This is a genomic window from Nocardioides sp. InS609-2, assembly GCF_023208195.1.
Lineage (GTDB): Bacteria > Actinomycetota > Actinomycetes > Propionibacteriales > Nocardioidaceae > Nocardioides.
Genome location: NZ_CP060034.1, coordinates 282,876 through 340,010, shown reverse-complemented (window position 1 = coordinate 340,010; position 57,135 = coordinate 282,876). Strand labels below are relative to the sequence as shown.

The window sequence follows — 57,135 nt, the reverse complement described above, 5'->3', positions numbered from 1 at the left end:
CGGCGTATCTCGACGCCAACCGCGAAGGCATGGAGTGGCTGCTGCGGTTCTGCGACGACCACGGGGTCGAGGTGCAGCGCCGCCCGGCTGCGACGTACGCCGCGACGAAGGACGAGCAAGCCGACGTGGAAACGGAGCACCGCGTCGCCAGCGACCTTGGACTGTCGGTCCGCTGGCAGGACGAGCTCGAGGTGCCGTTCCCGAACTTCGGTGCGACCGTGCTGGCCGACCAGGCGCAGTTCGACCCGATGGACGTGCTGGCAGCGCTCGTCAACCAGCTCCGCGCCCACGGCGGCACTCTCCACCAGGGTCACCGGGTCAGAGGGGTGTCCCGGCTCGGCACACCGACCGTGCGGTTGGCTGGTGGCGAGACGCTGCGCGCCGGCCAGGTCGTGCTCGCCACCGGAACGCCGATCCTCGACCGCGGCCTCTACTTCGCCAAGCTCGAGCCGTTGCGTTCCTACGGGCTCGCGTTCGAGGGCGTCGAGCCCCCGGAGGGGATGTATCTCTCGGCCGGGTCGGACAGCCGATCGGTGCGCGACGTCCCTCGGGACGGCGGGAACCGTCTGCTTGTCGGCGGCAGCGGCCACGTGGTGGGGCGTACCCGCTCGGAGCTCGCCCACCTCGACGCGTTGCGTGCGTGGACCGAGACCTGGTTCCCCGGCGCCGTCGAGACGCATCACTGGTCGGCCCAGGACTACCGGAGCCACGACGGCATCCCGTTCATGGGGCCGCTCCCCCGCGGCGGCGGGCGCATCCACGTGGCAACCGGATACGAGAAGTGGGGCATGACCAACGCCGTCGCAGCGGCGCGGAGCATCTCGGCGCAGATGCTCGGATCGAAGCCGGCGTGGGCGAAGACGCTCGGCCACCGGATCACCCGCCCCTCCGGTGCGGCCGAGATGGTGCGCACCAACCTCGGCGTCGGGGTGGCGCTCGCTGGGGGCATCGCCCGCGTTGCGCGCGACCGGCTGCCGGGCGGCGACACCCCGTCCACCGACCCCTCCTGCCGGGTGGTCGGCGTGTGCACCCACCTGGGCGGCGTACTCAAGTGGAACGACGCCGAGGAGAGCTGGGACTGCCCGCTGCACGGTTCGCGTTTCACGGCTGACGGTGAGGTGCTGGAGGGGCCGGCGACCAGGCCGCTGCTCAAGCGCTCCTGATCCCTGGCACGATCTGGCTCATGGACACCGAGATCCGGCACTACCGCACCGGTGACGTCGAGCGCGTCCTCGACGTCACCCGCGACTGCGCCAGTTTCGTCTCGTCTCGTGGTTCCGGGCTGCTGCACGTCTTCGTGCCGCACGCGACGGCCGGCATTGCCATCCTCGAGGCCGGCGCCGGCAGCGACGACGACCTGCTGGCCGCGCTCGCCGATCTCCTGCCCGCCGACGACCGCTGGCGACATCGGCACGGCAGCCCCGGGCACGGGCGCGCGCACGTGATGCCGGCCTTCGTGCCGCCGTACGCGTCTGTACCCGTGATCGACGGAGAGCTCACGCTTGGGACGTGGCAGAGCATCTGCCTGGTCGACCTGAACGTCGACAACCCCGTGCGGGACGTGCGGTTCAGCTTCCTGTCGGGCGGCTGACCGTCCGGCATGCGGAACAATGACCGGATGGCAGCAGAGAGGGGCAGTCTCCGGCCCCGCAGCGCAGCCCGCGCGGAGGCCCTGCTGCACGCGAGTCTCGATCGCCGGCTCCGGTCGCGGGGCTGGACACCCGGGGTGGTGCCGTACGTCGCGTACGGCACGGCCGGCTGGACCCGGGTCCTCGCGCGCGTCCTGCTGACGTCACCGACGCCGGGACGCGAGGAGCCGGAGAACGCCCGGGGCTGGCGTCGCTTCGTCACCGCGTCGGCCTCCGACGTCCCGGTCACCGTCCAGCTCGGCGAGCACCGCCACGTGGTCACGAGTGACAGTGGCGGCTACGTCGACGTACGCCTGGATTCGGCCTTCGAGCCCGGCTGGAACTCCGCGACCCTGGCGACCGACGGCTCGCCTCCCGTCGACGTGCCGGTTCGGACCGTCGCGCCCGGACCGGGGCTGGGCCTCGTCAGTGACATCGACGACACGGTGATGGTGACGATGCTGCCGCGGCCGTTGATCGCCATGCGCAACGCCTTTCTGCTCAGGGAAAGTGCTCGCCAGCCCGTGCCCGGCATGGCCGACCTGTACCGCGAGATCGTGGCCGCCGAGCCGGGCATCTTCGTCGTCTACCTGTCCACTGGCGCGTGGAACGCCGCCGGCGCACTAGGCGACTTCCTGCGGCGACACGGCTACCCGATGGGACCTCTGCTGCTCACGGACTGGGGACCCACCCAGACCGGGTGGTTCAGGTCAGGGCAGGACCACAAGCGCCAGCAGCTGCGCCGGCTGTTCGAGGATCTCCCCCAGCTGGACTGGCTGCTCGTGGGCGATGACGGTCAGCACGACCCGTCCTTGTACGCCGAGGCAGCCACCGCCGCGCCCGACCGCGTGCTCGCGGTGGTGATCCGTGAGCTCAGCACCACCGAACAGGTCGTCAGCCACGGGACGCCGTCGCCCAAGGACGACGCGACTCTCCACGCCGGGCTGCTCGACGATGCCGTGCATGCCAGCGACGGGTACGGCCTGATCAAGGGACTGCGCGTCCGCGGCATCGTCCTGGGCCGTACGTCGTGAAGCTCATCGAGCTCGGGTCCGCCGCGGGGACCCTGCACGCCACCTGACCGGCACTCCGATGCGGGCGCCGGTCGCGGCCATCTCACGGACGAGCGGGAAGACCATCTTCTCGGCGGGTTCGCCTGGGACAGGTAGGCAGCAGCCCTGCGCAGGATCTCGTTCTCCTGCTCCAGCAGCCGGATCCTGTTGTTCAACTCGCGCAACTCCCTGCGGTCGCCTTCGCTGAGGCCGGGACGGTGGCCGCCATCGATGTCTGCCCTCTTCATCCAGTTGTGCAGGCGACCCTCGGAGATCGCGCGTCCTTCGCGATCTGGTTCAACGGAGCCTGATCCTTGACGTCGTCGCGGAACTCCGTGAGATTCGGCTTCGGCATGGTCGACATCCTTCCGAGGAGGTCGAAGCCTCACAGGTCAGGTGACCTGCCCTACTGCTTGGTTTCCACTCGCGGTGGTGAGTCTCAGGCTGGGATGGTGTTCTTCTTCTCGGAGATGAGTTCGTACTCGATTGGGGTGCGGTAGCCGAGGGCGGAGTGGCGGCGCTGACGATTGTGGAAGATCTCGATGTACTCGAAGATCGCGTTCGCGAGCTCGACCCGGGTCTTCCATTTCTTGCGGTTGAGCAGCTCGATCTGCATCGAGGACCAGAACGATTCCATCATTGCGTTGTCCAGGCCATCGCCGACGCTGCCGAACGACGGCATGAGGCCCGCTGAGCGGATCTTGTCGCCGAAGGCCCAGGACGTGAACTGAACGCCGTGGTCGGCGTGGACGATCCCGCCCGGCTCCGGCAGCCGGTTTCGGATGGCCATGTCGAGTGCGTTGACCACCAACGTGGAGTCCTGCCGGGAGTCGATCGACCAGCCCACGATGCGCCGGCTGAACGCGTCGAGGACCGCGGCGCAGTAGATCTTCCCTTCGCGGGTGGGGTGTTCGGTGTAGGGGTCGGACCGGGGCGCCCTGCCAGCCTTTCGGCTGGTGGGTCTCCCTGGCCCGCCCTCCGAACCGGACGTGCGACTTTCACCGCATCCGGCTCTCCACGTGGTCATGCCGTTGGTGCGGGTGATCCCTTTGTCGGTGCGCTCGACCATGGTGTGGGGATCTTGGTGCCCCCGGTAGCGGTAGCGCTCGATAACGATCGCTTCCGGTCGGAACATCTCGATTCCTCCGGCGCGGATCTGCCAACCGGGCAGGTAGCGCCGGACCAGGGTGTGCATATTCAGCCCGACGTGTCGTTTGCGGAGCCAGCCGACGATCCGCCAGAAGGCGAAGTGATCGACGTAGCCGAATGTCCGCGAGGCTCCGGCCGGAACGTCTCTGCGTGTTCGAAGGTCCTGCTGCTGCGGTGCAGGACGTACGGACTGACCAAGAAGTTGTGCCCGCGCTTGAATGCGTAGCCACCTACCGTGACTGGGCCGGCTGCGGCTCGATGAATCAGCCAGGTGGGCGGATGCAGACGAAGAGACTCTAGGACCACGCCACGCAAAAGGACGTTCGAGGCGCGCACTTCGTCCACGACGGAGGGCGACATGCCAGCAATGTGCATCAGCGTCCACGCCGCGCCAGCTGCGGGGATCCGCTGGGAGGCGAGCAGCGATCCAATGAGCAGGTCTGCCGTGCGTCGTGCTGTATGCCCCGCGGCGTGTGCCGCGTTGGCAACTCTTGAGGCGTACACGGCGAGCGCGCTTTGGTCTTTCGCTGCGCAGTAGAAGTGGATGAGCGGGAGAACCTCACTCTGGAGAGCAGCGTGCGCGCGACGCACCCGGACATTGACGGGTGTAGGTACGTAGCTGGGCAAGGAGAATGGATTGCCGAACACATCGCTGAGGGCATCGAGGAGCTCCTTGACCAAGTCGCGCACCCTGGTCCCCGCGTCCCCGAAGTAGAACCGGGCAATCGCGCCTGACATTGCCCCCTCCAGCACTGGTAAGGGATCCAGAAACGACGAACGTGATTCGTTGGCGAAGGCATCCGCAACATGGTCGCGACATAGGGCCTCTAGCGGCCCCAGTGCTGCGGGTCGAAGCCCCGCGTTCAGGAGCTGTCTGGCGGGATCCACGACCGAGGCCGCACCCAGAGTGCGCCGCCGGTTGAGAAACGTGCCAGGAATGACAAACGACGCGTGGTCCTCCAACAGGCCCTTCGCCATCTCCGCGTCATTGACCACCGTCGTGTTCGTGTCAAAGGAAACGAGATCTCCATACTCGTCTCGCAAAGCCAACAGATAGCCAAGCCGGTCGGCCTCATATGAGGCCAACGAGGCACCGCCGGGGCGTGGCCCCGGCGGCCTCAACCGCGTTGCCCGGCGGGGCGTCACGGCGTCCGCGTCCTTGACCGGCCCGAGGTCAGGTCCAGATGTAGGTGGCTGCGGAAGAGCGCCCCTGAGCGCGCTGAAGGGCTCGGGCGAGCGCGTGCTTGAAACGGGTCATGGTCGACTCCCTGCCTCGATGATCGAGGCCCAAGTGTCAGGTATGACTTGACGAACGACAGGGAGATCTTGACGGCGTGTCGGGAGATTGTTTGCCGCCAGGGTTCGTTCCCGCTTCGACACCGGTTGAGCCGAGGGGCCTCGGTAATGGCGTCAAGTAAACCTTGACAAAGAGTCACCGATCCTCGAATCTTGCGGTGGGCACACACTCGGGGGTGGGACGGGTGGCCTATCTGCTGCCCGCCAATAGAAGAAAGATCAACATGAGCAAACGCCGCATAACAGCTGCTGCGACTCTTTGCTGTTTGGCCCTCGCGCCTTGGGCCAACTCAGCTGCCGCTGATTCACAGGACAAGCTGGACGAATATCTCGCCAGCCCCTACGTATCCACCAACGACCAGGGCGAGATCACTCTCGACTTGTTGGCGGGCGGTGAAGACGCGTACCTCGACACCGTGGAGGCAATGCCGGTCCTCGACGACCAGACCATCACGGTCGTCGTTCCGGAGCTGCCGACTCTTGCCGAGCGGATCGAGGCGGACGCGCAACTCGAGGCGCACGAGCCGCACAATCGCAACGAGAACGCCGCTTGCCCGACACTGTTTAGCTCGCCACGATCCGCTCGTGGCGCGCGCCCGGACTTCGGTTGCGATTCCGGGACGGGTGCTGAGAAGTCGGGGCCGGTGATTCCGGGTCCACTACGTCAGAGCGTCCAGTCTGCTTTGCAAGCCGCGCTGCAATACAACCTGGTCGATGGACAAGTGCCTTCCCTGGTCGTGACCGAGAAGGCCGGTCGGGTCGTTGTTAACGTCACCGGCGATTGGGCCACCTACGTTGGCGCCCAGGAGAAGCACCTCGCTGAGCTGCAGGAGCTGCTCATTCGCACCGTCTACTCCGACCAACGCGCAAAGTCGTTGCGGCTGGAACTGCAAGGTTCGTGTTTCAACTTCTCGACGTCACTCGGCGGCGACGTATGCTCGGAGGTCGGGTTCTGATGCGCAAGACAATCATGGTGTGCCTTTCCCTGGCGCTCACCGCACTTGCACTCATGACGGGCGCCAGCCCAGCCAGTGCGGACTCAACATTCCAGCCTTCGTTTTGGAATGGGAGATCGGTCTACCTATCCGTGGCCTGCCACGATGGAAACGATGGTGTACCCGGCGGCCCGTGCATCGCCAACATCGGATGCAGCAGTTACAACGAGAACACCGGGTCCTACAACCTGGCATCCCGGGCAGCCATCGGAACCGGGACCGGCATGAACCTGGTCGAGCGCGGATACAAGGCGCGCATCGGTGACGGGACCCTCAGTGCGAACCTTGGCAACTCGAATGCGTGGGGAGCCGATCTCCACATGCCCCTGCACAGCAATGCCGCAGGAAGCGGTCCATGCTCTGGAGGCACCGCATCGGTTAGGGGAACGTGGGGCTTGTACGAGGATGCCGGTGACGCTAACTGCGCCAACCACATCGTGCAGAAGGTCGGCGGCCTGAGTCCTGGATACAACGACAAGCCCGTCGCCAGCGGCGGGCTGGGGGAACTGCGGGCGAACGCTCCGTCGTGCTACTTCGAGTCCGAGTTCCACACATGGGCGAGCGGGAGAAACTTCCTGGTCGACCACCTCAGCTGGTCCTACAAGGTCGGCGCGACGGCTGACGCCTACTTCGGACGATAGATGAGGGGTCGCTCGACAACCGTCGCACTGCTCGCGGCTGTCCTTGTTGCAACCGCCGGGTGTGCCCTTGTGGAGGACAAGGGCGCACCCGGCGCAACAGAAGAGTCTTCTAGCAGTTCCGCGACGGAGGTGAACGGTGCACCTGAGAGCGCCCTGAACGTCGCGGGGCGACTTCGCCCCGGACGCGAGGTCACCGTCACGGCAACGAACTTGAAGCCTCGTCAAACGTTCCTTTTGGTGCAATGCGCCTCCCAACCCTTGGGCGCTCAGGAGACGTTGGAAAAGGTGTGTGACCTCTCTCGTCCCGTCAAGGTGCGCGTAACGACCAACGACCGTGGACGGCTGACTACAGGGTTCACGCCTCGGGGAGCCATCGGCGTAGGTGCCCGTACGGAAGTGGATTGCCTGCGCTCGGCGTGTTACCTCGCGCTGGCAGGGTCGCAGGACAAGGCCGTCGCGTCGACGCCGATGACCTGGCGACGAAGCGCGAGTCTCCCGAAGCGACCCCACCTCATGGTCGAATCCATCACACGTGAGGCGGGCCCGATATGGGGCACGGCCGCGGTGCGGGGATCTGGTTATGCCGCCAACGTCCAGATCGAGGTATCGCAGTGTCCCGCCAGCGCGCCAGGTGCGAGCGTGGACGCACTCGACTGCCTGTACGACACCACTGGGATCTTCCGGTCCGATGCGACGGGAAGCTTCGTTGGCGAGATGCAAGTTGCTTTCAAGTTCCAGCGAAGCGACGGTGAGCTCATCGACTGCGCCGCCTCGCCGAGTAACTGTGCCTTGGCTGTTCCCTTCCCCAATGGATACGGGGTTCGGATGAGCCGGGTGCTGTTCAGCACGGTCCTTCGCCCTTGATCGCCGCGAGAGCACCGGTCGACACCCGCTGATGGGTGTCGCCCGGTGAACTCCGTCGACCGCGCAGACCCAAGAAAGAATGCAATCGACAAGTTCGCCAGCTCATCCTTGTCGCACAACGACTGGAAGAAGCCGCTCTGGGCAAACCGACGCATCGGAGGCGTAGCCGGCGTCCCGCAGGTTCATGCGCAGACCGAAGGACACGGCAACGCTCGCAGGGCCGGAGCAGTCAAAGCTGCATCATGGGCAGCGACCGGACCGCCATGCATCACCACCAACAGCTCCGCTGCTGTGTGCCATCTCGTTGAAGCGCGACCGTTGTCGGACGATCGGACTAGGCTCCGGCACGTTCGGGTTGCAAGTGCGGTCCGTTTCTCGGTCAGGGGGACCCAGTGGGCTTGTTCGATCGGTGGCGCAAGCAGAAGCCTCAGCAACCGAGCATTCGCGCCACGGAGTCGCTGTTCAACCCCGACACCCCCGGGGCAGTTGCCCAGTCGAACGGGGCCAGCGCGATCGCGCGGGCACGGAACTCGGGAGGGTAGGGACGGGGCACGGTCGGAGCCTTTCAGTCAGGCCCTCGACTCACCACCGGATCTGGAAACCAAACCGTGGGTCAGGTCAAGGTGACAACCAAACTCTCGGCAGACCCACCGACGCGAACACCCTCGATGTGACCGTCGAGGTGAGTGCAGCCGCAGCGCCCCCAGACCAGCGTTGTCGCCAAGGTCGCCGGAGGCGCCGAGGAAGCCGACTGAGAGGGCACCCCCGCTCCTTGCTGCGACGCCTCGGCTCGGCACGTCACTCAGCGTGACCGGCAGGACCGCTTGCCTAGGCTTGCCGCGTGGCTACTCGTCGACCGTCCTCGGGTCTCGCTGACTCGCGCGGCGGATCCGGGCCGAGCCCGGTGCCCCGCGGGCGACCCGCTTGGTCGCCCTGGCGGACGGTGGTCGCGTTCGGAGCTGTCAGCCTCGCCGGCGACATGGTCTATGAAGGCATGCGCTCGGTCGCTGGGCCGTTCCTGGGGAGTCTGGGAGCCTCAGCACTGCTTGTTGGGCTAATCACCGGCGCCGGCGAAGCCGTCGCGCTGCTCCTGCGATTGTTCTCTGGTCCGCTCGCGGACCGCAGCGGCCACTACTGGTCGCTGACCATCCTCGGGTACGCGATGACCGCCGTCTGCGTTCCGCTACTGGCGGTAGCACCGTTCGTGGGCGGCGTGGGGCTCGCCCTGGCGGCCACGCTCATCCTGCTCGAGCGCACCGGGAAGGCCATCCGGAGCCCGTCGAAGTCCGCCTTGCTCGCGCGCGTCGCCGTCTCGGTGGGCCGCGGACGCGGATTCGCCGTACACAAGGCCCTGGACCAGGTTGGGGCGGTCGCCGGACCCCTCGTGGTCGCCGGTGTCATCGCCCACGCTGGTGTCCAGTGGCCCGCGTTTGCCGTGCTGGCCATCCCGGGCACGGTGTGCATCTTGCTGTTGTTCACCCTCAGACGCCACTCGGACGTCGCGCAGCCCGAGATCGAGGCCGCCCCCACCGCCGACATGGCGGGCATTGAGCCGCGGACGCTGCCCATGCACTTCTACGCCTTCGCCGTCTCGTGCGCACTCGGCACGCTGGGGTTGATGACGTTCGGGGTCATCTCCTACCACCTCGTCGACGCCGGACTGTTCACAACAGCCGTGGTGCCTCTCCTGTACGCCGCGGCGATGGCGACAGAGGCGCTGGCGGCTCTTGTCACCGGGTTCGCCTACGACCGCTGGGGTGCCCCCATTCTGTACACGTTGCCGGCCGTCATCATCGCCGTCCCGGCGCTCGCCCTCTCCGACACCTGGCCCCTGGTCCTGACCGGTGTCCTCATCTGGGGCGCCGCGACCGGTGTCCAGGACTCCACCGTCAAAGCGCTGGTGGCCGACTTGGTCCCCCAACGCCGGCTCGCCACCGCGTACGGGGTGTTTGCGGCGTTCCAGGGCGTGGCGGCTCTGGCAGGCGGGACGCTGGCCGGTGGCCTCTACGACGAGCACCGCGCCCTTCTCGTGGTGCTGGTGGCACTGGCGCAGGTCCTCTCCGCGGGCCTGCTCGTGGTCGCGTTGCGGCGTCGCGGCGCGCACACGCCGACCTGACCACGACCGTGTTGCACATCTAGTGGTCCCCCTTCGCCGCGGTGCAGCACGTCACGCAGGAAGGAGTTACAGCCTGCGGTCATGTTTCCTTCATGTTGGACTCATAGCGTCCGGGGCATGAACGATTTTCTGGCCGTGGACGCGCAGGGCGTGACCAAGACGTACGGGTCCGTACGTGCGGTCGACGACATGTCCGTCCGGGTTGCTGCAGGCGAGGTCTACGGCGTCCTCGGTCCCAACGGTGCCGGCAAGACGACCTTCCTGCGGATGCTCTTCGGGTTGATCCGTCCCGACGCGGGCACCATTCGGGTGTTCGGCAGGACGTGGGAGGAATCCGGAGTCGGCGTGCTAGACGGGGTCGCGGGATTCATCGAGAGCCCGCGGTTCTACCCGTACCTCACCGGTCGACAGAACCTTGAAGGCCTCGCGCTCCTCGACGGAGGTGCGCCGACCGGCCTGCTTGAAGAGGTGCTGGACGTCGTGGAGATGAGCGACCGCGCCGACCAGAAGGTGGGCGGCTACTCCTACGGCATGCGCCAACGCCTCGGCGTCGCGGCCAGCCTGCTGCGCGAACCGCGGCTGCTCATCCTCGACGAGCCCGCCAACGGGCTCGACCCTGCGGGCATCAGAGACATGCGCGCGTTGGTAAAGCGGCTCGCCGACCGCGGCCTGACGGTGCTCCTCAGCTCCCACGACATGGAAGAAGTAGAGGAGATCTGCGACAACGTGACCATCATGACGCGCGGCACGGTCGCCTTCCACGGCACCATCGCTCAGCTCCGGACGATGGCCCCCGATCCCGGTCACGTGCTGGCCACCACCGACGACATACACGCATTGGGCTTGGCCCAGGACCGGCCCGGGATCATCGTGGCGCGCGACCCGGAAGGGGCGCTCATCGTGACCGGCCCGCCGAGCCACGTGTCGTCGTACGTCGGATCCCTCGTGCGCGCCGACATCGGCCTGCTCGCCTTCACCCCGACCCGGACCCCGCTGGAGGCTTTGTTCTTCATGCTCACCGAGGACCCCACCCATCAGTCCCTGGACCGCCCCGCCGAGCTGCAGGACGCAGTCCGGTGACGACCACGCCGACGGCTCCATCCCGCATGGCCAGGCCTGACCACGTCGCCCGCCGCCGTGCCGGTCTCCTTGCAACGCTGAGATGGGAGGTCCGTAAGCTGCGTGCGCAGTACCGCGCCCGCGCCATCCTGCTCGTGGCCGCCCTGGCCCCCGTCGCGATCGTGGTGGTCATCCACGGGCAGTCCCGCCCACCGAAGGACTCCCTGTTCGGACGCTTCGCCATCGACAACGGGTTCGCACTGTCGCTGCTCGTGCTCGGCTTCGCCTCGCAGTGGTTGTTGCCCCTGCTCACAGCCGTCGTCGCCGGCGACGTCTTCGCCAGCGAGGACCAGCACGGCACCTGGAAGACCGTGCTGACGCGCTCGACTAGCCGGAGCCGGCTGTTCTGGGCCAAGACCATCACCGCTGTCGGCTTCGCCACGCTGGTGCTAGCCCTGCTCGCGGTGTCCACGATCGCGTCGAGCTGGGTGATCGTCGGGCATCAACCGCTGATCGGGCTCTCCGGCCAGACAATCCCCGCCGGAAGTGCCCTGCAGCTCGTGGCCGAGAGCTGGGCGACGACGCTCGCCCCGATGCTCGCGTTCACCTGCCTGGCGATCTTGCTCTCCGTCTGGTCGCGCAACCCGGCGGTCGGCATCGCCGCTCCCGTCGTCCTCGGAATGGTCATGCAGCTGGTCGGTGCACTCGGAGGCGTCGAGGCGATCCGCCCGTTCCTGGTCACCACATCGTTCGAGGCCTGGCACGGCCTGTTCACCGCACCCTGGTTCTCCGGACCCCTCGTCGAGGGTCTGCTCGTTAGCGGGGGCTGGTGCTTTGTCTCGCTCGCCGTCGCCTTCGCCCTGCTCCGCCGTCGCGACATCACTGGAGGCTGAACACCGTGCGCCGCATCACCCTCATAGCCCTCGTAGCCCTCGTCGCCCTGGTCGCCGCAGTCGCCTTCGGCTCGGCCGTCGCGGTCGGCGGCCATGGCAGCAGCGTCACCCGCGCCCGCCTGGAACGGTCGCTCCCGGTCACCTTCGCCAACCTTTACGTCGAGCAGGCACGCATCCTGGGCCGCGACGACCTCACCCCTGAATCGCTGCACGTCGAGGCCATGTGCGACAAGCACGGGCCGCATGTCGCCGACGTCGGCCCGGGCGGCGACTGGGTCTGTCTCGTGGGTTGGACCGACCCGAAGCGGCCGCTACCGCCCGAGGGCTACGGCAAGTTCGAGCTCAACGTGCACAGCAACAGCTGCTACACAGTCACCGGACCCAGCAAGATCATCGGGTTCCTCACCATCACCGACCCCCGCGGGCGTGAAGTCTTGAACCCGGTCTTCGAGTTCGACGGGTGCTTTGACCCGAACGGCGACAACGCCTCGACCGGCGTGGCCTTCCCCTCGCTGCTCAGCGTGACGAGCACTTCCGTGACGCCGGACGACCAAGGTCGGGTCGGGTTGCAAGTGAGCTGCGGGGCAGGGAGTGGAGGCTGCTCGGGCACAGTGACCGCGAAGGCCGGAGGCCGAGACCTAGGCCCGTTGCCGTACAGCTTGCAGGAGCAGTCCACTGGCACGCTGACCTTGCCCACATCGGTGCCTGACAGCGTCGATGGGGTGTCGTTCCAGCTGCGGTCTGCGACCGGCGTCAGCCCGACGTCACCCGTCTCACTGCCGGTGCAGCGCCCGTAGACCCGCTGATCGAGGACGGCACGCCGACCAGCGATCCCTGTGCACCATCGGCATCGCGGTCGTAATGGTTGCCGGGCCGCGGGGCCATCCGACCACCATGGCGGCGACGGTCCTCAGCACCTCCCCCACCAGCACCACCACCGACCGGCTGCCGGCCTCGTCTCATGTGCCGATGCTCTCCGTCTTGACAGGCTTAGGGGCCCGGGCAACCGCCACCTCAGTTGGGCCCGTCGTCTTCATCCTGCCGTCATGTGTGCTCCGTAGCGTCGCTGATGTGAGCGTGCAACCGAACCTTGACCGCGCAGACCTGCGCCGTGGGACGGGCGCCGGGTCGGTCGCTGACGCACGTCGCCCCGCTGGCGACCTCCGCACATTCCGCTCTGCCCCATCGACCCGGTTTCCCCTTGCCGTGGCGACGCTCCGAACCTTCTCGCGCCGACATTCGGTGATGCTCGCGTGCCTCGCCACGCTGTCGGTCCACCTGCTCTCGCTGACCCGTCAGTTCGGTTCCGACGAGGGCGGCTTCGCGATGGTGGCCCGGCACTGGCGCGACGGCGGAGGATTCCTGTACGGCCCGCAGTGGGTCGACCGGCCACCCGGTCTCATCGCTCTGTTCGACGTCGCCCAACGACTCGGGCCGTACGGTGTGCGGCTCACCGCGGGTGTGCTGGCCGTCGTCCTCGTCGCGGCCCTCGCCTCCGCTACGGAGGCCATCGGAGGTCGTCCCGCCGCCAGGTGGGCGGCCTGGACCGGGTTCGCGTTCGGTTCATCGATCTTGTTGCAGGCACAGCGGCTCAACGGAGAGCTCGCCGCCGCGGTCCTCGTGACCGTGTCCGTCGCCACACTCCTGCGCGCCGTCCATGTTTCGACCGACCGGACCCAGATGGTGCTGCTCGCCATCCTGGCCGGCGCCGCCGCGACCATGGCGATGTTGATGAAGCAGAACTTCGTCGACGCCTTCGTGTTCGCCGCCGTCCTCCTCACCATGGGTGTAGCCACCCGTGCCAACCGGCTCACCTACCTGCCCCGCAAGGTCCTGATGATCGCGGCAGGGTTTGCATGCGGTGTCGTCATACCCGGCGCCGTGACCCTGGCCTGGGCCTCCGGTCACGGTGGCGTGGGTGCGCTGGAGTACGCCACGTTCGGTTTTCGGGGAGACGCCTCAGCGGTGATGGCGAGCTGGTCGTGGAACGCACCCCTGCACCGGCTCGGCCTCCTCGCCCTTCTCGCCTGCTGGTCCGGACTGCTCGTCCTCGTGCTGCACCTGGGCTGGAGCCACCGGCGGCGACTTCGTCACCTAGACCCGCTTCCGTGGGCGATCTCCGCAACCGCGGTGGTCGAGGCATCCGGGGTGCTGGCCGGAGAGAACTTCTGGCCGCACTACTTGATCGCGCTGATCCCGATGGTGGCCTTGGCAGCAGGGCTCAGCGCGCACCGCAGGGTGCCAGGCTGGCGCTGGACCCGTCATCTGGTTGTCGTGGCGGCTGCCACGACAGCGTTGGTCTCCCCGATTGTTGCCGTCATCGCCGCGACCGGGTCAAGTCAGACGTACACGACGGGGCGGTGGGTCGCCGAGTCCGCGCGGCCGAGCGACACCCTGGTGGTGCCGTTCACGCACGCGAACGTCATCGACGCCTCCGGGCTCTCACCCGGCTACCCGTACGCGTGGAGTCTGCCCGCCCGGACCCTCGACCCGCACCTGACGCTGCTGACGTCCACCCTGACCGGACCGGCCGCACCGACCTGGGTGATCCGGTGGGACCCCGCGCACACCTGGGGCCTCGACCCCGACGACCGCGTGGACGCGGCGTTGCACACCTACTACCGGGCCGTGGCCCTGGTGTGTGGGCACACTGTCTGGCTGCACGACGGCGTGAACCGTCCTCTCGCGACGATTCCGCCGCCGTCGGCGTGCGGAGTGGGTGCCCAGTGATGTGGCAGAGCACACGGAGCGATTGGTTTCCGGCCGTGAACCAGTTCGCCCAGAGCACACCCGCGCTGCACGCCCCGATGAGGCTCTACGCCGAGTACGCCGTAGCCCTGTTCGCCGCCGTCCTGCTTGTGGCGTGGTTGTGGGCGCGCCGCGACCGGAACCCGAGGAGCATGGCCTCGGCCCTGTGGGCGCCGGCGGGCGCGCTGCTCACCCACCGATGCCTCGGCGCCGCGACCGCGGTGGCCGCGGTGGCTGCGGTGGTGATGGCGTTCGCCCGCGTCTACGTCGGTGTGCACTTCCCCCTCGACGTCATTGTCGGGCTGCTGCTCGACGCGGCGGTCACCTGCTCGGGCTACCTGGCGGTGCGCCCGTTGCTCATTCGGGTTGCGGCCGGGTCGAGCCGCACCCCGCCAAGACCGCTCCTGACCACCGCCGAACGGAGCCTGTCTCGATGATGAGCGCCCTTGCGTCGCACATGCTCGCGCTGCCACCGGTGGTCGCTCTGCTTGTGGTGTTTGCGCTCCCCGCACTCGAGTCCTCCGCGTTCATCGGGTTCATCTTCCCCGGCGAGATCGCGCTCATCCTCGGCGGCGTCCTGGCCTACGAGGGCAACGTCTCATTGGGTGCGGTACTCGCGGCCGGGATCGCGGGTGCCGTCGTCGGCGACAGTGTCGGCTACGCGGTCGGACGCCGCTACGGAAGACGCATGCTGGACGGGACCGTGGGGCGGTTCGTGAAGAGCAGGCACCTCGATCGCGCGGAGAAGTACTTGGCCGAACGCGGAGGGAAGGCAGTGTTCTTCGGCCGGTTCACCGCCGCGCTGCGAGTCATGATCCCCGGCCTGGCCGGCATGTCCGGGCTGCGCTACCGCACCTTCGTCACCTACAACGTGGCGAGCGGCGTCGCGTGGGGAACCATGTCGGTGCTGCTGGGCTATCTGGGCGGCAGCAGCTGGCGGCACGTCGAGCACATCGCATCCCGGATCGGGCTCGCCGCCTTGGCCGTCGTCGTCGTCGCGCTGCTGGGCGGAGTCCTGCTCCGTCGTACCCGCGCAGGGCGGTTCACCCGACTCGCAACCCGGATCACCTCCAGCCCTGCCGTACGGGGAACCCGGGAGCGGTTCCCACGGACGACCAGCTGGATCGGTGCACGCATCGACCCGACCAACCGCACCGGACTCGCGCTGACCGCTGCCCTCACGGTCGCCGTCGCGGCCACGTGGACATTCCTCGGGATCACTCAGGACGTCCTGGCTCGCGAAGAGTTCGCGCTGCTGGACCCGCGCATCCACGGCTGGGTCCTCGCTCACCGAATCCCGAGTCTCGATGCCTTCTTCAAGACGGTCACCTGGCTGGGTGCCACCACGGTCACCGTGCCCCTGCTGGCCATCGGTGGAGGGCTCCTCGCTCGACGCCGCCGGTCCTGGGCTCCGGTACTTGACATCACTGCCGTCTACGGGACCGCTCTTCTCCTGCACGCCGTTGTCGGTCAGCTCGTGCACCGGCGCCGACCGCCGGCAAACGACTGGCTAGCGTCCGCCGACGGGTGGGCCTACCCGTCGGGCCACACCACCCAGGCCGTCGCCGCGTGGGGCATCCTCGCGGTGATTGTCTCCGCCGGTGCCTCGCCACGCGGCCGGGTTCTCGCAGGTTCGGGTGCCGCGAGCGTCGCTGTGCTGGTGGCGGTCAGCCGCGTCTACCTCGGTGTGCATTGGACCACCGACGTCCTGGGAGCGGCCGCGATGTCCACGGCGGTAGTCGCGACCTGGACCGTCGCCCGCCGGTCCCTCATCACTCCGGCTGGCACGACACGACGCCCACCCCCCTCTCCGCCCAGCTTCGTCGCCTCGACAGGCGACCCGCACCCACCCAGGAGCCACATCATGACCCCGCTGGACGCGTCCGCTGCCTTCGACTCCCGTCGCACGGTGGTGATCATCCCGACGTACAACGAGGCAGGAAACATCACCACGGTCATCGACCGGCTCCGAGCCGCTGCCCCCGCCGTCGACGTCCTGGTGGTCGACGACAACAGCCCCGACGGCACCGCGTCTATCGTCATGCATCAACGCGGATACCTCGCAGATCACTCCGGCCGACGGGAGGGACCAGGTCGCGTCTTCCTGCTGTCGCGGGCAGAGAAGGACGGTCTCGGAGCCGCCTATCGCGCCGGATTCACCTGGGCACTCGCCCTCGGCTACGAGGCCGTCGTCCAGATGGACGCTGACCTCTCCCACCCCGCGGAGCGCGTTCCCGCACTTCTGGGCGCTCTCGGCCAAGCAGACGTCACGGTCGGGTCCCGATACGTCCCAGGGGGAGCGGTGAGCAACTGGTCACTGAGCAGACGGCTCATCTCCCGGTCCGGCAACCTCTACGTCCGCCTCGTTCTCGGGCTTCCTGTGCACGACACGACCGCAGGGTTCAAGGCGTTCCGACGCGACGCCCTCGAACGCCTCGGCGCCGTCGAATCCGCGTCGAACGGGTACTGCTTCCAGATCGAGATCACGTGGCGCGCGGTCCGGCTCGGCCTCAGAGTCACCGAGGTGCCCATCACATTCACCGACCGGCCAGCCGGCACCTCGAAGATGACGGGATCCATCGTCGCCGAAGCGCTGTCTCGAGTGCTGGTCTGGCGCTGGAACGAACTCCTCCACCGCTACGGAAAGGGATCCCGTCACCACGCCGGCGGATGCGACACACCAGGGACAACCGCCACCCCCCAGCTCGGCGCGCACGACAAGTCGGTCGGGCATCATGCGGCGGCGTGAGCTGATCGAGCGACTGCTGCCTCGCGAGGTGTTGACGTTTCTCGCGGTTGGTGGCACCGGGTACGTCGTAGACGTCGTCGCGTTCAACCTGCTGCGCTCGATGCACCCGTTCGCGGGCATGGACCCGTCGGTGGCCCGTACCCTCGCGCTCGCAGTCGCGATGTGGGTCACCTACCTGGGGAACCGCAGCCTGACTTGGCGCGACCACACCTCGGGGAACCGGCGACGCGAGGTGAGTCTCTTCGTCCTCTTCAACGTGATCGGGTTCGGGTTCTCCATCGTCACCCTGGTCCTCTCCCACGATGTCCTCGGCCTCACCAGCCGCGTCGCGGACAACATCTCCGCGAACGTCGTCGGGCTCGCGCTCGGCACCGTGTTCCGGTACGCGACCTACAAACGGTTCGTGTTCGCGACGCTCCCGACGAACATGCCCTCGACACCGCAACAACGCACGGACCTGCCGGCGCGCGAGGCGCCCGTTGCCTAGTGTCCTCGCACCAGACGCGAGGCCACTCACCTACGCTGACCGAATGCACGTGGTAGTGGTCGACGACGAGCGTCGGATGGTCGAGCTCATCGCGAGCTACCTCGAGGACCAGGGCGTGATGACCATCGGATGCTTCGATGGGCCGAGTGGTCTCGCCGCAGGCCGCGCGCTCGACGTCGACGCAGTGGTTCTCGATCTGATGTTGCCGGGCCTGAGTGGAATCGAGGTGTGCAAGCAGCTTCGCCGAGAAGGCAACGACGTCCCCATCCTGATGCTGACCGCCCGCGGCGCCGTCCCCGAACGGGTCGCCGGTCTCGAGGCCGGGGCCGATGACTACCTCGTCAAACCGTTCGCCCTCGAAGAGCTGCACGCACGTCTGCGCGCCATCCGGCGCCGCCTCGACCCTGACACCGATCACCGGCTCATCGTCGGCGACATCACCCTGGACCCACTTGAGCAAAGGGTCTGGGTCGCCGACTCCGAGGTCACCCTGTCTCGCCGCGAGTTCGCGATGCTCACCTCGCTGATGGAGAGCCGCGGCCACGTCGTGAGCCGAGCCCGACTGTACGAAGACGTCTGGGACGGCGAGGTCGACATCCGCAGCAACGCTCTCGACGTCCACATGTCCAGGCTCCGGATCCGGCTCGAGGCGTCCGATCTGGTCACGATCCGCACGCTGCGAGGCGTCGGATACCGACTGGAACAGACCAAGAAATGACCCAAGGATGACTCTGTGGCGCCGCCTGGTCGGTGACCGACCCATCGTCACCCGCCTGGTGTTTGCCGTCGCCGCCACCATGACCGCCGTGCTCCTGATCGCCGGAGCCTTCGTGTTCTGGCGCGTCGGGTACGCCCTGAACCGACAGCTCGACCAAGACCTCGGCGCATACCAAGAGGTTGTCCAACGCGCCATCTCCACCGGTGACACGCCACCGACCGACACACCCGGCCAGAGCTACCAGGTCTACGACCCGCAAGGTCGCGTCATCGCCGGCAACGCCACGATTCGGCTCGCCGACCCGGACGCCCTCGCGCAGGCCGCCGCCGGCACCGAGGTTCGCGAGGACGTAGGCCACCTCCTGCCCCCGACCGACCATCCCTACAAGGTGGTGGTCGCACGAGTTGACGCCTCGCGCGGACCCGTCGTGGTCGCATCAGCCATCAGCACGAACAAGCACGACGAGGCACTGCGTGAGCTCCTGCTCCAACTCACCATCGCCGACCTCGCCACCCTGATCGCCGCCTCGCTCGTCGGCTACGGAACCGCCCGGGCGGCCCTCAACCCGGTCGAGAGATACCGCCTCGCCGCCGAGCAGGCCGACGGGGCGCCGCTGCTCCCCGTCGCCACCGGCAAGGACGACGAGGTCACTCGCCTTGGGCACACCTTCAATGCAATGCTCGAGCGTATCCGGCAGGCCAACGACCGCGAACGACAGTTCCTCGCGGACGCCTCCCACGAACTGCGTTCACCGCTTGCACTGATGCGCACCGAACTCGAGGTGGCCCTGCTGCGGCCCCGCGGCAACGCCGAGACCACGACCGCCTTCGAGTCTCTGCGCAGCCAGGTCGAGCGACTCATTATCCTCTCCAACGCCCTCCTCGACCTCGAGGAGCTCCGCGCCTCCGGCGAAACCCCGCACGACCCCGTCGACGTCGACCAGCTCCTCACCAGTGTCACCGACCGCTTCACCGCGCAAGCCAACGCGGAGGGCCGAAGCCTCGAAACGTCCGCACCGACCGGCCTGACCGTCGAGGGGAACCAGCACTGGCTCGACCTCGCCCTCTCGAACCTCATCTCCAACGCACTGCGATACGGCGAAGGCACCATCCGCGTCACGGCCACCGAAACCCGCGAAGGAACCCAGCTAGCCGTCAGCGACGAAGGCCCGGGCTTCCCCGCCGATTTCGTCGATCAGGCGTTTCACCGTTTCAGCCGCGCCGACACCAGCCGCGCCACCCGAGGCACCGGCCTCGGACTTGCCCTCGTCCAGGCCGTCGCCGAGGCCCACGACGGCAGTGCCTGCATCACCGGTCGGCAGGTCACCCTCGACCTGCCGACCCGCGCGGCCTCGACGTAGCACCGCCTCGGCGAGTGCCCATGTTGTTGGGCAGCCGCGTTCGGTGAATCACCCGCCGCCGGAGGGTGTCGCACCCGCCGATGTCGGGCCAACCTCCACAGGTGAGGGCGGTTCGCAGGTCCCCTCTCTGAGGTCCATACGCTCATCGTCTGGCGACCGTGCTCGTGGGCCGACCCGGGAGCCGCGACGCCTGGCCGGCCAGGCCGGTGGGAGCCCGGGGTCAGCCTACTCAACGTCGCAGTCCGAGAATGCCGTGGAGAACCTCAACCAGACGATCGCCCGCCCTGACCAGTAGGCCGCCGGACGTCAGTTGGCCCAACTGAACTCGTAGAGGATCCAGTTGGTGTCGGTGAAGTTCAGCGCGATGCCCTCGGCCGAGACGTCGAACGAGCCGACCCCGCAGTTGCCGTCGGTCCAGATGAAGCCGTCGGGCAAGGTGATGTGGGCCTCGTGCGGCTCATTGGTCACCGGGTTGCGCAGTGCCTGTCCCTGAGCTCGGCCGACCCCCTCGATCTCCACTGCGGAGTCGATGCCAGCCTCGGTGATCCGGATCGGTGCCTTGACCAGGCCCGCCACCTCGAAGGTCGTCCCGAGGATCTCCCAGGGCATGCCGCCGAGTGCACCCGTGTAGATCTGGCTCAGAGCGCCAACCTGCTCGTCGGTGGTCTCCGGGGCAACCACGAACACCGCGCGTCCGTTGCCGTCGTGGATGGCGTGCGGCCAGTCAAGGATGGCGACGGCTGTGACGCCCGCGAGGTCGAGGGACTGTCCGAACAACGGTGTAAGTGGCTCGACACGCCGACCTGCTGGTTGGCGAGATGGAGTCACTGATGACCGAAATACTGGATGGTGTGAGCCCACCCGAGGATGTGGCGGTGTTGCCGCCAGAAGACGCGCAGCAACATGACCCAGGTCTTGAGGGGTCTGCTCAGCCGTCAGCTGAGGAGCTCGAGATCGCCCGCGAGCTGGTCCGTACGACCCGGGCGCGCGGGGTCGCGTTGACCGGTCCGGACGGGATGCTCAAGGCGCTGACCAAGACGGTGATCGAGACCGCTCTGGACGAGGAGATGTCTGAGCACCTCGGCTACGACAAGCACGAGGTCGCCGGCCGCAACGGCGGGAACTCGCGCAACGGGGTGCGGACCAAGACGGTGCTGACCGACAACGTCGGACCGATCGAGATCACCGTCCCACGTGATCGCGATGGCACGTTCAGCCCGGTGATCGTGGCCAAACGCCAACGGCGCCTGGGCGATGTCGACACGATCGTGTTGTCGTTGTCAGCCAAGGGGCTGACCACTGGGGAGATCAGCGCCCACTTCGCCGAGATCTACGGTGCCTCGTTGTCGAAGGACACGATCTCGAGGATCACTGACCGGGTCGTAGCCGAGATGGCCGAGTGGACCTCGAGGCCGCTGGAGAAGGTCTACGCCGCGGTGTTCATCGACGCGATCTACGTGAAGATCCGCGACGGCCAGGTCGGGAACCGGCCGATCTACGCCGCGATCGGTGTCGACCTGGGCGGCCACAAAGACATCCTCGGTATCTGGGCCGGCAATGGTGGTGGGGAGTCGGCAAAGTTCTGGTTGCAGGTCCTGACCGAGCTGAAGAACCGTGGCGTCGAGGACATCTTCTTCGTGATCTGCGACGGCCTCAAGGGACTACCCGATTCGGTCGGCGCGGTGTTCGGCCAGGCGATCGTGCAGACCTGTGTGATCCACCTGATCCGCAACACATTCCGCTACGCCTCGAAGAAGTACTGGGGACAGATGGGTCTGCCCCCGGTCGTCGAGCGCATCCGACCGGGCTCCGACGAAGATTGGCTGATCGTCGCGGGCGACGTCGGTGAGATCTTCGATGACATCGCGTGGGCCCTTGATGCGCTGCGTGGCCGATTCGCCAAGGTCATTTGGGCACCGGGCAATCATGAGCTGTGGAGCCATCCCAGCGACCCGGTGAAGCTGCGCGGCGTGGAGCGTTACATGGCCCTCGTGGCCCTGTGCCGGCGGCTGGACGTGATCACCCCCGAGGACGACTATCCGGTGTGGCCCGGTGCGGAAAGCCGGGTCGTCGTGGCGCCACTGTTCGTGCTCTACGACTATTCGTGGACGGTACCCGGCACGACCACGAAGGAGGATTCGCTTCAGCGCGCTTATGATGCCGGCGTGGTTTGCACCGACGAGATTTTGCTGTTTCCCGACCCGTACCCCGATCGGGAATCGTGGTGTTCGGCCCGGCTGATCGAAACGGAGAAACGGCTCACCACGATCGACGCGGCCCTTCCGACCGTGCTGGTCAGCCACTGGCCGCTGCGCCGTGAGCCGACCGAGGTCATGTGGCACCCGGAGTTCGCGCAATGGTGTGGCACCTATCGCACCGCGGATTGGCACCTGCGCTTCCGCGCCACGGCCACGGTCTACGGCCATCTGCACATTCCCCGAACCACTTGGCACGACGGGGTTCCGTTCGAGGAAGTGTCGCTCGGCTATCCGCGCGAGTGGACCCGCCGTGGTGACGCGCCACAGCCGGTGCGACGCATTCTTTCGGGTCGTTCATGATTGAGATGTTGCTGCCTCCGACGGTCGTGGCGGTCGAGGCGTTCGACGATGTGCCGGACGAGAAACCCTTCCCGGGCGAGGAAGACCTCATCGCCAAAGCGGTCGCCGAACGGCGGCGCGAGTTTATCACCGCGCGCCGATGCGCCCGAACGGCGCTGCGCGCATTCGGCTACTTGGACGCCCCCATCCGCACCGGGCCCAAACGCGAACCCCAATGGCCGGCCGGAATGACCGGCAGCATCACCCATTGCGCCGGCTATCGATCCGCGGCGGTGGCTCGCATCGCCGACATGTCCCTGCTCGGCATCGACGCCGAACCGCACGGCCCGCTACCCGACGGCATCATCGAATCGATCGCCCGGCCGGCCGAGAAGGACATGCTGGGGCGCCTCGAAGTCACCCACCCGGACATCCACTGGGGGCGGCTGCTATTCAGCGCCAAGGAATCGGTGTACAAAGCGTGGTTCCCGGTGACTCGGCGTTGGCTCGGCTTCGAGGAGGCCCAGCTGACCATCGACCCAAATTCCGGCACGTTCAACGCACAGCTGCTGGCCGACTGCACCAGGATCGACGGCGGACCGCACCTGACGGTTTGGCCGGGCCGGTTCACCATCACACGAGACCTCGTGCTGACCACCGTGTTCGCCGGCTGAAAGCCGCCCCGGTTGCGGTGGGAGCGATGCCGCTCGCCGGTACCGCGCCGAGGCCCGGGGATTGATCGCGTAGTCCGTGAAGCCGTCGTGGCGATTAGCCAAGTGGCGGGCACTCGTCTACGAGGAGTGATCGCTGGGATCGGCGAGCTCGCGCAGGCCACCGCACACGGTGGCGAACAGGGCGATGGCGAAGACCCAAACGCCGAACACCAAGCTGGTTACGGCCGGTCCGAACCGGCCGAGCAGCACTCCGGCGATACCGGCGCCCAGCGGGAAGCTGCTCCACGCGATCAGCTTGAAGGCGGTACCGACCCGGCTCTGCAGGTGGTCGGGGGTGGCGGACAGCTGGTAGCTCAGGGCTGCGATGCCGAAGATCTGCGCCGTCGCCACGAACACCACGAGGAGCGGGGCAATTAGCAAAACGACGTGGGCGAACAACCCGATCAGAACCCACAGAGCAGCTTGGCACCACATGACACTCAGCAGGATGTGGCCGAACTCGAACCGGGCCTTGAGCCGCGAGGCGAGGATTGAGCCGGCCACTCCGCCGATCCCGACAGCGGAGAGCATGGCGCCGATGACGGCCGGCGACGCGTCTTCCCGCTGGGCGGCGATGATGACGACTAGCTCGGCGCCGGCCATGGCCAGTTGCAGCCCGGCCGCCGCGATGGCGACGGTGCGGATCGCCGGATGGGTCCATAGCCATCGCACGCCGACCACGATGTCCGACCGCAGCTTCGTTTGCGTCTGCTCCCGCGGCTGCTGGAACTCGAGGCGGGCCGCGGACAGCACGATCGCCGAAGCCAGGTAGGAGATGGCGTCGATGAGGAACGGCAGGCCACGGAAGATTTGGAAGAGGCTGCCTCCCAGCGGGGGCGCCACCACGGCCGTCGCCGAGCTGGTCGCCTGTTGCGCGGCCACGGCGGAGGTGAGCTGGTCCTTCTCAACGACGTTGGGCAGGGCGCCGGCGTCGGCGGCGCTGAAGAACACGAAGAACACGCCGCCGAGGAAGCCCGTCACATAGAGCTGGACGGGGGTGACGTGTCCGAGCCACAGGGTCAGCGGGATGGAGAAGACGGTCACCGCGCGGCAAAGATCGCAGATGATCATGACGCGTTTCCGGTTCCACCTGTCCGCCAGGGCGCCGGCGGGGAGCCCGAGCAGGAGGTACGGCAGCGTGCACACCGCTGAGAGCGCGCCGGCCTGCGTCGGGGAGTGGGTCAGGGCCAGCATCAGCAGCGGGTAGGCCAGCATGGTGAGGCCGGTACCGAAGTCGGACGCCGTCTGTCCGCCCCAGATCAATCTGAAGTCCCGATTACGCCAGACGGACGTTGCGATACGCGCCTCGGCGTGGGGAGCCTTTCCAGCCTGCATTTTGTACCTCTCCGTCGGGCCGCCATATTCGGCCAACCTCATCGATGATCTCCGTGCCCACCAGTTCCGGAAATGGAGCCAGCGTCATTCCTCGTCTGAGAACCGCTCCCATGCCGACTGTCGCGCCATACCCAGCGCTCCACCGATTCGAGCCCAGCTGACTCCGCGATCCCGCAATCGTTGGACCCACACGCGCAAGTTGTCTTCGACTTGCGTCGCCACGGAGGCCACGCCAGGTAGAAGTTCGAGCATCTCGTCGTCGGTCATCGTCCTCCAGTGCGGGATGCTCGTCTCGTCTTGTCCGCTTTTGCCGGCTGCGAAAATGTCGTTGCATAGCGCGACGCACTCATTGCAGATATGGACGCCGGGTCCAGCGATCATTTGTTCGACCTGCGGTTCTTCCTTCGTGCAGAACGAGCAGTTCGTTACCACAGTCGTTGCCACAACCGTTGCTGCATCCATCATGACTCCTCATGTCAGGTGACGCCTGACATGAGAGATTGTCAGGTAGCGGCTGACGTGTCAACCATTCGAGGGCGACGACGGCGCTCGATGGTCCGTGGTTCACGGGCCGGTGTACCTAACCCGCGGCGGCCGAAGAGGGGCGGCCGTCGTCGACGCCGAGCTGCTCGAGCAGCTGGTCGAGGAGCCGAGGACGACGCCGACGTCCAAGCGGCTGCCGCACGAGCTGAGATGGCCCCGGCGAGGCCGCGATCCCGTGGGATCAGGTGAAGGCGAACTCGGCCGGCCGAGCCCGGTACAGAACGACCGGCGGCGGCGGGTTCATTGGCCACTTTGTTGCTGACAAGATTCGAGACCTGAACCCGCCAACCTGAGCGTGACCACCGGAGTCGATGGCGAGTTTGGGCCACGGAGCCCCTTCGGACGCGCCTCGACGCTGACAGGAATCCGACCAGCGGGCGAGCATCGGGTGCGCATCTTCTGACTCGGCCCCAGAGCCTCGAGGGGCACGACGACGGCCGCGGCCTCTACCGACATGCACCCGAATTTCGTCAGAACTGGGGTGTTGCAACGGGCGGCCTGCTCGATCAACTGTGCCCGTAGTGTGCCCGGCCCTCTGGACGCCTCTGATGTGCAACGCAACGAACCAGCCCCCGCACTGCGTTTCCGCAGGTCAGGGGCTGTTTTCGGTGGTGCGCCTGTAGGTGTCTGGGTTCACGACATGGGTCCCACCTGACAGGTCTCACGTGAGTCGGGACATGCGTCACTGTCTTGGAGCTGTCGAAAGCCCGCGTTGCAGTGCTCAAGGTCGTTACTAGGGAACTCTCGGTCACTGCTGCCGCGGCGCAGTACGGCTTCTCGCGACGCCACCTCCATCGTCTGCTGGCCCGCTACCGCGAAGGCGGCCTCGACGCCGTCGACCCACGTTCACGGCGCCCGCACGTCCCCGGCAACGCCACCAGCGACGACGTCCGGGAACTGATTGTTCAGCTGCGACTGAACCTCACCGCTGCCGGACTCGACGCCGGACCTCTCACCATCGCCTGGCAACTCACCCAGGCAGGCCACACCGCGCCCTCCACCTCCACGATCCGGCGCATCCTCCACGCAGCCGGACTCGTCGTCCCCGAACCGAGAAGACGACCGCGCTCGTCCTACCACCGCTTCGAGGCCTCCCAGCCCAACGAGTGCTGGCAATCAGACTTCACCCACTGGCGCCTGGCCGACGGCACACCGACGTCGAGATACTGAACTGGCTCGACGACCACTCCCGCTACCTCCTGGCCTGCTCCGTCCACGCACCGGTGACTGGTGACCTCGTGGTCACCCAGTTCCTCCAGACCTGCAACGAACACGGCATCCCCGCCGCCACCCTGACCGACAGCGGTCGCGTATACACCGCACGCTTCGGGGGCGGAAAGAACGCCTTCGAGTACACCCTCGCCGCGCTCGGCGTCACCCAAAAGAACGGCGCCGCCAACCACCCCCAGACCCAGGGCACGGTCGAACGCCTCCACCAGACCCAGAAGCGCTGGCTCGCCCAGCAGTCGCCCGTTGACACCCTCGCCGCCCTTCAGGCTCAGCTCGACGTCCTGCGCGAGGTCTACAACAACCACCGTCCCCACCGAGCACTCGACCGAGCCACCCCCGCCAGCGCCTACAACGCGCTGCCCAAGGCCAGTCCACCCGCCGAACAAGGACAACCAGCCGGGCACTACCGGTTGCGCTACGACCACGTCGACATCTGGGGCAAAGTCAGCCTCCGCAGAGCCGGACGAATGCACCACCTCGGCGTCGGCTACGCCCACCGAGGAACCCGAATCCTCGCCATCGCCGACAACGCCACCGTCATCAACCTCGCCACCAGCGAGATCCTCTCTCACCACGACATCGAACCCACCAAGAACTACTGGCGCAACACACAAAGAACCCCGGGCCGATGGCCCGGGGTGAAGCGCCCGAGGTTTTCAGCCGTTCCTATACGGGGTGCGGCTCTCGGTTGAGGGCAGCGTAGTGGGCTTGCTCGTACTCGATGGGCGGGACGTTTCCCAGCGTCGAGTGCAGGCGCCGGTTGCTGTACCAATCGACCCAGCCGGCGGTGGCGTACTCGACGTCGGCGATGGTCTTGTAGGGTCGATCTGAAACCGATCTACGGTGCCCCGAGTCGCGATGCGGCCTGGCGGGCGTTCGAAGAGTTCGACGAGAAGTGGGGCAAGCCCTACCCGGCGATCAGTGGCCTGTGGCGGACGGCGTGGGAGCAGTTCACCCCGTTCCTCGACTATGACGCCGAGATCCGCAAGGTCCTTTGCTCGACGAACGCGATCGAGTCTCTCAACGCCCGCTACCGCCGGGCCGTGACGGTCCGGGGCCACTTCCCGACCGAGCAGGCCGCGATGAAGTGCCTGTACATGGTCACCAGGTCGCTGGACCCCAAGGGCACCGGTCAGACACGATGGACCATGAGGTGGAAGCCAGCACTCAACGCCTTCGCCATCACCTTCGCCGACCGGATGCCGGCCCCGGAGATTCGCTAACAATGGAAACCGCCGCTTACACCGTTACTCAGACAGACCCCCTTCGAGTTCTGCCCCGGGAGTGGAGAGGTGCAACGTCCGTTGCTACCCAGTGCTCAGTCGTCGGCGTTGTCAGGGTCGAGGCGAGTTGAAGCAGGGCCGCGCCTCCGAAGATGACAAGGCCAGGACGATGAGCGCTGTGCGCAGGCTGTGCTCGTCGAGATCATCCAGCTGGCTCATCATGCCGGTGGACTGGCTGGACGGCTAGGGACGTTGTCTGGCGAGAAGACGGCGCCGGTGCCGGGCCTTACGCCGCCAGACCACCTGTTGCAGCGCCAGGGTGGCCCACCCGGCGATGATCATGCCGCTGATGTTGATGAGGAGTTGCTGGGCGCTACCCCAGACTTCGTCGCCGGCCCCGACGGCGATGCCGAGGGCGACGTTTCCGGCGGCGGGGACGGTGGTGACGGAGATGAAGACGCCGGAGAGTCCGCCGACTTTCGCGGAGGTCAAGGACAGCACTCCGGCTGCGGCGGCAATGACGGCGACGATGAAGGACCACTTGTCGGGTGAGTAGATGAAGCCGGTGCCCGGTCGTTCTCCGGTCACGTCGTCGAGGGTGATCCAGCCGAGTGCGCGTCCGGCGAGTGCGGCGACGGTGGTGAAGCTGATGGCGACCGCGAACCCGATGAGCAGGGTGCGCGCAGCCAACCCGAAGAGGGTGCCGCGTCGTCTAACCAGGGCGAGGCCGAGGGCGGCGATGGCTACGAATTCCGGGCCGAGCACCATCGCCCCGATGACCAGGACCTGGGAGTCCACGACGACGGCGATGGAGGCAAGCAGCGTCGCCAGTGTCATGAACGCCAGGTACGTCCAGTTGAGCTCGGACTCCTCATATGCGCGTTGGGTCACGTCTGCCCAGACCACGGCGTCGGCGCTGGAGCCAGGGGTGTGGCGTTCCGCGTCGAAACCGGCCTTCGACACCCAGGTCGTGACTGGTTCGACGTGAATGGTGCCGCTCTGGGGGAGCCCGAGGGCGTCGAGCTGGTCGACGACCTCGTTGGCAGCTTCGCGGGCGACGTCGGCCAAGACGAGGTCGCCTGCCGGTTGCACCGAGACACCCCGGAGGACCGAGAGGTTGCTGACTGCGGGGTCGTCGGTGAAGACCGCCAGGACTTGTTCGGTGAGGTCTGAGGGTGTGGTGATCCGCATGTGCAGCATGACTTGAGTTTGCCCTTCTGGTCGTTCTGGTCGACCGCGCGTGCTCTGGTACGCCGGAGGCCGGGTCAGCCGCCGACGTGCACCATTGGGCGCTTCTCGGGGTCGGACTCGGCACGGCGCAGGATCTCGTGGGTCAGTGGAGGCACGTCTCCCTCACCTGCGAACAGGAACCGCAGGGCGTTCTGACCTGGTGCCCGCTCGCTCCACTCGAAGTAGATGTGGGAGGGCATGTCGTCCCTGTCGCTCACTGCCAGGAGGACGGCGGCAAGTACGTTCGGGACGCTGGGGCCGGTGGCCCTGAGGACCCGGTGGGTACCGATACGGGCTGCGGTGACTTCGACGTGGGTGGAGAACTCGCTGGCGTCGGTGACGGTCACCTCGAGAAACACTGCTGTCTCGGCGGCGTCGAGGTGGTTGTCCATCCGTACGTCGAGGGACTTCTCGACGTACTCGACGTCGTCCCCGGCCTGCACCTTGTTCGCGATGAACCGCACGGGCGCGTTCACGACGAGCACCTCGTCGAGCAGTTCCTCCGCCGCGGGGTCGAAGGTGACCTGTTGAACGCGCAGCTCGGTGCTGCGGGCGATCCGGGAGACCACCGACAGGATCAGGATCAGCGCAATGAACACCAGCGCGATGAGGAGTCCCTCGGGCCGGTCGATGATGGTCACCGAGATCGTGTAGACGAACACGGCCGCGACGATCCCGAAGAAGGCTCCGGCCTTGCGGTGTCCGCGACGCCATTCGGTCAGCGTGACAGCGACCGCCGCGGAGGTCATGAGAGCGAGCACACCAGTGGCGTAGGCCCCGGCCTGGGCGTCGACGTCTGCCCTGAAGGCGATGGTGACGAGGGCTGCGATGACGGTGAAGACAACGACCAGGGGCCGGGTCGCGCGGGCCCAGTCCGGCGCCATCCCGTACCGGGGCAGGTAGCGAGGCACGATGTTGAGCAGCCCCGCCATCGCGGATGCACCGGCGAACCAGAGGATGCCGATGGTGGCGATGTCGTAGACGGTGCCGAAACCATCGCCGAGGAACTCGTGGGCCAGATAGGCCAGAGCCCTTCCGTTTGCTTCACCGCCCGGTTCGAACTCCGCTGCCGGGATCAGCAACGTGGTGACCATCGCGGAGCCCAGCAGCATGACGCTCATGATCAGAGCCGCGGTGGTCAGCAGCTTGCGAGTGTTGCGGATACGTCCCGTGGGCTCTGCAGGGGTGTCGGTGGCGTCTCCCTTGACCAGCGGCATCACCACGACGCCGGTCTCGAATCCGGACAGGCCCAGCGCCAATGCTGGGAATACCAGGAGAGAGGCTCCGAAGATGGCCAGCGGTGAAGAGTGGGCGTCGGTGACCAATGTGGTCCAGTCCGAGAACGTGGAGGGGTTCGCGAGGACCCGGACGAACCCGTCCACGACGACGACGGCGCTCAGACCGATGTAGACGACCACGAGGACGACGGCGATACCGATGGCTTCACCGAAACCCTTGAGGAACACCGCCGCCAACGCAGCCAGCAGCACGAGGGTGATGACGACCTCGCGCCCGTGCAAGGCGTCGGTCAGGAACGGGTTCTCGACCAGGTGAGCGCTCGCGTCAGCTGCCGAGAGGGTGATGGTGATGATGAACCCGGTGGCGACAAACCCGATGAGGGCGAGGACGAGGAGTTTGCTGGGCCAGTACGACAGCAGCCGCTCCAGCATGGACAGGCTGCCGTCACCGTGGGGGCTCTCGGCTGCGACCCGGCGGTACATCGGCAATGCCCCGAACAAGGTCACCAGGACGAGGACGAGGGTGGCGACGGGGGCCAGCGCACCCGCTGCGAGGGCGGCGATACCGGGCTGGTAGCCCAGGGTGGAGAAGTAGTCCACGCCGGTCAGGCACATGACCTTCCACCACGGCTTCACGTGCTGGTGACTGGTAGCCGCGGACTCGCTCTCGTAGAACCCGCCCGGGTCGGGCTGCTGCTCGGCCTGGAAGAACCAAGTGCGGAAGCGACTGCGGTCGCGGACGTTCATCACGTCCAGAAGAGTAGGTCGCGTCGCCGGACGCGTCCCTGGCAACCCCTCCACGCTCAACCTCGACCGGTGGATGCAGGCAGGTCCTCGTTTACTCGTGTTGCCAAACTCTACCGAGGCGAGCAGGAGAAGGGCTGCGAGGAAGGGGATGAGCACCGCGCTGGGGACCGTGTTGAGGAGCAGTCCCCCGACGATGGTCCCCGCAACCGAGCCGAGCGCCATCGCGATCACGAAGGACCGGTGGACGGCGAGGGCGGCGCCGTAGGTCCTGCCGGTGCCATGAATCGCCGCCGGTAAGCACCACGTATCGACAACGAGGGGCACCACGCCGCCAAGCAACCTGCCAGGGTCGGCGTGACGGCAAGCTTCGTCAGCCAGCTCGAGGCCGGACGCACCAATGCCAGCGTCGCGACACTCCGTCGTCTCGCGGACGCCTTGGGAGTCCTGGTCGCCGAACTCTTCGACCCTGCTCCACTACCCAGCGCGCGCGTCGTACGGACCGAGGAAGCAGTCTGGGAAACGGGGGCAGCTGGATCCCTCCTGCGCGCCGTGACCCATGCCCCCCAAGTCGTCGAAGCGACCTGGTGTGTGATCCCGCATCGCTCCTCTGTGGGTCCCTCTGACGTCGACATCGAAGCGAACGCCGAGACGGTCATCCTCGTCGTGGGCGGCCAAGGTGTCAGCGTGCGGGTCGCCGACGAGGAGTTCGTCCTGGAGCGCGGCGACTCCCTTGCCTGTGAATCGATTCTGCTGCAATCAATCACGAACCCGCACGCCGAGCAAGCAGAAGTCATAGCCCTGTCGAGCCCGCCATACGCCTAGGAGATCCGCTCGGGCCCCGTTGAACAAGAACTTCCGCGCAGCCCGTCCTGGGCGCGGGCCCCGACGTCGACCGTGGCCGCATCAGCGGGCAAGGACCCGTGTCGTCATGACCTGTCCCGTGCCTCGCCCAGCGCCTCGCCGAGCACCTCGATCGCCTGGCTAACCTGGCTGGCCGTCGCGGTGAGGGGCGGGACCAGGTGGATGCGGTTGACGTTGGCCAGCGGGAGAAGCCCGCGCTTCTTGCAGGCGGCGACGACGGCCGCCATCGCCGGGCTGCTGCCGGGATACGCGGCGAGGGGTTCGCGGGTGTCCTGGTCGGCCACAAGTTCGACGGCCCAGAACGCACCGACACCGCGCACCTCGCCGACCCACGGGTCGCGGTCTGCCAGGTGCTGCAGCCGGGGGCGGAACACCTCCTCCCCGAGCGCAGCGGCGTGCTCGACGATGCGGTCGTCTTCCATCGCGCGGATGGTGGCGACGACGGCGGCGCACGCCAGCGGATGGCCGGAGTAGGTCAGCCCGCCGGGGTACGCGCGATCGGCGAACGTCGCTGCGACCGGTTCGCTGATCGCGACACCGCCGAGCGGGACGTAGCCTGAGTTCACGCCCTTGGCGAACGTCAGCAGGTCGGGCACGACACCGTCGAGCTCGACGGCGAACCAGCGGCCGGCCCTCCCGAACCCCGCCATCACCTCGTCGACAATCATCAGGATCCGATAACGGTCGCACAACTCACGCACACCACGTAGGTAGCCCGGCGGCGGCAGGAGCACGCCCGCCGTACCCGGGATCGACTCCAGCACGAGAGCCGCGAACGTGTCTGCGCCCTCGAACAGGATCACCTGCTCCAAGTGCTCCAGCGCCCGCGAGCACTCCTCCTCGACGGAGGTGGAGTGAAACGGGCTGCGGTAGGCGAACGGCCCGAAGAAGTGCACCGTGCCGCTGGAGCCGACGTCGTTGGCCCAGCGCCGCTGGTCGCCGGTCAGGTTGATCGCCAACTGGGTGCCGCCGTGGTAGGAACGATATGCCGACAGCACCTTGGGCCGGCCGGTGTGCAGTCGCGCCATCCGCACGGCGTGCTCGTTGGCGTCCGCGCCGCCGTTGGTGAAGAAGATCCGGTCCAGCCCCTCGGGCGTGTGGCTCGCGATGAGCCGCGCAGCCTCGGACCGCGTCGCGTTGGCGTGCTGCGGGGCGACGGTGCACAGCGTGGCCGCCTGCTCCTGGATCGCCCGGACGATGCGTGGATGCTGGTGGCCGAGGTTGGTGAAGACGAGCTGCGACGTGAAGTCCAGCAGCCGGTTGTCGTCCTGGTCCCAGATGTAGGAGCCCTCGGCCTTGGTGATGACCATCGGCCTGATCTGGGCCTGGGCGGACCAGGAGTGGAAGACGTGCTTACGGTCGAGCTCGTAGGCGGACTCTGCGGTCATGGGCGTGAGATCCGTGCCGGTCGTCGTGGTCTCAGTCATTGCGGGGGAACCCCAGCTCGAGCCCACCTTCGGGACGGTTGGCAGGGTCGACCCACCGGGTGGTGACGACCTTGCCGCGGGTGAAGAAGTGCACCCCCTCGGTGCCGTGAGCGTGGGTGTCCCCCATGAGCGATCGCTTCCAGCCACCGAACGAGTAGTAGGCGACGGGCACCGGGATGGGCACGTTGACACCGATCATGCCGACGTGGACGTCGGCCTCGAATCGTCGGGCGGCTCCGCCGTCATTGGTGAAGATCGCGGTGCCGTTGCCGTAGGGATTCGCGTTGATCAGTGCCACTGCCTCCTCATAGGTCTCCACGCGCACGACGGAGAGCACCGGACCGAAGATCTCCTCACGGTAGATCTCCATGTCGGGGGTGACGTGGTCGAACAGGGTCGGGCCGAGCCAGAAGCCGTCGGCCGCACCGCGGGCCTTCACCTCGCGGCCGTCCACGACGACCTTGGCGCCCTGCCGCTCGCCGGAGTCGATGAACGACGCAACCTTGTCGCGATGATCCTTCGTGACGAGCGGCCCCATGTCGGCCTCGCCGCTGCCGTCGGACGGGTTGCCGTCGCCGGTGACCAGCGTGTGCGTGCGATCGGCGATACGAGCGACGAGTTCGTCGGCCACGGAGCCGACAGCGACGAGCACGCTGATCGCCATGCAGCGCTCGCCGGCACTGCCGTAGCCCGCGTTGACCGCAGAGTCCGCGGCCAGGTCGAGGTCTGCGTCGGGCAGGACGACCATGTGGTTCTTGGCGCCGCCGAGGGCCTGGACCCGCTTGCCGTTCCTGGAGGCGTTCTCGTAGACGTACTGCGCGATCGGCGTGGAGCCGACGAAGCTGATCGCCTGCACCTCGGGGCTTTCCAACAGCGCGTCGACGGCGACCTTGTCGCCCTGCAGCACGTTGAAGACGCCGTCGGGGAGGCCGGCCTCCTTCCAGAGCTCGGCCAGCCACAGCGACGCGGACGGGTCCTTCTCGCTCGGCTTGAGCACGACGCTGTTGCCGGCAGCGATCGCGATCGGGAAGAACCACATCGGAACCATGGCCGGGAAGTTGAACGGTGCGATGATGCCGACGACGCCCAGCGGGTCGCGCTTGGAGTGCACGTCTACGCCGGTCGACACCGACTCGGAATGGCCGCCCTTGAGCAGGTGCGAGATGCCGCACGCGAACTCGACGACGTCCTGACCGCGCGAGATCTCACCCATCGCATCCGAGCGGACCTTGCCGTGCTCGGACGTGATGATCTCGGCGAGCTCCCCCTTCCGGGAGTTCAGCAGCTCACGGAACGCGAACAGCACCTGGGTACGGCGGGCCAGTGACGTACGGCCCCACGAGGCGGCCGCGGCGCTAGCGGCGGCGATCACGTGGTCGGCGTCCTGGCGCGAGGCGAGGGCGAGCTCACCCGTCACTTGACCGGTAGCGGGGTTGGTAACCGGAGCGGTCCGGTCGCTGCTCCCGGCGAACGGCACGCCGGCCGCCCAATGCATGATCGTGGTCGTGGTCGTGGTCGTCATGCCGAGATTGTGACAGTGCCAGCCCGGACGCCGTGCCCGACACAGTGTAGGATTGTCGCGTCTGAACCGACATTGTGACGGGAGCGGCCGGTGGCGGTCACGGTGGCCGACGTACTAGCCATGCCGGCGCTGCGCACGGCGCAGCCCGTTGTGCTCGCCGGCGCCGACGCACTCGACCGCGGCGTGCGCTGGGTGCACACGACGGAGCTCTCCGACATCGGACCGCTGCTACGCGGCGGCGACCTGGTGATGACCACGGGAATCGCCCTCCCCGACTCCGAGCAGGCGCTCGGCGAGTTCGCCACCTCACTGTGGGAGTCGCGCGCCGCCGGGCTGGCCATCGAGCTCGGCCGGCGCTGGTCAGTGGTTCCCGACGGCCTCGTCGACGCCTGCACACGGGTGGGTCTGCCGCTGATCGCGCTGGGCCGCGAGGTCCGCTTCGCGGCCGTCGCCCAGAGCGTCGGCGAGCGCATCGTCGACGACCAGCTCAGCCAGCTGCGCGAGGCCCAGCACGTGCACGACGTCTTCACCGGGCTCAGCGTCGATGAGGCCGACCCGCAGAAGATCCTCGACGCGATCGTCTCGCTGGCCGGCGCGACAGTCGTGCTCGAGAGCGGGCGTCACCGTGTGCTCGACTACCGGCCGGGTCCACGAGATGTGAGGGCGTTCTTCGACGACTGGGAGCGGCGCTCGCACGCAGTCCGCCTCACGCAGCGGACCCAGTGGGACGAGAGCAACGGCTGGCTAGTTACCCAGGTCGGCCGACCCGAGCGCGACTGGGGCCGGTTGGTAATCGGGTGCCAGTCCGACCCGTCCGAGCGGCTCGTCGCGGTCGCAGAGCGGGGCGCTGCCGCCCTCGCGCTACACCGGCTCAACGACCGTCAGCGCTACAGTCAAGTGCGCCGCCTCCACCACGAGCTGCTCGTCGGCATCCTCGCTGACGCCGCCAGCGACGAGCTGGGTCGGCGGTGTGTTCTCGCAGGCTTCCCCGTCGAACGCCGCCAGCTCGTCGGCGTCGCGCTGCGTTCGGACTCCCCCACGTCTCCCGACTGGGTGGACGATCTGGTCGCTGCGACGCTGCACGCCGCTTCCGTGGCTGGCATCCCCGCGCTCGTCGGCGTGATCGACGAAGACGTGCACATGTTGCTGTCCGTGCCTCCACGCGCCAACGCCGTACAACAGAGCGACGAGGTGGTCCTCACCGTGGCCCGCCGGCACAAGGTGGTCGCCGCGTGCGGGACCGTGCTGGACGAGTTGGGGCACGCGGGCCGCACGCTGCGCGAGGCGCAGCAAGTGCTCAGCTCGGTACGACGCGCGCCGGATGGCCCCCAGGTGTTCCGATTGGAGGACGTGCACGTGCGTGGTCTGCTCGCGCTGTTGCGCGACGACGAGCGGCTGCGCGCGTTCGCCGACCGCGAGCTGGCTCGGCTGCGCGCGGCCGACGCCGCGCACGGCGGGCGGCTGGAGAAGGCGGTCCGTGCGATGCTCGATCACCCCGGCAGCAAGTCGGCCGCGGCAAAGAGCCTCGCGGTGTCACGGCCGGTGCTCTACGAACGCCTCGCCACGGTGACCCGGGTGCTCGGGGTCGACCTCGACGATCCGGAGATCCGTACGTCGCTGCATCTCGCCGTGCTCGTCGACGACCTCAACCAAATGACCTGACCAGCAACCTTTCCCCGGGCTGGACCGGCCAACCACCCATCAGCTCACGGACGTAGGAGGCGCACGCCTCTCCACGGTCGACCGGCGCGCCAGTGACCTCGGCGATGCCGGACCCGTCGAGCATCGTCGAGGTGCGGTCGATCCAGGCTGAAACCTCGACCTGATGCCGGCCGCTATCGACCGCACCGCCCACCGCCGCCCAAGCGACCCCGGCCGCTCGCTACGAGTCGATGCCGAAAGCCCTGCCCGGCAACTCCGAGACCGCCCGGCGCTTGACAAGCGGTGCGGGCGGATCCAGGTGAACCTCACACGATGAGTACCACCATCGACACCACCAGCAGAGCATCATCCTCACCATCGACGAGGCTGCGGCCTACCTCGCGATCCCGAAGGCGACTCTGTACACCCGGCGGGAGGGTCCGCTGCACGGATAGGTCAACCAGTCTGCGGTGCCGAAGGGTGCCGCTGAAAGAATGTCCCTGTGCCGAAGCCCTATCCCCAAGCAGTTCCATGACGACGTCGTGAACGTCGCCCGGTGGCGTGAGTCGGGCCAGACGCGCAAGCAGATCCCAGCCGACTTCGGCATCAGCGAGTCCGGCCCAACGGGCTTGATGGGATCCGCCGACGTCGACGAACAGCAGGTTTGGTCCAGGCACCTTGCGCAGCGAAGGACCGCTGCTCGTAGAAAGTGCGTAGCCGGTGCGGTGGTGAACCGGAATCAACTGAACCGCGTACCCGACACGACCTGGGCCACGGAGCCCGAAGACGCTTCACCGGATGTAGAGGAAGCGCGACGGAGTTCTGGCCCACCTGCAGCAGTTGCTGTGAAATATGACGGTGCCCGCCGACCGCTTCGGTCAGTTGTAGCGGAGTAAGAAATCCCGGTCCGTGTCCCTGCCACCCTCAGGGTCCTGCGCGCGCTCGGTCTCCACGGAGGCGATCGTCTCCTCGATGGCGGTGGGTCGGGGAAGCACGGCGAAGCGGCCTCGACGGGGCGGTTCTTGCTTCTCGGTCACAGACCTATCCTAACTACTTGCCGCGCATGGCGGCCCGGCAGCGCATCCTCGCAACTGCCATGACACATCTCTCCCGGGCCCCGGCAGATCATGTTCAGATACGTGTGGAGCCGGTCGGTGACGCACGACTCGACTCCCCCGGCCGGCTCGGGTCGTTCAACGCGGACATGTGCGGAGGTCCCGTGTGTCCCGGAGTAAAGGGGCCAGCCGACCTCGGTGCGACTCCGACTGCGCCTGGGCCAGGCTCGACTGGGGGCGTGAGTGTGTGCGAACGCCCCTGGCCACCGGGGATGGACCAGGGGGCGCTCTGGTCGGAGGCGGATGGCCGCCTCCGACGCTCTCGCCGCCGCGTCGGACACCGGGACAGGCGAGATGAATCAGGCGGTGGCGCGGCGCATGAGGATGTGAGCGCGAATCTTGTGCAGGCGCGGCATCAGGCCGTAGATCACGATCGGTACGGCAACGGTGGCCAGAACGAACGTGCGGAGCACGCTCGGCAGGTCGGCGAGGGTGTCCCCGAACAGCAGGTTGAGTACCGTCAGGGTCGGGAAGACGGCGACCCAGATCATCAGCGCCAGCTGGTGCTTGGTGGGCGGCGGGACCGGGTTGGCGCGGTGGGCAGTCTGTGGGTTGGACATGGTGATGCTCCTCGGTTGGTGTGATGTGGGCACGGCCGGAAGGCCGCTCGGGCGGTAGGGGGCGAGGCCCGCGGTATGCCGCCCTAGGGCGGCGGTGAGTGGGTGGCGGCTGGTGGGTAGTTGGGGGTCAGACCGGGAGGCGGAGGTTCGCGACCGCGATCGGCAGGTCCTCATCGACCAGGTCGTTGTTGATCGCGATCCCTGCTGCCGAGCCTTCGCCAGCGGCAGTAATTACCTGGGCGCGCGGGTTGACGGCGTTCCCGGCGGCCCAGACGCCGGGGACGCTGGTGCGGCCGGTCGCGTCGGCGGCTACCCAACCGTTGTCGTGGGTGGCGCACCCCAGGCGCACCAGCAGGTCGTCGTTGGGTACGAAGTGGGGTCGGACGAACACGGCCGCGCGCGGCACGACGTGGCCCGACTGGAGTTCGACCCCGGTCAGCTGGTCGTTCTCGACCACCAACCGGGTGACTGGCTCGTCGACGACGCCGATAGCTCGGGCGACGAACTGCTCACGCTGGTCGACAGTCAGCGTGGCGCCGTTAGTGAAGAACACGACGTCCGAGGACCACTCGCGGATCAGGTGCGCATGAGCGACTGCTTCGGGGGCGCCGCCGAGTACGCCGAGGGGCTGGTCGCGGACCTCGTAGCCGTGGCAGTACGGGCAGTGGAGCAGGTCGCGGCCCCATCGCTCACGTACGCCGGGGATGTCGGGGATCTCGTCGCGCAGCCCGGTCGTGATCAGGACGCGACGTGTGCGCAGCGTGGATCCATCCTCGAGGACGACGTCGAACCGTAGGCGGGCATGTGCGCCGGTCTGCGCGCACTGGGTGATGGTGGCGACGGTCCCGGACATGAGATCACCTCCATAGCCGGCGACTTCCGAGTGTCCGGCCGCCAGCAGCTCGCTGGGAGGCAGGCCGTCGGAACCGAGGAACCCCTGCACGTGTGCCGCGGGGGCGTTGCGCGGCTCGCCTGCGTCGACCACAGCGACGCGACGGCGGGCGCGAGTGAGGACCAGGGCTGCTGAGAGGCCGGCGGCGCCTCCGCCGACCACCACCACGTCGTATTTGCTCATGCCAAGAGAGTGACCGCGCAGGGCACTCGCGACAACGCTTGTTGCTGATTCTGGGAACCGCGCGGTGCAATGGGGCCATGGCAGCGCTTCGAAACACTCCGACCAACAACGTCCCAACCGGCACGGACCCGGGCGGCCCAATTGCGGCAGCCCTTGACCTGGTTGGTCCCCGACTGCGGCGGGTGCGCGAGCAGCGTGGCGTCACCCTCACCGAGGTCGCGCACTTGACTGGCATCTCCAAGAGCACGCTGTCGCGGCTGGAGAACGGGCAGCGGCGACCGAGCCTGGAGCTGCTGCTGCCCCTCGCCCAGACCTACCGGGTGCCGATCGATGACCTCGTCGGCGCCCCAGACGTGGGTGACCCGCGCATCCGCCTGAAGCCACGGCGCGTCAACGGGCGCACTGTGCTTCCCCTGACCCGACCGGGCGGCATCCAGGCGTGGAAGATCGTCATCCCCACCTCCCAGTCGGAACCGAAGCCGCGCACCCACGACGGGTTCGAGTGGCTCTACGTCCTGTCCGGTCGGATGCGGCTCGTGATGGGCGACCAGGACGTCGTCCTCGGAGTCGGGGAAGCGGCCGAGTTCGACACCCAGGTGCCGCACTGGTTCGGCAGCACCGGCGACGGCCCCGCCGAGGTGCTCAGCATCTTCGGCCGCCCCGGGGAGAGGATGCACACGCACGCACAGACCACGACATCCGAGTCGGCGCACTGACGACGACGAGCGCAATCTGGGGCCCGCCTGGTCCAGCCCGCGACCGTCCCCTTGCCCTACGTTCGTGGGCGCCGAGTCCGACAGCAGGAAGGGGAGCGCCGATGGCCAACCCGCTGGTGGAGACCAAGCTTCTCCTGCCCAGGCCGCGCCGCGAGATCATCCTGCGCCCTCGGCTGGCCGATCTGCTCCGGCGAGCCTCGGAGGCCCCGGTCACTGGCTTGTTGCGTGGGTGTCCCTGGATGAGCGTGACCGCCAGGCGACGTCGTTCTGGACCTACGTCCTCTTGGCTCTCGAGCGTGTCGTTCCGGGTTCGGGTGCCGCAGCGCTGACCTCCTTCAGTCCGGGCAGGCGCCGATCGAGACCGTGTTCGCTGATGTGGTGAACTACCTGAGCGTTCACTCCGGCGAGGTCACCCTGGTCCTCGACGACTACCACCTCGCCGACGGCATCGACATGGCGACCGGGGTGACGTTCCTCGTCGACCACCTGCCGCCGCAGCTTCAACCGGTCATCGGCACCCGGGCCGATCCGGCGTTGCCGCTCTCGCGGCCGAGGACTCGCGCAAGCTCGTCGAGATCCGCGCGACTGAACTTCGCTCCACCCGTGAGGAGGTGTCCAGCTACCTCAACGACCTCGACGGCTTTGACCTCACGACCGCCGACCTCGCAGCACTCGAGGCCCGCAAAGAGGGCTGGGTCGCCGCGCTCCAGTTGGCGGCGCTCTCACTCCGCCACGGCGATGACCCCTCCGGCTTCATCGCCGGGTTCGCTGTCGACGACCGGTTTATCGGCGACTCCCTCGCAGACGAGGTCCTCAGCCGTCAGCCCGACGGGGTACGCCGCTTCCTGCTCGACACCTCGATCCTCGATCGGCTCACCGGCGAGCTCGCGGACCCGGTTGGGCAGCCAGTGCTGCGCGAAGTAGTCCGAGAAGAGAATGGTTCCAGGCGAGGTGTCCCGCTTGATCCCCCGACGTGAGAGCAGCTCCGCTTCCTGAGCGCTTCGCGCTTGGACGTACTCCAACCTGCCAGGAGGACCTTCCGATGGGCATCTCGATACATGCCGCGATACCGGCGCCCTCGACGGCTAGTGGTTCGTGTCGTAACTGTCTAGATGGTTGTGGTCTGAAATCATGGGGGTATGGCGAATCGTCCTGCTCCGGCCCTTGTTCTGCGTGCTGGCGATCGCGAAGAGCTCGAACGTTGGACCCGGGCATCGACAGTGACGGCGTCTGCTGCGAAGCGTGCCCGGATCGTGTTGCTCGCGGACGACGGGGTGGCCAACACCCGGATCGCGGAGCTGGTCGACGCGACGGTGACCACGGTGTTGTTGTGGCGGCAGCGGTACCAGGCCAAGGGGTTGGTTGGTCTGGCTGATCAGCCGCGGTCTGGTCGTCCGCGGACGCTGGACCATCGTGCGATCGTGGCCGAGACCTTGAAGCCGCCGCCGAAGAAGCTGGGTGTCACGCACTGGTCCTCGCGACTGCTTGCCGAGCGTCTGAAGATCAGCAACACCTCGGTCGCCCGCGCGTGGCGGGCCTACGGGGTCAAGCCGTGGAAGGCCGAGTCGTTCCGGTTCTCTACCGACCCCGAGCTGGTCGGGAAGGTCACCGACATCTGCGGTCTCTACCTCGCGCCACCGGAGAACGCGATCGTGCTGTGCGTGGATGAGAAGTCCCAGATCCAGGCTTTGGACCGCACCGTCCCGATCCTGCCCATGCAGGAGGGGCGGATCGAGCGCCGATCCCACGACTACTACCGACACGGTACCTCGACCCTTTTCGCCGCCCTCGACATCGCCACCGGGCAGGTCACCGCGGCACTCAAGCAACGGCACCGACATCAGGAGTTCCTGGCGTTCCTCAAGCAGATCGAGCGGGCCTACCGACCCGTCCTCGACAGCGACGGCGAGCCCGTCGAGCTGCACCTGGTGATGGACAACTACGCCGCACACAAGCACACGAACGTCCGCGCGTGGCTCGAGAAGAACCCGCGGTTCAAGGTCCACTTCACCCCGACCCACGCCTCCTGGATGAACCTGGTCGAGGTCTGGTTCGGCATCGTCGAGCGACAAGCCATCCGCCGCGGAGTGTTCAAGTCCGTCAAAGACCTCAACACCAAGATCCGCACCTTCATCGACGGCTGGAACGACCGCTCCCACCCCTTCGTGTGGACAAAGACCGCCGAGGAAATCCTCAAGAAGGCCAACCGTCCAACAACTTCAAATCCGCGCCACTAGCCCAGGCCATGTGTACTCCTTGATGGCCCTCTGCGTGATCGGTGCATGGTGAACTTCTTCGATTCTGGGATCGGGATGGGGATGGCGGCCGAACGCCGCCAGGGCGCGCCGTCGGAGGGAGAAGCTCCCCGGGCATGCGGTTCCTTGACCATCTGGTCAAGGGGTCTGAGGTGCCTCGGCGCGGGCGTCAAGTGACCGGCCATAGGGGCGGTCGCGCTCGTTTGAGCGCCAGGGAGCCGTACAGAGGGAGCCCCGCAGCGGCATCGCAAATGTTCTGCGACCCATCTGCGACACCACCGGTGACCCACGAAATGGCTAGGTACAGATCGTGAGTTTGTGAAAGAACAGAAACACCCCGCCTGATCTGCGGTTATGCAGACTCGGCGAGGTGTCGATTGTCGGGCTGACAGGATTTGAAACTGCGACCCCTTGACGTTGAGTAGGTGCTCGGCTCGGACTTGTTCTTGTTCGCGGAAACCGACGCTGACCTGCAGAAACAGCGTCATGCGCCTTTGACGTCGCTTGCGCAAACCGGGACGTGTCTGTGCGACCTTGCCAGAGTTAACGACTAGTAGATGTCCAGCGCGCGTGGCTGGTTGCGACTATCGATGGCCCATCGGGGCTACCCAGCGGAAGGCGCTGAGGATCGGTCGGCGACACCAGCACGAGGATGAGCAGTGGCAACGCTGCATCCCGGCCGCCTCAGCGGCGCGTGTCCCGAGCGCCGCGCCGAGGTAGAGCGTGATCGCGATGACTACGCTGCGCCTCATCTCACCGAATGTACTCCCCCGGGCCGGACGCACGTGGCCGTCGGATTAGGCGTCCGGCGCGATGATGTGACAGATCTGAACGTCGGTGCAGTCAGCAGGATCGAGTCGGTCACTGCGAGTGATTAGCCCTTCCAGCTCCACCTCGAGTACGGCGAGCTCACGCTGCCGGGCCCGGATGTCATCCAGCTTGGTCAGGAGCAGGGAATGGACGTGGGCGCACGGGACAGCTCCGTCGCGGCGCAGATCGAGGATGCTGGCCACCTCCACCAGGGTGAGTCCGGCCGTCTGCCCGCTGCGGATGAACGCGAGTCGAGTGAGGATCGAGGCGTCGTACTCGCGGTATCCATTGTGGCCCCGCCGCGGCGCAGGCAGTAAGCCCCGGCGCTCGTAGAAGCGGATGGTCTGCGTCGGCACGCCCGCGGTCTCGGCGGCTTCTCCGATGCGCATGACTCCACTCTACGACTTGACCTTGCACTGCGGATCAAGGTCTAGCGTCGCGGGCATGGACATCACGCTGCTCTACTTCGAGGACTGCCCGAACTGGAAGGTCGCTGACGAGCGGCTGACCGCCATTGCGGCTGAGCGCCCCGATATCCGCTTGACCCGCCACCTCGTCGAGACTCCGGCAGAAGCCGAGCGCACCCGGTGCCACGGCTCACCGAGCATCCTGGTCGACGGCGTGGACGTCTTCGCCGCACCCGGCGCCGAGGTCGGGCTCTCCTGTCGCAGGTACCTCACGCCGGACGGCTACCAGGGCGCACCCACGCTCGCCCAGTTGCGTGCGGTGCTAGCCGATGCGTGACCGGATCGGGACCCTCGGGCCGATCGCCGCGGTCGCCGGAGTCTTCGGTCTCTGCTGCGGCCTGCCGGTCCTGCTGTCGCTGGGGGTCCTGGGCGCGATCGCCGGATGGTCATTGCAGAGCGCGGCCCTGATCGGACTTGGCGTCGCGCTCCTCGCCGTCGGGTTGGCGCGGTGGGCGAAACAACGGCGGAGCCCCGACCTCACCTGTGACCTGCGTTCGCCAAGCGCGCACCAGGCCACCAAATCCCACGGGACCTCCGACGACTCCCCGAAGGAAAGCCACAGATGAGTCAGAGCTACGACCTCATCGTCATCGGCGCCGGCATGGCCGGTGTCGCCGCCGCCAACAAGTGCGCAGCTCAAGGATGGAGTGTCGCCATCGTCGATTCCCTCCCCTACGGCGGCACGTGCGCGCTGCGGGGATGCGACCCGAAGAAGATCCTGCGGCGCAGTGCCGAGATCATCGAGAGCGCGCGACTGATGCGCGGCAAAGGCATCGACGACGCACACCTCTCGATCAACTGGCCCGACCTGATGAAGCACAAGCACGGCTTCACCGACCCGGTCCCCCGAGGCGTGGAGGACGGCCTGACCGGCAACGGTGTCACCACCCTGCACGGCCAAGCGAGGTTCACCGGTCCACGCCAGATCGAGATCGACGGGACCCCCTACGACGCCGACCGCTTCCTCGTCGCCACCGGCGCCCGACCCCGCCCCCTGGACTTCCCGGGCCACGAGCACCTCATCGACAGCACCGACTTCCTCGATCTCGACGCCCTTCCGTCTCGGATCTTGTTCGTCGGTGGCGGTTTCATCTCCTTCGAGTTCGCCCACATCGCCGCGCGGGCAGGCAGCACTGCGGTCATCGTCGACCGCGGCGAGCGCCCGCTGAAGAACTTCGACCCCGACCTGGTCGAGCTCCTGGTCGACCGCGGCCGGGAAGTCGGCATCGACCTGCGCCGCACCACCACCATCGTGGCCGTACAGCCCTCTGACGGCGGCTACCAGGTCACCCTCGAGCACGCCGGCACTCGGGAAACGATCGAGACCGACCTCGTGGTCCATGGCGCGGGACGGGTCGCGGAGCTGGCCGACCTGGGTCTCGACGCCGGCGGGGTCGAGTGGGGCGAGCACGGCATCAAGGTCGCGGACTACCTGCAGAGCACGACGAACCCGGCCCTTTGGGCTGCCGGAGACTCGGCCGACACCGAAGGCATGCCGCTCACCCCGGTCGCGGTCTCCGAAGCCAAGGTCGCCGCCTCCAACATGATCAAGGGCACCACCACCGCCCCGGACTACGCAGGCATCCCCACAGCGGTCTTCACCATCCCCGAGCTCGCCCGCGTCGGCATGCTTGAGTCCGAAGCACGCGCAGCCGGGATCGACCTCGCCGTCCGCTACTCCGACACCAGTGGCTGGTACTCCAACTACCGGATCGGCGAGACGACCGCAGCAGCGAAGGTCCTCATCGACCAGTCCAGCGACCAGATCGTGGGTGCCCACCTGCTGGGTCCCGAGTACGGGGAACTGATCAACACCCTCGGCCTGGCCATCAAGCTCGGCCTCACCACCCGACAACTCAAGTCCGCGACGGCCGCCTACCCCACCGTCGGATCCGACCTTGGATCGATGCTCTAGGACTCCGGCTAAGCACTTCATGATCACGTCCGAGATGTCGCCGCTACCCGCGCGCCCCATCCGCTGGTCCCGTTGCGGCCAGGCGGTCGGACGTCCGGGAAAGCTAGACGAATCGCGCTCATTGGCGCAACGGCCCTGCCTCCTGCGAGCCGGGACTGTGCCTGTGGCCTCCCTTGCAGTTGTCTTGGTCGGTGTCCTTGTCAGGTTTGGACGTGTGCGACACCGAGCGCGCCGGGCCGACCTGGACGACGCCCACCTCCCGGGGTTGGTCGACGAGTTGGTCGGAGAGGCACGCCGAATGACACGAGCTGGCCGTCGTGCTTCATCGGCGCGAGATCGTGCGCGACCCGGCTTATTCCCGAGGCTGTGTCAGGTCATCATCGCGAGTTCGAGAACGGCCTGCTCGTGCTCGTGCATGGCTGGGTAGTCGCCGATCCGATGGCCTCGGTACTGCCAGGAGACGTTGTGGTGCCGGACCAGGATGACCACGCCGGGAGCTTGGACGGTGTCGCGAGTGATGTGCTGGGGCCGGAGGCCCATACGTAGCGAGCGCGTGTAGGCGGCTGCGCCACGGGGGTCCAACAATTTGAGTCCGAGGCGTTTGTCGAGGACAACCGCGCTGCGGAACTGGTGATCGGGGTCGAGGAATAAGGGTACGTCGACGCCTTGTTCGTCTCGCAGCCACCGCGCCTGGTAATCCGCCGATCCCCCGATGGCGGCTAGGGAGATGCCGTGCTCGGACAGGGATGGCGCCAGTTGGTCGAGCTGCATCAGCCAGTCCTGGCAGGGAGGCAGCCGAAGTAGCGGACGAGCTGGACGACGAGAAGCCGACCGGTCACCAGGTTGGCGACGGGGACTGGATCAAGGGGTCCGCGAGCTTACCTTCCGTGATGGCCGTCACGGAGCCACCAACGTTCCCACGCTCAAGCCACATCCTCGTGTGCTCACGGGCTCTTCGAATGAGGTCGTCTGCCTGGCCGAAGTCGGTCGGGGTACCGAGATCAGACACACATGCAGGGCCACCCCCAAGGCGCCTCGTGGAGGCCTGTCGAGAGCACACGCGTATCCGGTCGCGACCACGCAGACCTCATCTGCGCCAAGCTCGACGGCATGTGAGATCGGCGTGTTGTTCACGACGCCGCCGTCCATGAGTGCCCGTCAGTCGACGACAACCGGCGGGAGCACACCCGGGATGGCAGAGCTCGTCAAGATGGCTTCGATTGCGTCCCGGATGAAAGCAGGACTCCCTCGCCGGTCAGCAGGTCCGTGGCCGCGACATGGAGCGGGGTCGCTGCGCTCTCGAGATCCGAGAACCGAAGGTGAGTGCGCAGCAGCCGCCGGAGGCCGCCGTCACTGCCCAGATGGTCGCTTCTTCCAAGAAAGCCCAGCAGTCCTCCCACCGGCCCTGCGGGGAACACATCGGAGCGTCGCAAGGCCCGCCATACGTCGAGGAGATCCTCGATGTCACCTTCGCCCGCGATCCAGGCTCCGTTCACGGCCCCGACCGAGGTGGCCACGATCAGATCCGGGCGGATCCCGGCCTCGCCCAGCGCTACCAGCGTGCCCGCCTGGGCTGCGCCGAGGTTCGCTCCACCGGAGAGCACGAACGCGGTAGTCATCGCCTGCCTCCTCGATCCGGAGGTGGGCACCTCCAGTTACGAGAAAAGCCCGAAATTCACCGCTCGGCGACGCAGAGTGTCACCTTGAAGACACAAGCCGCTGGCTACTGCTCCGTGGTGATGCCTGCGAGCGCCGCAGCGTCGAGGATCTGCACCCGGCCATAGCTGATCTCGACCAGGCCGCCGCGAGCGAACTTGCGGAGCACCCGGTTCACCGAGGGACGGCGAACTCCGAGCAGCGCGGCCACGGTGGTCTGGGGCAAGGACACCACGTCGTCCACGCGTTCCTCCAACAGCAGCTGAGCGACCTGGGTCTCGAGCGGCTGCCCGAGCAGGCTCGTCAGCCGGGAGTGAGATCGCGCCAGACGCTGGGACACGCTTGTCAGCCACCGCCGCGAGACCTGGGGGTGGGTGGCGAGGAGCTCTTCGAAGTGGCTGCGGCTCAGCATGAGACAGGTGGTCTCGGTGTTCGCCCGTGTTTCGTAGGGCATCGGCATGCCGAGCAGGATCTGGATGTCACCGTCGATGTCACCTGCTCGTAGCGTCTGGATGACCATTCGCCCACCAGACCCGTGCACCGCGATCTCCAGGCAGCCCTCACGGACGATGCAAACCGCCGTTGGCACCTCGCCGAGGCGCTGCAGCGGCTCGCCGGCGACCAAGGTTCGTACCTCGATGAAGCGAGCAAGGCCTTCGACGTCCTCGAGTCGTAGCGGCGTCGTCTCCGCATGTCCCACGCACCGTGAGACCCAGAGGGCATCCCGGAAGGATGCTGATTGCTCCTGGCGAATGCGCATGCTTCTCCTGCACGTTTCTTCGAAGGCGATGGTCAACAGTGTCACCGAAGTGACACTCCGGGACGTAGGCGGGACATGAGTTGCTTCTACGTACGTCAGCACCGCATCCACAAACCAGAGGAGAGCCACCCATGGCCCGGATTCCCGTCCACACCACTCAGAGTGCCCCCGAGCAGAGCCGCGACGACCTGAAGGCGCTGGAGGCGAAGTTCGGCAAGGTCATCAACATTCACGGCGGGATGGCCCACTCGCCGGTAGTGCTCCAGAGCTACATCGCCATCCAGCAGGTCATCGCCGACTACGGCTCGTTCGACGCACGCACCCGAGAGGCGATCGCACTGGCCGTGGGCAACGCGGACGAGTGCAACTACTGCCAGGCAGCCCACACCGGAGGCGGCAAGGCCGCGGGCCTCACCAACGACGAGATGATTGCCATCCGACGAGGCGAGGCGGACTTCGACGCCAAGCTCGACGCTCTGCTCACCCTCGCCCGCCAGTACACCACCAACATCGGTTCCGTCGAGGACGCCTCCTGGCAGGCTGCCCTCGACGCGGGGTGGAGCGACGAGCAGATCACCGAGCTGTCCGCGCACGTCACGTTGAACCTGCTCACGAACTACTTCAACCACTTCGTGGAGACCGATCTCGACCTTCCGGCCGCTCCGGCGCTCTGAACGTCGCTTCCACGCTCGAGTCACGGACGGGTGCCGCCCGAACAACGTCGTCGTTCGGGCGGCACTCAATCGTGAGGTAAATCCTTCCCGGCGCGTTCTAAGCCTCGATCCACCGATGGGCAGGGGCTGAGCGTCCGCGGTCGCTGAGGCGGGGTCTTCGAGTGTGTGGGCGTGGCCGACCGTCTGGCCTCGCTGCCAGGTTGTTCCGGGTTGGTCGTTGTGCCGGTGTCGGCTGGGGGTGGTCAGGTCGTCGGTGCCGGTGGTGGTCCGCAGGCCCGGGTGAACAGGTCGCTCCAGGCGGTCTCCCAGGGCCATCCGGTCGGGAGGTGCAGAGTCACTCTTCGTGCCGAGGAGGCGACCCGGGCGGGCACGGCGATCAGCTTGCGGCGGATGGTCGCGGTGGTGGCTTTGGCGAGTCCCGGGCCGGTGATGGTCGCGGCTGCTCTGGTCAGGTTGAACGCTATGACGGCCAGCACGAGCCAGGCGGCGTTCGCTGCGAACTTTCCCGATGGCAGATGCGCGAGGGCGGAGCCCTTGAGGTCGGAGTGGACCTGTTCGATGATCGCGTGGCCGCGGTGGGTCTTGTCCGCGGCCACCGTGCCGGCCACGGCCGGGTCTGTGGTGGTGAAGAAGGCGTGGAAGCGCCAGGTGTCGAACAACGTCTCCTGACCATTCTTGGCGGACGTGTTGAGGTCGGGGATCCGGCGGACCACGAGCCGTCCGGTGACTTGGTCGGCTTTCTTCTTGGAAGTGAACGCGGTGAACGGAATCTCGGCGACCTCGGCGCGGGAGACCCACGTGTTGGTGGGTTCATCGAAGACGGCGTCGGTGTACTCGATGGTGGTCCAGGCATCGTCACCGATGGTGGCGATCGCCGCCTTGACCTTGGGATCCATTCGCACGGTGACCGAGATGTCGGCGCCACCGCGCAACGCCGCGTTGACCACCTCGGCGCCGTAGAACGCGGAGTCGGCTCGCAGCATCGGGCGCAGATCGGACTTGGCGGGCAGTTTGCTGGTGGTCTTCAACGCGTCGGCGACCAGGCGTTTCGCGCCCCGCGGTGAACCACATGATCCCTTCCGGAGCCGGTGGGCCACGATCACCGGCGCGGACTGGCTCGTGGACACGACAGCGAGCAGCGCGTTGAGCCCACGCACGCCGGAGTAGCCGTAGCCAGAGCCCTGCTTGGCGTGCCCGTGGACCTCGACGATGGTGTCGTCGATGTCGATCATCACCCGCTCGCTGGTGTCAGGTGAGGTCACGATCAGCGGTGCCTGCTCGGCCAGCCCGGCCAAGAACCTCGAGGCGACAGCGTCGAGCTGGCGGACGTGGCCGAAGCTGAACGTGCGCAGGAACGAACCCAGCGTCGAGGGCGCGTAGGCGTTCGTGAACACCCGGCCCATCCCGCCGTGACGGAGCAGCGCCATGTCATCGATGCTGTCCGCGCCGGCGACCATCCCGGCGACCAGCGAGGACACCTTCAACCCCGCGTTCGCGCCCTTGTCGGTCGGCACAGTGAGGTGGGCTTGGGCCAGTTCCTGGAGTCCCGCGGATCGGGCCAGCGCGAGGACCGGGACCAGCCCGGCCGACGACACGAGATTGGGATCATCGAACACTGCCGACGTGGCACGGGGCGTGTGGCAAAGTTGCATCTACGAGATGCCCTTCGTCTTGGTGAGAATTGGGACCCTGAAGAAGTCCGATTTTCCCAGCACGTAAGGGCATTCTCACTTCACGACGCGCTCACAACCTCAAGCTCATCGGTGGATCGAGGCTAAGACGCCCCGCGGGGATACCGATATCGGCCACCCAGAGCTCGCCGACCGCGTCCACGTGGAGGCCGGTCTTGGGCAGTGCGAGGGTCACCGTGGTGGTCGCGCGAACGTGGCTCCCCGGGGTGTGGCCGGTCGAGGCATCGATCCCTGAGGGAACGTCGAGTGCCACCACCGGGGCCGCTACGTTCGACATCCAGCCGATCAGGTCGTCGGCCATGCCGCGCGGCGCGCCCTCCAGGCTGTAGCCGAGCAACGCGTCCACCGTGAGGGCTGGCAGAAGCGAGCTCAGGTCTCGCGGGTCGGCGATCCGACCGTTGGTGGCCCGGTAGAAGGCCAGTTGTTAGGCCGGAACACCGGTCAGGCGCCGACTGTCCGAGACCACGAGCGTGACGTCAGCCCCATGGTTGGCCAGATGCCGGGCAGCACAGATGCCGCCGCCCCCGTTGCCCCCTGTTCCGGCGACCACGGCAACGGGACGACCTGCTCCTCGCTCCCCCAGCATCGTCATGCAGACCGAGGCCAGGCTTCGACCGGCGTTCTCCATCATCTGGTGGCGGTTCGGACCAATATCCTCTACGGCCACCCGGTCGACGTCGCGCATCTGCTGCGCGGTGACGGCCGGGACCCTGAGCCCACCCTCGGTGTGAAACCAGTCCATTCCAATCCACGCTTCCTGACGCCCAAACCGAACCGAGGGACCGTTCTCAGGGTCCGATCAACGATGGTCCACCGCGCGGTCGTACCGTCAATCAAGGCCGGCGGCCGACCCCACGGTGGCAACTGGGAAACCCGGTCAAGCGGCCCGGATGTTCCACAGGCAGGGCAGACTCCTCGACCTTCGGCACTGCCGGTGCTGTGTCCTCCGCTCAGCCGAGCTGGTCGGCGAGGTCGGTCAGGGACACCGCCCGGAGGTCAGGGGCGCTGAAGTACTCCGGATAGAGCCCATCAGTACGATTCACCCACGCCGTGGCGAGCCCCGCACGAGAGGCGCCGTCGATGTCCCAGGGGTGGACCGCCACGACCATCGCGTCCTCCGGGTCGACACCACACTCCTGCAATGCATACGCGTACGCCTCGGGGGCTGGCTTCCAGCGGCCCGCGTCCTCCACCGTCAGCAGGCCCTCGAAGTGCTCGCGGATGCCGGCCCGGTCGAACAGTGCCTGGGCTACGGAGGCTGACCCGTTGCTGAGGGTCACCAGCCGGATCCCGAGACCACCCAGTGCCCCGATGCCGTCGGGGACGTCGTCATGCACGGGAAGTCCGGCGAACCCGTCCATGATGTAGGAGACCGCGTCAGCGGCTCCGCGGTTCAAGGGCAGGCCGTGGAGGCCGACCCTCAACGACTCAGCGGCGATGTGGGCGAACGAGTCGCTGGAGTCGACGGCCGCGAGCGCGAAGCCGTCGCGCAGCAACCCCGCGAACCAGGTGGCCGCAAGGTGGGCTGGTGCGCCGACGTCCTTGAACCGCTTCGCCATGGGCGACATGTCCGAGAGCGTCTCGTTGACGTCGAAGATCAGCAGGCGTGGGACTCGGGGACCGTCCGGACTGGCGGGGTGATCGACACTCGGGAGTGATTGGTCCAGGTGTTCGCTCGACATGCCCGTCACCGTAGCCTCAGATCGAAGCCGCTCGTCAAGGAGTGCTCGTCGCCGGCGACAGGCTGTGCGGGTTGCGCTGAGGTCTGTGATTTGGCTGGCCCCGGTGGCTCGACGACGGTGAGCGGGAGGAGTCGACGCAGCTGCTCGTTCTCGCCCGGGTCGAGGACTGAATGCTGGACGCATGCGGGGACGAGCTCGCCGGTCTCTGGGTGCGCCATCGCGTAGGCGCATGCCGACAGCCGCTCCTGAGTGGCTCGGACGGCCGGATCACTCGCGACCAGGTCAGCTTGCATCAGTCGCCACGCGGGAGCGACATCTGCGGCGTCCATGAAGTTGTGCACCACGTAGGTCATCGGCGTGACGACCCCGCGACGCAGGGAAGACCAAACGCGACGGCCCCCGCCGGACCGCTCGACCAGCCGGCGTACCCATGCGACCGCGACCGTGACGTCGCCCGGGTGACGAGCGAGCACGCGCAGCACCTTCACCGCCAGCACAAGGGGCGTCGTGCCACCGAAGTTCACACCACCGAAGTGGGCGAGGGCACGGTCCCTCGCGGCAAGGTCGCCCTCGCTGTCAGGGTCGAACATCGGAACCCAGCGTTCATCGACGCGGATGCCGAAGCCGGTTCGGTTGCAGCGGGGGTCGCCGACCTGCAACGCCTGCCAGGCGACGCGCTGTCCGAGACCGACCTCGAGCTGGTCCCAGACGTCGTCGATGCCGACCGTGCGGTAGTCGCCTCCTGTCCATCGTCGTTCGTCACCGACATGGGCGGCGGGCTGGAAGGACAGCATGGAGAACCCCATGCGGCTCACCTCGCCCACAACCTCGGATACCTGGTCGAGATTCGCTGGAGTGATCGTCATGGTGTGAGCGAGGTAGGAGCGCACGCCGTGGTCGCGGCGCAGGTCGCGAAACATCTCCACGAACCTGGCGCGGAACGGGTTCAGCTCGACCTCGGTCCTGGGCCGGGGAATCCCGGTGCGACCGCGCATGAGCGAGTCGAAGTGGGCTGCGAACGAGAGCCGACCGAAGCGGGGTCGTCCCTTCTCGTCCAGAGCAAGCGCACGCAGGTAGTCGCTGCCGAAGTCGCCGTGGCTCATCGACATCGGCTCACGACCGTGCCTGCGCATCGCCGCCAGCGCTGCGGCGTGGTCCTCGGGGTCGAGGAGGGACACCTCGCCGCCGATCAGCTGGGCGTGCGCTCGCGGACCGCGCTTCGCCTCGAGAAGACTCATCTGGGCCTCCACCTGTGCCACGGTGTGGGCGCCGTCGACACGCACCTTGTTGGCGTCCTTGGAGTGATAGCAGGGCGAGCAGGTCAGGTTGCACTTCGGGAAGACGCCGTGCGTGCCCTCGCATCCCACTGCGTGACGCCCGAGGATCTGTTGGTCAGTCCTGACCCCGGCCGGCAGTGCGGCCCACCGCTCAGCAAGCACTCGTTCGGTGACCGGGTGCACGGGCCGGGTGGCCCGCTCCAGGCTCTTCCACCAGGACAGCTTCCTCATCAGGCACCTCACTGATCAGTCGAGCCGAGCACTTCGGTGTCGACATGGAAACTCGCCCAGGCGAACCAGAACGTGTCGAGGTGCTGGTAGGGCTCGAGCTCGGCTCCCTTCAGCGGTCCCGCGGTGGATCGTCCGAGCACGTTCCAGCTGCTGCCCGTCTCGCGGTCCCGGAATCCGGCACCGTCGGCCTCGAAGTTCAACCGCTCGCCGTCCAGGACCGGAACGAAGACTCCCACCGTCCCGATGTCGGCGCCGCCGGCGATCGTGCCGGCGTCGAGGGCCGAGGCTTGTCCGGGCCGGTGCCAGACGACCAGGCGGCGGCTACCCACGGTCACCTCCAGTGGATCCTTACCTGCCAGAGAGCTGCGTACGACGGCGACGCTGGACGATCCGTCGACCAGACCCACCACCCGCTCCTTGACCAGGAGCCGGGTATCGAGGTCATCGGGCAGTCCGAACAGCAGTCGTCCGTCCGGGTCGTCGTACCCGGAGTACGGGTTGACGCCGTAGCGGCGGTCGAAGCCGGTGTCCTGCGACAGCACCCGGGCAGTCGGGTCCGCGGCGACGAAATCGCGCCAGGCGACGGTACCCATCGGGATCGCCTCGAGCTCGGTGCCGGTCAGGGCGCCGATCGAGGCCTGCCCCGTCAGCTGGGGCCACAGCGATTCGGTCTGCCGGTCATACATCACCAGGTTGTCGGCGTAGAGAAGTCCCGAGGTCCCGAAGGAGAGGACGCCATGGTCGGGCACCGTGCGCTCGAAAGCCACCCCAGAGTTGCACAGGGGGCAATAGGTCACCGCGACGGGCACCCCACCCACCTCGTCGTTCACGATCTCGTGCCAGGTCATCACCCGCAGCGGGTACGCCCGGGTCTCACCGCTCACCGTCAGCGACAGCACGGCTTCGTTGTCCTCCAGCCAGTCGACCTTGTCGGCCCGCTCGAAGGTCGGTGCGTCGATCGCAGGGATGCCGTCTGGCGGCGGGCCTCCTGAGAGGAGCTCGTCGGGGTCGATCAGAGGCGTAGGGAACGCAGGGTTGTCGCGGTCGTCGAGCGCCGACGGCACATCCTCGCGAGCGGCGTCCGCGACCCGGCCGGACGGCTCCGGCCCAGGATCTGTGTGCTCGTCGGTGTCAGCGCTCGAGCAGGCGGTCACCAACGTCAACATGGCGACGACCACCAGGTGCGTCCATCGATGGGCCATCGTCGCCGCCTCCTGTGGATATCCCTCGGAGCCCCCACATGGTGGTTCCTTCACGTCGAGGATTCGCCACATCAGCAGGCAGTTCCGTAAGCCCGGTCACTGAACTGGCCCAGTGGCGTCGGCGACGCTGAGCGTGTCGACCACGAAGGAGTGCGCTGTGCGCTTGAAGATCGCCGCCGGGCTGCTGCTCGCCGCCGTCCTGGCTCTGAGCGGGTGTGCCGCCTCCGGGAGCAACACCGAGAGTGGAGCCCGATCAGGCGCGAGTGCCGTCAGTCTGAAGTTCACCGGGGAGGACATCGACGGCGCGCCGTACGACGGTAAGCAGCTCGCCGACAAGCCGACGGTCCTGTGGTTCTGGGCACCGTGGTGCCCCACCTGTCGGGCCCAGGCCGGCGGGGTCGAGACGCTCGCCAAGAAGTACGCCGGACAGGTCAACGTCGTCGGAGTGGGCGGCCTCGCCGACGCGGCCGACATCCGGGACTTCGCCCGACAGGTCGACGGTCCGATTCACCTGATCGACGAAGAGGGCGAGATCTGGCGGCATTTCAACGTCACTGCGCAGAGCACCTACGTCGTACTGGACGCGGACGGTGTCGTGGTCAGCGAGGGCTACCTGGACGACGCTGCGCTCGCTGACCAGGTGGCGGAGCTCGTGGGCTGAGGTGCTGAGCGCAAGCGGGGCTCTGGCTCTCGGGGCGGGCATGCTCGCCGCCCTCAACCCGTGTGCCTTCGCCCTTCTCCCCGCCTACCTGACCCTGCTGGTCACAGGAGACCAGCCAAGCCGTGCAGTCGCGGTGACGCGGGCGCTGATGATGACCGCGGCGATGACCGCCGGCTTCACGGCGGTGTTCGCCGTCTTCAGCCTGGTCGTCGCACCTGTCGCCAGCTCGGCACAGCGCTATCTGCCGTGGTTCAGCGTTGCCGTCGGGCTGGCTCTCGCCGGTTTGGGGCTGTGGCTGCTTGCCGGCCGCACCATCGCCGTACCACGCACGCGGCCACGCGGGCGGGCACCGATCACCCGCTCATGGGGGTCGATGTTCGGATTCGGGGTCTCCTACGCGCTGGCGAGCCTGACCTGCACGATCGCCCCTTTCCTTGCGGTGGTGGTCTCCGCGTTCCGCGCCGACTCTCTACTCACCGGTTCTGGCTTGTTCCTCCTCTACGCCGCCGGAATGGGCCTCGTGGTCGGGACTGCGGCGCTCGCCGTCGCATTGGCCCAGCAGTCACTCGTCCGCGGCGCTCGCCGCCTGGGCCGGCTCGTCCCCACCGCGGGCGGCGTTTTGCTGCTGCTCGTGGGCGCGTACGTCGCCTACTACGGCTGGTGGGAGATCCGCGTCCTTCGTGGAGCACCCACCGAAGACAAGGTGATCGAGGCCGCGGCCGCGGTGCAGCACTGGTTGGCCAACACGGCCACCTCGATCGGAGCATGGGGGTTCGCCCTGGCCCTGGTCGGGTCGATCACGGCCATCAACCTGCCTCGCATCGGGCGTCGCCTGCTCACGAGGACCCAAACTCGCAGCGATGCCGCACAGGACTCCTGATCGCAACGCGATCCACCAGGGCTCGTCCGTGAGCCCGCTTACGGAACCCCAGCTGACGCGACCCTAGCGTTCGAATTGTTGAGACCCCGAGGCGTGAGGAGCAGCAGATGAGGATGAGGGCGGTCTGGAAGGACGTCGTGCTGGCCGAGAGCGACGACACCGTGGTGGTGGAAGGCAACCACTACTTCCCACGGGAGTCGCTGAATCAGGAGTACTTCACCGAGAGCGACCACCGGTCGGTGTGCCAATGGAAGGGCGAAGCCTCCTACCTCTCGGTGTCCGTCGGCGGCCAAGTCAACCCCGACGCGGCCTGGGAGTACGAGAGCCCCTCGATCCGCGCACGAAAGGTCAAGGACCGAGTGGCGTTCTGGCGCGGCGTCGACATCGTCAGCGTCGACTCGAGCGACTCGAGGTCGAGCAGTTCATGAGCGCCCTAGCTGCCGATGAGACAGTGGACGTGGTGGTGATCGGACTGGGGGTCGCTGGTGAGGCCGTCGCAGGCGACCTGGCCGCAGCGGGACTCGACGTCGTCGGGGTCGAGAGCCAACTTGTCGGCGGTGAATGCCCCTACTGGGGATGCATCCCGAGCAAGATGATGATTCGGGCGGCCGGACTGATCGCGGCGACCTCCCGCGTGAGGGGACTGGCCGGCCAGGCCACCATCACCCCGGACTGGTCGCAGGTCGCCCACAGGATCCGCGCCGAAGCCACCGACGACTGGAACGAAGGGTGGCGGTCGACCGGTTCGTGGGGCACGGTGGCCGCTTCGTCCGAGGCCGGGCGACGATGGTGGGTACGGGTCTTGTCGAGGTCGACGGACAGACATTCGAGGCGCGCCGCGGGTCGTCCTGGCGACAGGCACCACCGCCGCGATCCCTCCTGTGCTGGGTTTGGCCGACACGCCGTACTGGACCAACCGAGAAGCCATCGCGACCGCCACCCTGCCCGACTCGCTGGTGGTCCTCGGGGGCGGTGCGATCGGGCTCGAGCTTGCTCAGGTGTTCACCCGGTTCGGCACCACGGTGACCATCATCGAGGTCGCTGACCGCCTGCTGGCCGCGGAGGAGCCGGAGGCGTCCGCGCTCATCGCCGAGGTACTCAAGGGCGAGCACATTCCCGTGGTGACCGGAGCGACGGTGGACCGGATCAGCCACGACGGGGACGGATTCCACGTGAACCTGGACGGCAGCGACTCCGTCGCCGCAGAGCGGCTCCTGGTGGCCAGCGGGCGGCGAGTCGACCTCGCCGACTTGGGCATCGACACCGTCGGTCTCGACCCGGGTGCCCGGTCCCTGACGGTCGACGACCGGATGCGCGCCGGCGAGCGCCTGTGGGCCGTCGGAGCCGTCACCGGACACGACGCCTTCACCCACATCGCCACCTACCAGGCCACCATCGCCGTCCGCGACATCCTCGGGACCCCCGGCCCCGGCGCCGAGCCTGACGCCGTGCCCCGAGTGACCTTCACCGACCCCGAGATCGGCGCCGTCGGCCTCACCGAGGCCC

49 protein-coding genes and 8 pseudogenes (2 of these 57 running past the window's edge) are annotated in these 57,135 nt (G+C 67.4%); 35 read left to right on the top strand and 22 right to left on the bottom strand.

Annotated features, from left to right (window positions below):
- The 3 genes in view from H4Q84_RS01830 to H4Q84_RS01820 are tightly spaced (at most 27 nt apart) and all read left to right on the top strand, a layout consistent with a single transcriptional unit that may run on beyond the window.
- Window positions 1-1,163: the 3' portion of an FAD-dependent oxidoreductase gene (locus tag H4Q84_RS01830; protein WP_248581708.1), read on the top strand. The gene continues 268 nt to the left of window position 1, outside the view; the window shows 1,163 of its 1,431 coding nt (coding positions 269-1,431); its start codon lies off the left edge, out of view; it ends in the stop codon at window positions 1,161-1,163.
- A 20-nt stretch (window positions 1,164-1,183) separates the two neighbouring features.
- Window positions 1,184-1,591: a YjbQ family protein gene (locus tag H4Q84_RS01825; protein WP_248581707.1), complete on the top strand. Its 408-nt coding sequence runs from the start codon at window positions 1,184-1,186 to the stop codon at window positions 1,589-1,591.
- Between the two features lie 27 nt (window positions 1,592-1,618).
- Entirely contained in the window at window positions 1,619-2,662 is a 1,044-nt protein-coding gene (locus H4Q84_RS01820; RefSeq protein ID WP_248581706.1) for a phosphatase domain-containing protein, read from the top strand.
- A 457-nt stretch (window positions 2,663-3,119) separates the two neighbouring features.
- On the opposite strand, the pseudogene H4Q84_RS01815 reads toward H4Q84_RS01820, so the two are convergent.
- Window positions 3,120-3,596, bottom strand: a pseudogene (locus H4Q84_RS01815) (IS3 family transposase); the annotation flags it as partial.
- Window positions 3,597-5,310: 1,714 nt separating this feature from the next.
- Here H4Q84_RS01815 and H4Q84_RS01810 point away from each other — a divergent pair.
- The 13 genes from H4Q84_RS01810 (at window position 5,311) to H4Q84_RS01750 (ending at window position 19,755) form a co-directional block, all read left to right on the top strand.
- A complete protein-coding gene (locus H4Q84_RS01810) occupies window positions 5,311-6,081 on the top strand; it encodes a hypothetical protein (protein WP_248581705.1) in 771 nt (256 codons plus the stop codon).
- Entirely contained in the window at window positions 6,081-6,761 is a 681-nt protein-coding gene (locus tag H4Q84_RS01805; protein WP_248581704.1) for a hypothetical protein, read from the top strand. Before H4Q84_RS01810 ends, H4Q84_RS01805 begins: the two co-directional genes overlap by 1 nt.
- Window positions 6,762-7,625 (top strand): neocarzinostatin apoprotein domain-containing protein, encoded by an 864-nt coding sequence (locus H4Q84_RS23315; protein WP_349238396.1) that lies wholly within the window; start codon window positions 6,762-6,764, stop codon window positions 7,623-7,625.
- An 841-nt stretch (window positions 7,626-8,466) separates the two neighbouring features.
- Complete coding sequence (locus H4Q84_RS01795) at window positions 8,467-9,741, top strand: MFS transporter (RefSeq protein WP_248581702.1); 1,275 nt, start codon at window positions 8,467-8,469, stop codon at window positions 9,739-9,741.
- Window positions 9,742-9,858: 117 nt separating this feature from the next.
- Window positions 9,859-10,821, top strand: a complete 963-nt coding sequence (locus H4Q84_RS01790) for an ATP-binding cassette domain-containing protein (RefSeq protein WP_248581701.1) — start codon at window positions 9,859-9,861, stop codon at window positions 10,819-10,821.
- Window positions 10,822-10,847: 26 nt separating this feature from the next.
- Entirely contained in the window at window positions 10,848-11,693 is an 846-nt protein-coding gene (locus H4Q84_RS01785; protein ID WP_248581700.1) for an ABC transporter permease, read from the top strand.
- A 5-nt stretch (window positions 11,694-11,698) separates the two neighbouring features.
- Window positions 11,699-12,490, top strand: a complete 792-nt coding sequence (locus H4Q84_RS01780; protein WP_248581699.1) for a hypothetical protein — start codon at window positions 11,699-11,701, stop codon at window positions 12,488-12,490.
- 448 nt (window positions 12,491-12,938) lie between these two features.
- Window positions 12,939-14,423 (top strand): hypothetical protein, encoded by a 1,485-nt coding sequence (locus H4Q84_RS01775; protein ID WP_248581698.1) that lies wholly within the window; start codon window positions 12,939-12,941, stop codon window positions 14,421-14,423.
- Between the two features lie 35 nt (window positions 14,424-14,458).
- Window positions 14,459-14,878, top strand: a complete 420-nt coding sequence (locus H4Q84_RS01770; RefSeq protein ID WP_248581697.1) for a phosphatase PAP2 family protein — start codon at window positions 14,459-14,461, stop codon at window positions 14,876-14,878.
- Window positions 14,875-17,190 (top strand): glycosyltransferase, encoded by a 2,316-nt coding sequence (locus H4Q84_RS01765; protein ID WP_248581696.1) that lies wholly within the window; start codon window positions 14,875-14,877, stop codon window positions 17,188-17,190. Before H4Q84_RS01770 ends, H4Q84_RS01765 begins: the two co-directional genes overlap by 4 nt.
- Window positions 17,177-17,677 carry a GtrA family protein gene (locus H4Q84_RS01760; RefSeq protein ID WP_248581695.1) on the top strand — a complete coding sequence of 167 codons (501 nt, stop codon included), beginning with the start codon at window positions 17,177-17,179 and terminating at the stop codon, window positions 17,675-17,677. Before H4Q84_RS01765 ends, H4Q84_RS01760 begins: the two co-directional genes overlap by 14 nt.
- Window positions 17,678-17,720: 43 nt before the next feature.
- Entirely contained in the window at window positions 17,721-18,395 is a 675-nt protein-coding gene (locus H4Q84_RS01755; protein ID WP_248581694.1) for a response regulator transcription factor, read from the top strand.
- Window positions 18,396-18,402: 7 nt separating this feature from the next.
- Window positions 18,403-19,755 carry a HAMP domain-containing sensor histidine kinase gene (locus tag H4Q84_RS01750; protein ID WP_248581693.1) on the top strand — a complete coding sequence of 451 codons (1,353 nt, stop codon included), beginning with the start codon at window positions 18,403-18,405 and terminating at the stop codon, window positions 19,753-19,755.
- Window positions 19,756-20,061: 306 nt separating this feature from the next.
- On the opposite strand, the gene H4Q84_RS01745 is transcribed toward H4Q84_RS01750, so the two are convergent.
- Window positions 20,062-20,532, bottom strand: coding sequence for a DUF1326 domain-containing protein (locus tag H4Q84_RS01745; protein ID WP_248581692.1), 471 nt, complete (start codon window positions 20,530-20,532; stop codon window positions 20,062-20,064).
- Window positions 20,533-20,708: 176 nt separating this feature from the next.
- Here H4Q84_RS01745 and H4Q84_RS01740 point away from each other — a divergent pair.
- From H4Q84_RS01740 to H4Q84_RS01730, 3 genes and pseudogenes are all read left to right on the top strand, one after another.
- Window positions 20,709-21,518, top strand: a pseudogene (locus tag H4Q84_RS01740) (IS256 family transposase); the annotation flags it as partial.
- A gap of 6 nt (window positions 21,519-21,524) precedes the next feature.
- On the top strand, window positions 21,525-22,313 hold the full coding sequence (locus tag H4Q84_RS01735; RefSeq protein WP_248583586.1) for a metallophosphoesterase: 789 nt from the start codon (window positions 21,525-21,527) through the stop codon (window positions 22,311-22,313).
- Window positions 22,310-22,966: a 4'-phosphopantetheinyl transferase superfamily protein gene (locus H4Q84_RS01730; RefSeq protein ID WP_248581691.1), complete on the top strand. Its 657-nt coding sequence runs from the start codon at window positions 22,310-22,312 to the stop codon at window positions 22,964-22,966. The genes H4Q84_RS01735 and H4Q84_RS01730 overlap by 4 nt, the downstream gene beginning before the upstream one ends.
- Before the next feature lie 117 nt (window positions 22,967-23,083).
- On the opposite strand, the gene H4Q84_RS01725 is transcribed toward H4Q84_RS01730, so the two are convergent.
- Window positions 23,084-24,382 carry an MFS transporter gene (locus tag H4Q84_RS01725; protein ID WP_248581690.1) on the bottom strand — a complete coding sequence of 433 codons (1,299 nt, stop codon included), beginning with the start codon at window positions 24,380-24,382 and terminating at the stop codon, window positions 23,084-23,086.
- A gap of 279 nt (window positions 24,383-24,661) precedes the next feature.
- Window positions 24,662-24,802 (bottom strand): annotated as a pseudogene (locus H4Q84_RS01720) (ClpX C4-type zinc finger protein); the annotation flags it as partial.
- A gap of 777 nt (window positions 24,803-25,579) precedes the next feature.
- Between H4Q84_RS01720 and H4Q84_RS01715 the strand changes: the two are divergent.
- A pseudogene (locus H4Q84_RS01715) lies at window positions 25,580-26,805 on the top strand (IS481 family transposase).
- On the opposite strand, the pseudogene H4Q84_RS01710 reads toward H4Q84_RS01715, so the two are convergent.
- A pseudogene (locus H4Q84_RS01710) lies at window positions 26,780-26,956 on the bottom strand (integrase core domain-containing protein); the annotation flags it as partial. The pseudogenes H4Q84_RS01715 and H4Q84_RS01710 sit on opposite strands and share 26 nt — an antisense overlap.
- On the opposite strand from H4Q84_RS01710, the pseudogene H4Q84_RS01705 reads away from it, so the two are divergent.
- Window positions 26,914-27,336, top strand: a pseudogene (locus H4Q84_RS01705) (transposase); the annotation flags it as partial. The pseudogenes H4Q84_RS01710 and H4Q84_RS01705 overlap by 43 nt on opposite strands.
- A 243-nt stretch (window positions 27,337-27,579) precedes the next feature.
- Here the strand turns inward: H4Q84_RS01705 and H4Q84_RS01700 are convergent.
- Window positions 27,580-28,536 carry a DUF389 domain-containing protein gene (locus H4Q84_RS01700; protein ID WP_248581689.1) on the bottom strand — a complete coding sequence of 319 codons (957 nt, stop codon included), beginning with the start codon at window positions 28,534-28,536 and terminating at the stop codon, window positions 27,580-27,582.
- Between the two features lie 65 nt (window positions 28,537-28,601).
- Complete coding sequence (locus tag H4Q84_RS01695) at window positions 28,602-30,878, bottom strand: amino acid transporter (protein WP_248581688.1); 2,277 nt, start codon at window positions 30,876-30,878, stop codon at window positions 28,602-28,604.
- Window positions 30,879-30,905: 27 nt separating this feature from the next.
- Between H4Q84_RS01695 and H4Q84_RS01690 the strand changes: the two genes are divergently transcribed.
- A complete protein-coding gene (locus H4Q84_RS01690; protein ID WP_248581687.1) occupies window positions 30,906-31,373 on the top strand; it encodes a helix-turn-helix transcriptional regulator in 468 nt (155 codons plus the stop codon).
- 104 nt (window positions 31,374-31,477) lie between these two features.
- Here H4Q84_RS01690 and H4Q84_RS01685 read toward each other — a convergent pair whose 3' ends face one another.
- Complete coding sequence (locus H4Q84_RS01685) at window positions 31,478-32,839, bottom strand: aspartate aminotransferase family protein (RefSeq protein WP_282580301.1); 1,362 nt, start codon at window positions 32,837-32,839, stop codon at window positions 31,478-31,480.
- Complete coding sequence (locus H4Q84_RS01680) at window positions 32,832-34,361, bottom strand: CoA-acylating methylmalonate-semialdehyde dehydrogenase (protein ID WP_248581685.1); 1,530 nt, start codon at window positions 34,359-34,361, stop codon at window positions 32,832-32,834. Before H4Q84_RS01680 ends, H4Q84_RS01685 begins: the two co-directional genes overlap by 8 nt.
- A 90-nt stretch (window positions 34,362-34,451) precedes the next feature.
- Between H4Q84_RS01680 and H4Q84_RS01675 the strand changes: the two genes are divergently transcribed.
- Complete coding sequence (locus H4Q84_RS01675) at window positions 34,452-36,023, top strand: PucR family transcriptional regulator (RefSeq protein ID WP_248581684.1); 1,572 nt, start codon at window positions 34,452-34,454, stop codon at window positions 36,021-36,023.
- A gap of 305 nt (window positions 36,024-36,328) precedes the next feature.
- Here the strand turns inward: H4Q84_RS01675 and H4Q84_RS01670 are convergent, their stop codons facing one another.
- The 4 genes from H4Q84_RS01670 to H4Q84_RS01655 all read right to left on the bottom strand — a co-directional run bounded on the left by H4Q84_RS01670 (window position 36,329) and on the right by H4Q84_RS01655 (window position 38,752).
- A complete protein-coding gene (locus tag H4Q84_RS01670) occupies window positions 36,329-36,745 on the bottom strand; it encodes a hypothetical protein (RefSeq protein WP_248581683.1) in 417 nt (138 codons plus the stop codon).
- Window positions 36,746-36,880: 135 nt separating this feature from the next.
- Entirely contained in the window at window positions 36,881-37,039 is a 159-nt protein-coding gene (locus H4Q84_RS01665; protein ID WP_248581682.1) for a hypothetical protein, read from the bottom strand.
- 377 nt (window positions 37,040-37,416) lie between these two features.
- Entirely contained in the window at window positions 37,417-37,677 is a 261-nt protein-coding gene (locus H4Q84_RS01660; protein WP_248581681.1) for a hypothetical protein, read from the bottom strand.
- 127 nt (window positions 37,678-37,804) lie between these two features.
- Entirely contained in the window at window positions 37,805-38,752 is a 948-nt protein-coding gene (locus H4Q84_RS01655; protein ID WP_248581680.1) for an NAD(P)/FAD-dependent oxidoreductase, read from the bottom strand.
- A 140-nt stretch (window positions 38,753-38,892) separates the two neighbouring features.
- Here H4Q84_RS01655 and H4Q84_RS01650 point away from each other — a divergent pair, with 140 nt between their 5' ends.
- The 3 genes from H4Q84_RS01650 to H4Q84_RS01640 all read left to right on the top strand — a co-directional run bounded on the left by H4Q84_RS01650 (window position 38,893) and on the right by H4Q84_RS01640 (window position 41,705).
- The gene (locus tag H4Q84_RS01650) at window positions 38,893-39,468 is read left to right on the top strand and encodes an XRE family transcriptional regulator (RefSeq protein ID WP_282580337.1); all 576 of its coding nucleotides are present in this window, start codon (window positions 38,893-38,895) and stop codon (window positions 39,466-39,468) included.
- Between the two features lie 611 nt (window positions 39,469-40,079).
- Entirely contained in the window at window positions 40,080-40,445 is a 366-nt protein-coding gene (locus H4Q84_RS01645) for a hypothetical protein (RefSeq protein ID WP_248581678.1), read from the top strand.
- A gap of 162 nt (window positions 40,446-40,607) precedes the next feature.
- Entirely contained in the window at window positions 40,608-41,705 is a 1,098-nt protein-coding gene (locus tag H4Q84_RS01640) for an IS630 family transposase (protein ID WP_248581677.1), read from the top strand.
- 815 nt (window positions 41,706-42,520) lie between these two features.
- On the opposite strand, the gene H4Q84_RS01635 is transcribed toward H4Q84_RS01640, so the two are convergent.
- Window positions 42,521-42,922, bottom strand: a complete 402-nt coding sequence (locus H4Q84_RS01635) for a heavy metal-responsive transcriptional regulator (protein ID WP_248581676.1) — start codon at window positions 42,920-42,922, stop codon at window positions 42,521-42,523.
- A gap of 55 nt (window positions 42,923-42,977) precedes the next feature.
- Between H4Q84_RS01635 and H4Q84_RS01630 the strand changes: the two genes are divergently transcribed.
- Genes H4Q84_RS01630 through H4Q84_RS01620 form a run of 3 tightly spaced genes read left to right on the top strand, consistent with a single transcriptional unit; the run spans window position 42,978 to window position 44,915 of the window.
- Entirely contained in the window at window positions 42,978-43,277 is a 300-nt protein-coding gene (locus tag H4Q84_RS01630) for a thioredoxin family protein (RefSeq protein ID WP_248581675.1), read from the top strand.
- Window positions 43,270-43,566 carry a phage holin family protein gene (locus H4Q84_RS01625; protein WP_248581674.1) on the top strand — a complete coding sequence of 99 codons (297 nt, stop codon included), beginning with the start codon at window positions 43,270-43,272 and terminating at the stop codon, window positions 43,564-43,566. The genes H4Q84_RS01630 and H4Q84_RS01625 overlap by 8 nt, the downstream gene beginning before the upstream one ends.
- Window positions 43,563-44,915: an NAD(P)/FAD-dependent oxidoreductase gene (locus H4Q84_RS01620; protein ID WP_248581673.1), complete on the top strand. Its 1,353-nt coding sequence runs from the start codon at window positions 43,563-43,565 to the stop codon at window positions 44,913-44,915. Before H4Q84_RS01625 ends, H4Q84_RS01620 begins: the two co-directional genes overlap by 4 nt.
- Before the next feature lie 369 nt (window positions 44,916-45,284).
- Here H4Q84_RS01620 and H4Q84_RS01615 read toward each other — a convergent pair whose 3' ends face one another.
- From H4Q84_RS01615 to H4Q84_RS01605, 3 genes are all read right to left on the bottom strand, one after another.
- Window positions 45,285-45,686 (bottom strand): AhpC/TSA family protein, encoded by a 402-nt coding sequence (locus H4Q84_RS01615; protein ID WP_248581672.1) that lies wholly within the window; start codon window positions 45,684-45,686, stop codon window positions 45,285-45,287.
- A gap of 434 nt (window positions 45,687-46,120) precedes the next feature.
- Window positions 46,121-46,534: a patatin-like phospholipase family protein gene (locus H4Q84_RS01610; RefSeq protein WP_248581671.1), complete on the bottom strand. Its 414-nt coding sequence runs from the start codon at window positions 46,532-46,534 to the stop codon at window positions 46,121-46,123.
- A gap of 104 nt (window positions 46,535-46,638) precedes the next feature.
- Complete coding sequence (locus tag H4Q84_RS01605) at window positions 46,639-47,442, bottom strand: Crp/Fnr family transcriptional regulator (RefSeq protein ID WP_248581670.1); 804 nt, start codon at window positions 47,440-47,442, stop codon at window positions 46,639-46,641.
- A gap of 20 nt (window positions 47,443-47,462) precedes the next feature.
- On the opposite strand from H4Q84_RS01605, the gene H4Q84_RS01600 reads away from it, so the two are divergent.
- Window positions 47,463-48,005 (top strand): carboxymuconolactone decarboxylase family protein, encoded by a 543-nt coding sequence (locus H4Q84_RS01600; protein ID WP_248581669.1) that lies wholly within the window; start codon window positions 47,463-47,465, stop codon window positions 48,003-48,005.
- A 242-nt stretch (window positions 48,006-48,247) separates the two neighbouring features.
- On the opposite strand, the gene H4Q84_RS01595 is transcribed toward H4Q84_RS01600, so the two are convergent.
- The 5 genes and pseudogenes from H4Q84_RS01595 to H4Q84_RS01575 form a co-directional block, all read right to left on the bottom strand.
- Window positions 48,248-49,657 carry an IS1380 family transposase gene (locus H4Q84_RS01595; protein WP_248579608.1) on the bottom strand — a complete coding sequence of 470 codons (1,410 nt, stop codon included), beginning with the start codon at window positions 49,655-49,657 and terminating at the stop codon, window positions 48,248-48,250.
- Between the two features lie 91 nt (window positions 49,658-49,748).
- A pseudogene (locus H4Q84_RS01590) lies at window positions 49,749-50,324 on the bottom strand (NAD(P)H-hydrate epimerase).
- 322 nt (window positions 50,325-50,646) lie between these two features.
- A complete protein-coding gene (locus H4Q84_RS01585) occupies window positions 50,647-51,378 on the bottom strand; it encodes a haloacid dehalogenase type II (RefSeq protein WP_282580300.1) in 732 nt (243 codons plus the stop codon).
- Window positions 51,379-51,383: 5 nt separating this feature from the next.
- A complete protein-coding gene (locus H4Q84_RS01580) occupies window positions 51,384-52,886 on the bottom strand; it encodes a radical SAM domain-containing protein (RefSeq protein ID WP_248581667.1) in 1,503 nt (500 codons plus the stop codon).
- Window positions 52,887-52,894: 8 nt separating this feature from the next.
- Complete coding sequence (locus H4Q84_RS01575) at window positions 52,895-54,088, bottom strand: DUF3179 domain-containing protein (RefSeq protein WP_248581666.1); 1,194 nt, start codon at window positions 54,086-54,088, stop codon at window positions 52,895-52,897.
- A 157-nt stretch (window positions 54,089-54,245) separates the two neighbouring features.
- On the opposite strand from H4Q84_RS01575, the gene H4Q84_RS01570 reads away from it, so the two are divergent.
- The 5 genes and pseudogenes from H4Q84_RS01570 to H4Q84_RS01550 form a co-directional block, all read left to right on the top strand.
- Window positions 54,246-54,749, top strand: coding sequence for a redoxin family protein (locus H4Q84_RS01570; RefSeq protein WP_248581665.1), 504 nt, complete (start codon window positions 54,246-54,248; stop codon window positions 54,747-54,749).
- A gap of 40 nt (window positions 54,750-54,789) precedes the next feature.
- Window positions 54,790-55,629: a cytochrome c biogenesis protein CcdA gene (locus H4Q84_RS01565; protein WP_248581664.1), complete on the top strand. Its 840-nt coding sequence runs from the start codon at window positions 54,790-54,792 to the stop codon at window positions 55,627-55,629.
- 107 nt (window positions 55,630-55,736) lie between these two features.
- Window positions 55,737-56,057, top strand: a complete 321-nt coding sequence (locus tag H4Q84_RS01560) for a DUF427 domain-containing protein (protein WP_248581663.1) — start codon at window positions 55,737-55,739, stop codon at window positions 56,055-56,057.
- Window positions 56,054-56,191: pseudogene (locus tag H4Q84_RS01555) on the top strand (hypothetical protein); the annotation flags it as partial. The gene H4Q84_RS01560 and the pseudogene H4Q84_RS01555, both read left to right, overlap by 4 nt.
- 328 nt (window positions 56,192-56,519) lie before the next feature.
- Window positions 56,520-57,135, top strand: partial view of an NAD(P)/FAD-dependent oxidoreductase gene (locus H4Q84_RS01550; RefSeq protein WP_248581662.1) — the 5' portion only. It continues 314 nt past the right edge of the window; only the first 616 of its 930 coding nucleotides appear in the window; the start codon lies at window positions 56,520-56,522; its stop codon lies off the right edge, out of view.

Excerpts from the sequence above, each read along its gene's own strand:
- H4Q84_RS01825 (WP_248581707.1), top strand. The coding sequence starts at position 1,184 with ATGGACACCGAGATCCGGCACTACCGCACCGGTGACGTCGAGCGCGTC.
- H4Q84_RS01820 (WP_248581706.1), top strand. The coding sequence starts at position 1,619 with ATGGCAGCAGAGAGGGGCAGTCTCCGGCCCCGCAGCGCAGCCCGCGCG.
- H4Q84_RS01805 (WP_248581704.1), top strand. The coding sequence starts at position 6,081 with ATGCGCAAGACAATCATGGTGTGCCTTTCCCTGGCGCTCACCGCACTT.
- H4Q84_RS23315 (WP_349238396.1), top strand. The coding sequence starts at position 6,762 with ATGAGGGGTCGCTCGACAACCGTCGCACTGCTCGCGGCTGTCCTTGTT.
- H4Q84_RS01790 (WP_248581701.1), top strand. The coding sequence starts at position 9,859 with ATGAACGATTTTCTGGCCGTGGACGCGCAGGGCGTGACCAAGACGTAC.
- H4Q84_RS01785 (WP_248581700.1), top strand. The coding sequence starts at position 10,848 with ATGGCCAGGCCTGACCACGTCGCCCGCCGCCGTGCCGGTCTCCTTGCA.
- H4Q84_RS01775 (WP_248581698.1), top strand. The coding sequence starts at position 12,939 with ATGCTCGCGTGCCTCGCCACGCTGTCGGTCCACCTGCTCTCGCTGACC.
- H4Q84_RS01765 (WP_248581696.1), top strand. The coding sequence starts at position 14,875 with ATGATGAGCGCCCTTGCGTCGCACATGCTCGCGCTGCCACCGGTGGTC.
- H4Q84_RS01760 (WP_248581695.1), top strand. The coding sequence starts at position 17,177 with ATGCGGCGGCGTGAGCTGATCGAGCGACTGCTGCCTCGCGAGGTGTTG.
- H4Q84_RS01755 (WP_248581694.1), top strand. The coding sequence starts at position 17,721 with ATGCACGTGGTAGTGGTCGACGACGAGCGTCGGATGGTCGAGCTCATC.
- H4Q84_RS01750 (WP_248581693.1), top strand. The coding sequence starts at position 18,403 with ATGACTCTGTGGCGCCGCCTGGTCGGTGACCGACCCATCGTCACCCGC.
- H4Q84_RS01735 (WP_248583586.1), top strand. The coding sequence starts at position 21,525 with ATGGGTCTGCCCCCGGTCGTCGAGCGCATCCGACCGGGCTCCGACGAA.
- H4Q84_RS01730 (WP_248581691.1), top strand. The coding sequence starts at position 22,310 with ATGATTGAGATGTTGCTGCCTCCGACGGTCGTGGCGGTCGAGGCGTTC.
- H4Q84_RS01725 (WP_248581690.1), bottom strand. The coding sequence starts at position 24,382 with ATGAGGTTGGCCGAATATGGCGGCCCGACGGAGAGGTACAAAATGCAG.
- H4Q84_RS01700 (WP_248581689.1), bottom strand. The coding sequence starts at position 28,536 with ATGCTGCACATGCGGATCACCACACCCTCAGACCTCACCGAACAAGTC.
- H4Q84_RS01685 (WP_282580301.1), bottom strand. The coding sequence starts at position 32,839 with ATGACTGAGACCACGACGACCGGCACGGATCTCACGCCCATGACCGCA.
- H4Q84_RS01680 (WP_248581685.1), bottom strand. The coding sequence starts at position 34,361 with ATGACGACCACGACCACGACCACGATCATGCATTGGGCGGCCGGCGTG.
- H4Q84_RS01660 (WP_248581681.1), bottom strand. The coding sequence starts at position 37,677 with ATGTCCAACCCACAGACTGCCCACCGCGCCAACCCGGTCCCGCCGCCC.
- H4Q84_RS01655 (WP_248581680.1), bottom strand. The coding sequence starts at position 38,752 with ATGAGCAAATACGACGTGGTGGTGGTCGGCGGAGGCGCCGCCGGCCTC.
- H4Q84_RS01640 (WP_248581677.1), top strand. The coding sequence starts at position 40,608 with ATGGCGAATCGTCCTGCTCCGGCCCTTGTTCTGCGTGCTGGCGATCGC.
- H4Q84_RS01635 (WP_248581676.1), bottom strand. The coding sequence starts at position 42,922 with ATGCGCATCGGAGAAGCCGCCGAGACCGCGGGCGTGCCGACGCAGACC.
- H4Q84_RS01630 (WP_248581675.1), top strand. The coding sequence starts at position 42,978 with ATGGACATCACGCTGCTCTACTTCGAGGACTGCCCGAACTGGAAGGTC.
- H4Q84_RS01625 (WP_248581674.1), top strand. The coding sequence starts at position 43,270 with ATGCGTGACCGGATCGGGACCCTCGGGCCGATCGCCGCGGTCGCCGGA.
- H4Q84_RS01620 (WP_248581673.1), top strand. The coding sequence starts at position 43,563 with ATGAGTCAGAGCTACGACCTCATCGTCATCGGCGCCGGCATGGCCGGT.
- H4Q84_RS01615 (WP_248581672.1), bottom strand. The coding sequence starts at position 45,686 with ATGCAGCTCGACCAACTGGCGCCATCCCTGTCCGAGCACGGCATCTCC.
- H4Q84_RS01610 (WP_248581671.1), bottom strand. The coding sequence starts at position 46,534 with ATGACTACCGCGTTCGTGCTCTCCGGTGGAGCGAACCTCGGCGCAGCC.
- H4Q84_RS01600 (WP_248581669.1), top strand. The coding sequence starts at position 47,463 with ATGGCCCGGATTCCCGTCCACACCACTCAGAGTGCCCCCGAGCAGAGC.
- H4Q84_RS01595 (WP_248579608.1), bottom strand. The coding sequence starts at position 49,657 with ATGCAACTTTGCCACACGCCCCGTGCCACGTCGGCAGTGTTCGATGAT.
- H4Q84_RS01585 (WP_282580300.1), bottom strand. The coding sequence starts at position 51,378 with ATGTCGAGCGAACACCTGGACCAATCACTCCCGAGTGTCGATCACCCC.
- H4Q84_RS01580 (WP_248581667.1), bottom strand. The coding sequence starts at position 52,886 with ATGAGGAAGCTGTCCTGGTGGAAGAGCCTGGAGCGGGCCACCCGGCCC.
- H4Q84_RS01575 (WP_248581666.1), bottom strand. The coding sequence starts at position 54,088 with ATGGCCCATCGATGGACGCACCTGGTGGTCGTCGCCATGTTGACGTTG.
- H4Q84_RS01565 (WP_248581664.1), top strand. The coding sequence starts at position 54,790 with ATGCTCGCCGCCCTCAACCCGTGTGCCTTCGCCCTTCTCCCCGCCTAC.
- H4Q84_RS01560 (WP_248581663.1), top strand. The coding sequence starts at position 55,737 with ATGAGGATGAGGGCGGTCTGGAAGGACGTCGTGCTGGCCGAGAGCGAC.